Below are 40,468 nucleotides of genomic sequence, written 5' to 3'. Positions count from 1 at the left end.
TTTATTAAGTATAGACACCTTATCTTTTTTGTTCAACTAAGTGTAACCTATTCATCTTATGTAATTGCTAGCGACTCCCTTTTCGCACCCTTCGAATTTCAAAATGAAGAAGGTGACTACGAAGGAATTGATGTCACTTTAATGAAAAAAATTGCTGAACTTGAGAATTTTGAGGTATCTTTCAAGTTTATCGGTTTTAGTCCAGCCGTCCAAGCTGTAGAATCTGGGCAAGTCGATGGTATGATTGCCGGAATGACGATTACAGATGAACGAAAAGAGGCTTTTGATTTTTCATCTCCTTATTTTGATAGTGGTATTCAACTCGCAATTAATAAAGAAGATAATCGTATTAAGAGCTATGCTGATTTAAAAGATAAAAAAGTCGGTGCTAAAATCGGAACTTCTTCGGCAGACTTCTTAGAAGATCATAAAAAACAATACGGTTATACTATTAAATATTTAGATACTACAGATGCTCTCTACAGCGCTTTAAACATCAATGAAATCGATGCAATGATGGATGATTATCCTGTTATTGGTTATGGTGTCATGCAAAAACAACCTCTCGCAACACCTATCCCCGCTGAAAAAGGAGGACAATATGGTTTTGCCGTAAAAAAAGGGACTCATCCAGAATTGCTTGAAAAATTCAATCGTGGGCTTAAAACACTAAAAGAAACTGGTGAATATGATAAAATTTTAAACCAATATATCCAACCTCAAGCTAAAATTCAAAAGAAAAATGAAGCAACCTTAACTGGTTTGTTAAGCAATAACTGGCAACGTTTACTTAAAGGATTAGGAATGACGATCTTTTTAGCCTTTGTTTCTTTTATCTTAGCTACTATTCTCGGAATATTTTTTGGTCTAATGTCAGTGTCACCTAAAAAAGGATGGAGACTTATCGCTTCTTTCTATGTTGATATCATTCGAGGAATCCCGTTAATGGTACTTGCCTTTTTCATTTATTTTGGCTTGCCCGGTGTCCTTCATTTTAAAATCCCCGTACTCGTTGCTGGTATTTTAACTCTGACTTTAAATTCGAGCGCTTATATTTCTGAGATTATTCGAGGAGGTATCAACGCAGTCCCTATCGGTCAAACAGAAGCTTCTCGTAGTTTAGGCTTATCATATGGAAAAACAATGAAGAAAATCATTTTACCGCAAGCTTTTAAAATTATGATTCCTTCCTTTGTTAATCAATTTATTATTTCGTTAAAAGACACAACTATTCTTTCTGCCATTGGATTAATCGAACTTTTACAAGTTGGTAAAATGATTGTCGCTAGAAATCTACAAAGCACTTTAGTCTATTTCGTTATTGCTATGATGTACTTGATTTTAATTACTGCTCTCACGCAATTTGGTAAATGGATGGAAAGGAGACTCGAACGATGAGTGAAAAAATATTAGTCGAACATTTAGTCAAAAAATTCGGAACTCAAACCATTCTAAAGGATATTAATGTTTCTATAAAAAAAGGGGAAGTAGTCTGTATTATCGGTCCTTCTGGTTCTGGCAAAAGCACTTTTTTAAGATGTCTTAATCAATTAGAAACTACCACAGGTGGACATATTATTATTGATGGAACTGATTTAACCGACAAACAAACTGACATCAACTTAATCCGTCAAAGAATTGGTATGGTTTTTCAACATTTTAATTTATTCCCACATTTGTCTGTTATTGATAACATTACATTAGCTCCTATTAATTTAAAAATAGCAACTCCTGAAGAAGCAAAAATAACTGCCTTAAACTTACTAAAACAAGTTGGACTTTTTGAAAAGAAAGATACGTTTCCCGACTCTCTTTCTGGTGGTCAAAAACAAAGAATCGCTATCGCTAGAGCTTTAGCCATGCAACCTGATATCATGTTATTTGATGAACCGACTTCTGCACTCGATCCAGAGATGGTTGGTGATGTTTTAAATGTCATGAAAGACTTAGCTCATCAAGGAATGACTATGATTATCGTTACCCACGAAATGGGCTTCGCTAAGGAAGTAGCAGATCGCGTGATGTTCATTGATGATGGTGTTTTTCTTGAAGATGGCACACCAAAGGAAGTCTTCCAATCCCCTAAAAATGAAAGAACAAAAAACTTTTTAGAAAAAATAATATCGTAAAAAAACTTAAAATACCCCCTATTTTTATTCTATAATTATAACAAACGTGCTATCCTTGTGTTGTATAACACAAGGAGGGGTAATATGAAATTAGTAGTTATTGAAGGAGTTAAAACGTTACAACTTGATTTAACCACAACGGGCGCTTTAGCTCTGTTGTTACTGACCCTAGGCAATTTCATTCGCAAACGGCTACCTATTTTCCAAAGAATGACGATCCCTTCTTCTGTCATTGGCGGCTTCATCTGTGCTATAACAGTTTTGCTACTACGAACATCTAAACTACTCTACATTGACATGGATACAACACTTCAATTGCCTTTCATGCTTGCATTTTTTACTTGTGTTGGTTTTGGAGGAAGCTTTAAAATGTTAAAAGCAGGTGGACGCTTACTTGCCGTGTATCTCTTTTCTACATGGATTTTAGCCATTATTCAAAACTTAGTCGGTGCAGGTTTAGCTAAATCATTAGGAATTAACCCACTACTGGGGATTATGGCAGGCACAGTTTCCTTAGTTGGTGGCCATGGTAATGCTGCCGCTTTCGGACCAATTGCTGAAAGTGCTGGCGCTCAAGGTGCTAGTGCGGTCGCATTGGCTGCTGCTACCTATGGTTTGATTGTAGGAAGCCTACTTGGTGGACCGATTGGCGATTGGTTGCTTAAAAAAAATAAAGTAGAAGTTACTCCAGATGCTGAAAAAATTAACAATGTCGAATCTGAAACAGACAACACTCAAACAGAAGAAAAGATAACAAAGATTACTTCCACTAATTTTTTAGCTCATTTAACCATTGTTTTTGTGTTTATGGCAGGCGGAATTTTATTTTCGGAACTTATCGGATTATTACAAATTAAAAATTTCGCGATTCCAAACTATGTCGGTGCAATGTTTTTAGCTATCATTTTTAGAAATGTTAATGATAAAAACAAAATTTTTCATATGGAACAACCGATTGTTGATCTTATTCTCGATGTCGGTTTAGGAATGTTTTTAACCATGGCTATCATGACTCTAAAAATATGGGAATTGGCTGAACTTGCAGGACCTCTTATTATTATATTACTCGTTCAAACAGTCGTTCTGTTCATTTTTGTTATCCTATTTGTCTTTCCACTACTGAGAGGGAAAAAAGACTCCGAAAACGCTTACGATGCAGGAGTTCTTAGTGGAGGTTTTATGGGATGGGGGCTCGGAATCGCAGCCACAGCTGTCGTATGTATGTCAGCTATTGTTGAAAAATATAGAAAGGCTTCGCCTAAAGCTTTCTTAATAGCACCATTATGTGGAGCGGTTTTCGTCGATATTGTAGCTATCCCTACAATTATCTTCTTTATTGGTCTCTTTAGCTAAATAGAAACAAATCACGCGCAGAACGTCTCTTCGAGTCAACTAAGAGAGTTCTGCGCGGATTGTTTTTATTGAAGGAGTGAGAACAATGAACAAGAACATACAAATTATTATTTTCTTACACCTCCTTATTCTCGGTTACCCTTTCGCTGGTCATTATCTAACTTTTGAAAACACACACACCATTAGTAATTTAACCTTGACATTATCTGTTTTACTTGCAATCACAACATTTCTATTCACCTTGAATATAACTAAAAATGTTTCAGTTTTAAAAAAAGTAATTATTTTACCTGTTTCTTTTGTTTTTTGTTTTCTAATTCCTCTCTATTTACTTAACAGCTTAATGTTCTAACTTGGTTAATCCATAAAAAATGACTGACTTAAAAATAAAAACGTGTAAAATCAATCGATTAAACCATTGATTTTACACGTTTTTTTATTATGTAAAGATTTTAAAACATAAAATTACTTTTGATTTTGTACACATTCAAATTTCTTTATTAATTTTTCCAATTCTAACTCTAATATCAATTGCGTTTCTTCATCGTAAAGCACATGTCGAGTTGGCTGAACACCCAAATCAAATAACTGTAACGGCACAAGCGTGTCAGCTTTCACTTCAACAGTGATCTGTGGATGAACACATGAAGCTCCACAACTATCTGTCACTAAAAACGCTAACTCATAAATTGATTCTGTTTTTTGGCGTATTCTATAATAACCATCTTGAATGTATTGCTTTTCAGCTGTAAAACTAGAAAGCAAGTTCGTCAATCGTTTTTTTTCCATCCGCTTCATCCTTTTTTAGATTTGATTTTTTTGCAAACGATACATGTCATAGTAACGACCTCCAGAAGCAATTAACTCATCATGGTCCCCACGTTCGACAATTCGACCTCGCTCCAACACTAAAATTAAATTTGCATCTTTAATGGTTGATAAACGATGCGCTATTGCAATCGTTGTCCGGCCTGAACGCATCCGTTTCAACCCTTCTTGGATTAAAGTTTCAGTTTCAGTATCAATGTTTGCCGTTGCTTCATCTAAAACTAATATTTTAGGATTAGTAACAATTGTTCGAGCAAATGAAATTAATTGCCGTTGACCACTTGATAAACTCGAGCCACCTTCCAAAACTCTGGCTTGATACCCTCCCGGCAAGGTATTAATAAAAGTATCCGCTTGGACAAATTTAGCTGCGTCAATCACTTCTTCATCTGTAATTGTTTCGTTCCTCAAACGAATATTACTTGCAATATCACCATAGAACATAAAAGCATCCTGAAGAACTAATCCAATTTTTTTACGCAATTCCTCAATAGAATAATCTCTAATATCCACATCATCAATCAAAATTTGACCACGGCCAAATTCATAGAAACGCATGAGAACATTAATAATCGAACTTTTGCCACTTCCTGTCTGTCCTACCAAAGCAACTGTTTCACCTGGTTGTGCGATAAAGCTAATATTTTTAAGAACATCTGTTTTACCATCATAAGAAAAACTAACTTCCCGGAATTCAATCTTTGCATCCGTCATAGTAGCATTCGCATTTTCATTTTGCTGCGGTGTTTCTTCTGGATGATCTAAAATTGTAATAATTCGGCTGCCTGCAACTAAACCATCCTGAAAAACACTTAAAAAATCCATCATATTCGTCATCGGATTAAAAAATTGTTGGACGTAAGAGATAAATGCATAGATTAGTCCCACCTCAACGGGTGAATCGAGTGCTATGATTCCAAAATATGATAAGACAATAGCAGATGCTAAAGCAAATAACAAATTAATGATTGGGGCTAAAAGTAGTGAATTAGTTTTAATCATTGCATAACGAGATTCTAAATATTTTGAGTTACTTTCCTCAAACTCTTCTTCTAATCTCTTTTCTTGCCTGAAGTATTGAACAACTGCCATCCCAGAAATCGATTCATTTAATTTAGTATTTAACTGACTTAAACGTTCACGCATTCCACGATAAATTTGAGAGCTATATTTTTGATAATACCAGATAATCACTAAGAGAAAAGGAAAGAATAAGGCAATAATTAACGTAAGCTTCACGTTAATCGTTGCCATTGCAACAAATGAAGCTAACACTCCAAAACCTGCAGTAATAATCGAAAGAAAAACTAACCAAAATTCAAACAAGGTCTCAGTATCATTCGTCACACGAGAAACAATAGAACCAGCAGGGGTTTGGTCAAAGTAACGCATCCCTAATTCCTGCAATTTTTTAAATAATTTGACACGAATGGATTGATAAGTATTTAAAGAGCCTCGATAATATAAAAACCACTGGCCAAACCATACAATCGCTTTGAATAGAACTCCTATTCCATATAATAAAGCAAAATAAAGAATCGTTTTAGTTGTTGCTTCGTGACTCGTTAAATGCTCATCCATAAAAACTTGCAAAACTTTTGGCAATAAGATATTGATCACTGCTAATAAAATTGCAAATGCAATCGCACTAAAAAAATATCGCTTAAATGGTTTCGCAAAAGTAAACATACGTTGAACTATTGCCCGCTGTTCTTGACGAGTAAACGATTTTTTCCATATCGATGTTGATTCTTTCATTACTCTTCCCCCCCCGCTGTGACTTTATCCTCAAGTTGTTGATACTCATACATTTTTTGATACCAACCACCTAACGCTAGCAACTCTTGATGAGTTCCTCTTTCAATCACTTGACCTTCGTCAATTACTAATATCTCTTGTGCATCTTTTACACTACTCAAGCGGTGCGTACTAATAATCGTTGTCTTCTCTTGACGATTCGTTCTTAGGTTACTTAAAATACGTTCCTCTGTTTTAGCATCAACCGCCGATAAGGCATCATCTAAAATTAATAATTCTGGTTCGACAAGCAAAGCACGAGCGATTGATATTCGCTGTTTTTGTCCTCCTGAAAGAGAAACACCGCGTTCACCAACTAATGTATCATATCCTTCAGTAAAACTTAAAATATCTTCATGAATATCTGCTTCTTTAGCAATTTTTTCAACTAGTTCTTGATTCGCTTTTGGTTTAGCAAAGCGAATATTATCCCTAACGGTCATCGAAAATAAAAAATGATCTTGCGGGACATAACCAATGGATTGCAGTAATGCATCTAATGTGTATTCTTGTAAACGATATTTCCCAAAATTAATCGTTCCTTGATATTGATCGTACTCACGTAATAGTAATTTTAAAATACTCGTTTTTCCCGCTCCAGTTTTCCCAACTATCCCTAGTGTTTTTCCTTTTTCTAAAGTAAAATCAATTTTTTGAAGTGATGGCTCTACATCTCCTGGATAAGTAAAAGATTCGATTCGATAAACCAAATCACCTTCTGCCAATGTATTAATTCCAGTTTGGTCTTCAATAATACTTGATTTTTCTTGAAGTAGTTCTTGTACACGGTCATAACTCGCATTTCCCCGTTGCAAAACATTAAAGAAACGACCAATCGCAAACATTGGCCAAACCAACATTCCAATATAGCTAAAGAAAGAAATAAGTTGTCCAATTGAGATGGTTTGATTAACCACAAAATGACCACCCACAATAATGGATAAAACATAAGAAATCCCAATCACCAAGGTAATCAGCGGATCAAACAGAGCATCTAAAAAGTTAACTCGATTATTTTTTTCAATTGAATAATTCACATGTTCTTCAAAATCTAAAATTTCCTCTTTTTCTTGACCAAAAGTTTTAATTACTTTAATGCCTGTAATTGTTTCTTGCGTCTTGTCGTTTAATTTAGAGAATGCTGCTTGTGATTCTCGGAATGCGTCATGTAACTTATCACCTAACTTGCTTGAAATAAGTGCTAATAAAGGAAATGGGATTAACGCAATTAACGTTAAACGCCAATCAACAAAAATAATCATCGCCACTATCGTAATAGCCCCTGTGATAAACGCATCTGCAAACGTCAAAATCCCCGCTCCAGCGACGTTTTGAATCGCATTGAGATCGTTTGTTGCGTGAGCCATCAAATCTCCTGTTCGATACTTCTGATAGAAAACTTGATCCATTTTAGTAAATTGATGAAATAGACGCTGTCTCATTATTTTTTCTAATCTCGCTGCGCCACCCCAAATATTAGTTCTCCAAATATATCTTAACAAGTAGACAACCAATGCAGAGAGAACTAATAAACCAATCCAAATAACAAGCGAGCGACTCGTCAACGTATGATTCGCGATATGGTCAACAACAATCCCCGTCACACGAGGAGGTAATAATTGAATAATAGCCACTAAAATTAATGATCCGACACCAATAAAATACGTTTTTTTCTCTTGTTTAAAAAACCAGCTTAATTTTTTAAAAACACCCATTTCTTCACTCCTTTATAAATAATAAAATAAAAAACGGATGCGAAAAAACGCACCCGTTTCAATCTACGATTAGTTTTCATCAAATAAAACTCAGAACCTATTTTTTCTTTTTAGAATTTTGAGCTTTCATATTTTGCATCATTTGACGAACTTTCTTTTCTGATGGTTTTTGTCCCATTTGTGCCATCATCATTCGTAACATATCCTCATTAACGGGAGGATTTTTTTCTAATTGATCTTGAAAAGCCTTCTTCGCAAGAAAGAATCCACCAACTGCTCCTAAAAGCAAAGCAATCACGATTAATAAAATAGCTAATCCTGTATTCATTTATTTGACACTCCTTTCCTCCAGTTAATTTCATTCAACACTACATATTGTACTAAAATTCACGCGGAAAGAAAAGGTAGAATTGACTTTTTATTACGAATTTTGCACATCTTCCAGTAAGTTAGGATTAAACGTTCCCTTTCTTAACATCTCAATTTCAAAAGCATAAGGCGCCTTTGCAGTTTTCTTATCTTCCCCTACAAAAGGCGTTTCTAATATTTTAGGTAATTCGACCAATTGTGGATGATGAGCCACATAATTTAAAGCATCGAAGCCAATGGTACCAAATCCAATGTTAGCATGACGGTCTTTATGCGACCCTTGACTATTTTTCGAATCATTTAAGTGGACAACTTTTAAGCGGTCTAACCCAATAATTCGATCAAATTCTTCCAAGACTCCGTCAAAATCTTCACGAACATTATAACCAGCATCGTTAATATGACAAGTATCTAAGGTCACTGATAACTTTTCATTATGCGTGACACCTTCTATTATTTTAGCTAACTCTTCAAAATTCCGACCAATTTCAGTCCCTTTACCTGCCATAGTTTCTAGCGCAATCTGAGGAATCTGATCTTGACGCAAAACCTCATTAAGCCCTTTAATAATTTGATTAATGCCTGCTTCTGAACCTTCACCAACATGTGCACCTGGATGAAGAGTAATTTGTGTCGCTCCAATTGCTTCCACACGTTCAATTTCTTGTCGAAGAAAATCAATCGCAAAACCAAAATTTTGCGGTTTAATTGTATTGCCTAAATTAATAATGTAAGGCGCATGAACAACTATTTTATTTAAATCAATAGAAGACTCCGTCATTAGTAGATGACCAGCTTCTATATTTAGTTCCTCGACTGGTTTACGCCGCGTATTTTGTGGCGCTCCTGTATAAATCATAAACGTGTTTGCTTGATATTCACGAGCGAGTTCTACAGAACCAACCAACATTTTTTTACCATTCATACTTACATGTGACCCAATTATCATATTGCTTACTCTCCCCTAATTGATATTATCTTATCTATCATATCGTTTACAACAAAAAGTCACAAGTTTCATGCCTTTATTTAGCATTATAATAAATTAACAAAAGGTTCACTAGGCACACTCCTACTAAAATGCTATAATTGTTTATATTTATTCTATATTCTAAGAGGTGATATTTTGTTTAAAAATAGAGATGACATCCAGAAGTACAAAGACAAATTGTCTTCTCTCTCGTTTCCTATCAACGTTACCTACCGAGTAGGTCGCTCCATCTTCATTTTTATGTTATTTGGCATTTTAGCAGCTTGTGTCCTAGGACTTGGTGTTGGGGTTGGTTATTTTTCTTCACTTGTTGCTCCCCTTGAAGTCCCTAGTAAATCAACGTTAGAAGATAAAATCTATGACATCGAACGTCAGTCAAAAATGAATTATGATGACGGTGAATTAATTTCTGTGATTAAATCCGATTTAATTCGAACGCCGATTGATGAAAAAGAAATTTCACCACTCGTCAAAAAAGCCTTGATTTCAACTGAAGATGAGCATTTCTATGAGCATAACGGAATTGTCCCTAAAGCGATTGCTCGGGCCACTATTTCAGATGTTACTGGGCTCGGAAGCGGCTCCGGTGGTTCTACGATTACACAACAATTAATCAAACAACAGCTTTTAACCAATGAAACATCGTACAGTCGAAAGGCTTCCGAAATGTTACTTGCTTTACGAACAGAAAAGTATTTTTCAAAAACAGAAATTTTAAATGCTTATCTCAATGTCTCTCCTTTTGGCCGAAATAACAAGGGAGAAAATATCGCGGGAATTCAAGAAGCCGCTACAGGTATTTTTGGGCTAAATGCTAAAGATGTCAATTTGCCTCAGGCTGCCTTTTTAGCTGGATTACCCCAAAGCCCCATCGAATATTCTCCATATAACAACGATGGGTCTCTGAAAAAAGATTCTAACTCTGGTTTACAGAGAAAAGATAATGTTCTCTTTAATATGTATCGCGAAAAACAAATCTCAAAAAAAGAATATGATGAAGCATTAAAATATGATTTAGCTAAAGATTTTTTAAAGTCAGAAAAAAGTTCAAGTGCTGAAAATAGCTATCTCTATCATTATATTTATGACGAAGCAGCTAAGATTATGATGATTCCTTTATATGAAGCAGATGGCGTTACTGAAAAACAAATCGAAGAATCTGATGAACTGAGTACCCATTATTTCGATTTAGCCAAACGAGAACTCAGACAAAATGGATACACTGTTGATACAACTATTAATAAAACTATTCATCAAGCAATGGAAGAATCTGTTAATCAATTTGGTTATGTTCTCAACGATGGGCGAAACAAGTTGTTAGAAACAGGTAGCATCCTAATGGACAACCGAAGCGGAAAGATTTTTGGCTTTATTGGTGGACGTGATTATCAACAAAATCAAAATAATCACGCTTTTCAAACCTATCGTTCACCTGGTTCAACTATGAAACCAATTCTAGCTTATGCTCCTGCGATTGATCAAGGTCTGATTGGTTCTGAAAGTAAATTAGCTGACTTTCCTATGAATTATCGTGATGGAAATCAGCCCATTAAAAATTATTCTGATTTTGGTTCAAATACCTTTAAATCCGTTAGAGAATCTCTAAAATGGTCCTTAAATATTCCAGTCGTTAATTTATACAATGATTTATTAAATACTATGAATCCAAAAGATTATTTTGATAAAATGGAAATCGGTTTAAAACCAGAAGAATATGGATTTGAATCTATCGCGCTTGGTGGAACAAATGACGGCATTTCTGTTTATGAAGAAACGGCTGCCTATGCTACTCTTGCCAATAAAGGTTCCTATAATCGAGGATATGCTATCAGTAAAATAACTGATAAATCTGGAAAAGTCGTTTACGAACACCAAAGCAAGCCCGTTCAAGTCTTCAAACCTGCGACAGCGTCAATTATGAACGATATGATGCGCGATGTCGTCAACTCAGGAACAGGGAAACCTGCTCGTGATGCCCTTAGCGGTTCCACTCTTCAACAAGCAGATTGGGTCGGAAAAACGGGAACTTCTGAAAATCAAAAAGATTATTGGTTTACTGCCTCAACCCCAGCAATTACGATGAGCAGCTGGATTGGCTACGACGATAATACTTTAATGTATGATACTTGGAACAAACAAAACATGGTTTTCTGGGCTTATATGACCAATTATGTTTATCAACGAAGTCCTGAAATTTTTGGCGTTCAAGAAAAATTTAACCTGGAACCTAGTGTAAAAAAAGTAAAAGTTTCTGAATTTACGGGGCAAAAAGAAGGTCCTGTTAAAATTGAAAATGGGGGAACGGTTAATCTTCGTGGTACAAAAACAATCACGAATCTTTATTCGGGCGATTTCGCGAAAGATAGTACTTTCCGTTTCGGAATCGGAGGGACTGATAGCCAGTATCAAAGTGTTTGGAAAAACTATCGCCCTACAATAGCACCAACTAAACCCAGAACGACTGAGAATAATAAAGAGAAAAACAAACCTAAAAATTCTAAAAAAGAAGAGGATTAATAAAAAAACTTCCAAAAGTTAATTTTTGGAAGTTTTTTATTATGATTTAAATAAATTAACATTAAGAATTAAAGTACATAAATAACATGGCGATCGCAGGTATTGAATTATTGATAAAGTGAAAGAGCATTGAATCACCTAAGCTATTACGTAATTGATAAACAAGATACATTATTAGTCCCAAAATAAAATACATTAAGAATGAAATAATATTAACACTGGTGTGACCACTAGAAAAAATGAGCGAAGTAACAATTGCTAAGACCCATTTTGGGACTTTTCCTTCAAAAATAACCGTTGGTAAACCTCTGAAAATAATCTCCTCAAAAATAGGTGCACCAATAGCAATACAAATAGTCATTGCTAAAACAGTAAATAGTGGTTGACTAGGACCAAATAATTGTTCAATTGCGGCTTGATTAGCCGTCGAGCTGTCACCATAGATAAGTGAAATTAACATTGAACCTACCGCTGTAATAGTTAACCCTAGAATGTAGAATAAAAAAATGACTAAAAAATCAATGATTTTTATTTTCTTCATCTTTGTTGGAGATTTCTTTTTAAAAAGACGTATACAAAACCAGGCAATTAAAAGAAAGAGCACGAGCCAACTTGCTCCTAAAATAATTTGAACCCATAACGGACGACCTTTAGTTAATGATCCCAGCAATACTGCTAATGTCATCGGGACTTGCGTTAAAAGAAAGAGCAATATCAATAAAATAATATTTTTAATAAAAAACCAAATCTTTGAAAATAAATTGTACATCATCTTCTCCTTTATTAAACTAATTAGTTTATTACATTTTAACAGATTTCGTTAAAAAAACAAAAAAAGCTTATTCTTAACTTTGAAAGAATAAACTTTTAGAAAAGTTATTTTGTTAATAAGCTTGCTGCAGCTTCATCAATAACTAATGTAACGTCTGAGTGTGTTTGAAGAATACTCGCTGGCACCTCTTCAGTCACTTCACCTTCAACTGTCTCTAAAATCGCTTGCGCTTTTTTTTGTCCATATGCTAACAAAATAATTTTTTTGCTCGCCATAATCGATTTAATTCCCATTGAGATGGCTTGAGTTGGAACATCTTCTATTTTTTCAAAATTACGACTATTCGCTTGTATCGTTGAGTCTGTTAAATCAACAACTGCTGTTTTCCCTTCAAATGAAGCACCAGGCTCATTAAAACCAATATGACCATTTTCACCAATGCCAAGAATTTGAAAATCTATCGGATGATCTTGAATAATTTTATCATATCGAGAACATTCTTCTTCTAAATCTTTTGCTAAACCGTTTGGTAAGAAATTTTGTTTAAATGGTTTAGCTTCAAATAGATGCTCTTTCATGAAATGATGATAACTTTGAGGATGTTCTGCACTTAACCCGATATATTCATCCAAATTAACCGAATTTATCTGACTAAAATCTAATGAACTATTGACTAATTCTTGATACAACGTGACAGGTGTGCTCCCAGTTGCTAAGCCGAATGTTTTAAGTTTCCCTACATCAACCTCTTGTTCAACCAATTTAAAAGCTTCTTTTCCACCTACATTTTGATCCTTCACAATAATAATTTTCATGTCGATTCTCCGTTCTTTTGGTATAGTCCAATTATAAAACTATCCTTTGTTTTTTTCAAGTTTATTTTCTTTTTTATGACAAAAGTTTTTTTATTATCTGTTAAAAAAGAGCTTCAGGTGAGGACCCTCAGACTCTTTTTATTTCTATTCTACTGTTACACTTTTAGCTAAATTTCTTGGTTTATCAACGTCTAAACCTCTTGATAAACTAGCATAATAAGCTATTAATTGTAACGGAACAACACTCACAAGTGGCGTTACTAATTCATGTAAAGTTGGTAAAATTAATTGATCTTGCTCTTCCTGCAAACCTTCCATTGAGATCACAAATGTTTTAGCTCCGCGACTCTCAACTTCTTTAATGTTTCCACGAGTATGACTCGCCGTTTTGGAACCAGTAATTACTGCGAGAACAGGCGTCCCTTTCTCTACAAGGGCAATAGTTCCATGCTTAAGTTCGCCAGCAGCGAAACCTTCTGTTTGAATGTATGATATCTCTTTTAATTTTAACGCACCTTCTAACGAAACTGCATAATCCAAGCCACGCCCAATATAAAAGGCATTGCGACTGTCACTCAAGAATTCTTCACTCAGCTCTGCTAACTGTCCTTTTTCAGAAACCAAGGTATCCATTGCACTTGCAACTAAACCTAATTCATGCGCAACATTGAATATCTTAGCATTTTCGTTAGCAACAGCTTCACCCAATGCTTTGGCCAGATAAAGTAAAACAGCAATTTGAGACGTGTAAGCCTTTGTAGAAGCAACTGCAATCTCAGGTCCTGCATATAATAATAATGTATCATTCGCTTCTCGTGATAAGGTTGAACCTTTAACGTTCGTTATCGTTAACGACGGTAACCCTAGCTCATTTACTTTTACCAATACTTGACGACTATCTGCCGTTTCTCCACTTTGACTAATAAAAATAAAATAAGGTTTTTTAGATAAAACAGGCATATCATAACCTATTTCACTTGCTAAGTGAACTTCAACAGGAACATTGGCTAATTTTTCAAGCATCGTTTTACCAACTAACCCTGCGTGCCAGCTAGTTCCACACGCAACAATATAGAGACGATCACTCTGAGCCAATTTTTCAATTAAATTCGAATCAATATTAACTGCACCTTTTTCTGTTGAATATTGAGCAATAATTTTACGCATGACTGAGGGCTGTTCATCAATTTCTTTCAACATATAGTGTGGATATAACCCTTTTTCAGTATCATCCACATCTAACTCCGCAATATAAAAATCTCTGACTTGTTCTTCATTTTTATTATTTAAAATGGTTAACGTATCTGCTGTTAAAACAATACGTTCGCCATCCATAATTTCCACAAAACGATCGGTTTCACTAATCATAGCCATCGCATCGCTACCGACAAAATGACATTTTTCGCCTAAGCCTATCAATAGCGGACTTTTATTCTTAGCTAAATATAATGTATCAGGTTGTTCTAAATCAATTAAAGCAAAAGCATACGAGCCTTCTGTGACCTTTAACATACTACTAAATGCTTCAAACCCCGACTGACCCTGACGCGCAAAATAATCAATCACTTCAACTATTACCTCAGTATCTGTTTCTCCTGATAAAGTAATCTCTTGTAAATAATCTTTTTTTAACGTCACAAAGTTTTCAATAACGCCATTGTGTACTAAACCAAAACGACCACTTTGTGATAAATGGGGATGCGCATTCGTTTCGTTGGGTTCACCATGCGTCGCCCAACGCGTGTGTCCGATTCCTGTTCCAACATGTCCCTCATTAATAATGAGTTGCTTTAGTTCAGCAACACGCCCTGCTGTTTTCTTTAAATAAAACTCGTCTCCCTCCGCAACCATAATTCCTGCTGAGTCATAACCGCGGTATTCTAATTTCTCAAGACCTTGTAATATAATTTCCTTTGTTCTTTGACTTCCGACTACTCCGACAATTCCGCACATGTAAAACTCCAACTTTCTTCAATAGATTGTTTCTATTTCTACTGCATAATCAAAGCTTTGTCATCGTTGTTACCAACTAATTTTGTCTTTGACTTAAAGAGTACAGTCCCCTCGAGATCACCCGCCGAATTTTCGATTAATCTCTTCCTCGTCACCTAAATATTAGGTCTGGCGCTTTTAAAATTGGTATAGATACCATCATATTGGTATAGCCATAGAAACAAGAACATATTACTATTTATAAACAAGCATGTCAACTGTTTATTAAAATAAAAAATAAATGGTCTATCTTAAAACAAGACCAAACCACTTTAAAAAAGCAACAAAAAGGTCGTTTATCAAGTTATTTTAATAAACTTAATAAACGACCTTTTCCTTATTTTAATTAATCATCTAATCCAATTTCAACTTTTACTACCGCCGCAATTTTATCAACGTAATAATTTACTTTTTCAATTGTCGGCGCTTCAGCCATCACACGTAATAATGGCTCTGTACCTGAAGGACGAACTAAAACGCGACCATCTCCAGCCATTTCTGCTTCAACTTCTTCAATAATCGCTTGAATATTTGGTACATCCATCGCTCCATACTTATTATTCACTCGAATATTAACTAATTTTTGTGGATATTCTTCAATTTCTGCTGCTAATTCAGATAACGTTTTACCAGTATGTTTCATCACTTGCATTAATTGAATACCGGATAACAAACCATCACCCGTTGTATTATAATCTAGGAAGATAATATGACCTGACTGTTCTCCACCCAAATTGTAACCTGATTTTTTCATCTCTTCAACAACATAACGATCACCAACTTGAGTCGCTATTGTTTTCATATCTGCTAAATTAACAGCCTTATGAAAACCTAAATTACTCATTACTGTTGCAACAACCGTATTTTTATTTAGTTTGTTCATTTCTTTTAAATATTTACCACAAATATATAAAATTTTATCGCCATCTACAATCTGGCCTTTTTCATCGACTGCAATCACTCGATCACCATCGCCATCAAAAGCTAAACCTAAACTCGCTTTTTTTTCTAAAACAAAAGCAGCTAAAGCATCAGGATGTGTCGAGCCAACACCAGCATTAATATTTATGCCGTTTGGCTTTACTCCCATTGTGAAAAAATCGGTTTCTAAATCGGCAAATAACAAGTTTACAATTGGAGATGTCGCACCATTCGCACCATCAAGGCAAACTGAAAGACCCGATAAATCTCCTTCAATTGTTCCCTTTAAAAACTCAACATATTTCTGAATTCCCTCAGGATACTCATCTAATATCCCTAACCCTTCTGCTGAAGGTCGTGGTAATGTATCTTCTGCCGCATCTAGTAAGTCTTCAATCTCATATTCTTCATCATCCGCTAGTTTAAATCCATCTGGTCCAAAAAATTTAATTCCGTTATCTTCTGCTGGATTGTGTGATGCTGAAATCATAACTCCTGCCGCTGCTTTTTGAGTTCGCGTTAAATAGGCAACTCCAGGGGTCGAAATCACACCCAATTGTAAAACTTCAATACCAACAGAAATCAAGCCTGAGATTAGGGCTTGTTCTAATAATTGACCAGAAATACGAGTATCTCTCCCAACAAGGACTTGAGGCTTTTGTTCGCCTTTTTGATGATGTTGGCAAAGAACATATCCCCCACATCTCCCTATTTTAAAAGCTAATTCAGGTGTTAGTTCTTTATTGGCTACTCCTCTAACCCCGTCTGTTCCAAAATATTTTCCCATCGTTTTATTCTCCTAGTTCTTTAAGTATTAAGCAATACTCTTATTTTTTATCAACTGACGATTTTGTTTCCTTCGTACTTTTTGATGCTTCATATTGCGGAATGACCGTCACAAAGACGGAATCCGGTTCAGCCTTTAAGTTCTTAGGTAATACAACTAAATAAGAACTGCTAGTGGTCTCTCTAATATTACTTGTATCAATTTTTAAATCGACTGAATTGATTTCATCAATTGTCTCTTTAGGTCCCATAATTGAGATTTCATCATGCTTCAACGAAAAAGTATAATTTTTTATTCCTTGCGGGATCACACCTGATTGAACAGGATTAATCTTAATTTTCTTCGAAGGTACATTTAATTTTATTTCAACACGAACATTTTCTGGATTAATCTGAACATCTAAGGGTTCACCTTTTTTATTGATTGCATAAAGTTTAACTCGTTCTGAAAAATCACTAGTCACATTTGTTTTATCACTAACTCCAGCAATGACGCGATCAACCTCGTTTAACATCTCTGCTCCTGCTGCAAGTTCAACAACGGCTGGCTCAACTGAAGCTTCTGACATTTCATACCCTTCAGCAAAAATTTTACTATCGACTGCCGGTTCAACTTTAAAAGTATTCTTTTTCTTTTTCTCAATCGTCACATGAATTTTATCAGGTGAAATTTTAGTATTAATACCACTCAACTTACCAGAGATTTCAAGCGGAACTTCATAAGTTCCTTCTTTATAATTAGTTAAATCCATAACAACTGAAAAACTTCGCGTTTCAGCATTGGACTCTTTATCTAATAATATCTTATTGGCACTCTTGAGCTCAACATTAACTGATTGCTGATAACCAGAGACAAAATATTTTTCTTGATTATAAGTAATATTTACTGGAACATTTTCAGCTGTCGCTTCTAATTCTCTAACTTTATTAATCCCATTTTCTTCTTTATAAGGTGCATTTGCATTAAAAAAAAGTAATAAAGCAAAAAATAAGGATAAAATTTTTAAAAACCAAGGTAATCGTTCTTTTTTATCCATTATTTATGCTCCTCCTTTTGGACTATTCTTCATTGCATCTAAAAGTTGTTGCAAAGCATTTTTTTTATCTTCTATTTTTGGTACCACTAGTTCTTCATTTAAAACAGCTAAATAACGTTCTCGTGGAATATGCGGTAAAAAATTATCTCGTAATGCTAAACTAACGCCACCTGTTTCTTCAGAAACAACAATCGTAACAGCATCACTCATTTCACTTAAACCAATGGCCGCTCGATGACGAGTTCCAAATTCTTTAGGTATTTTACTACTCTCAGTTAATGGTAGATAAGAGCATGCCGAAGCAATTTTTTTATCTTTTATAATAACGGCACCATCATGTAATGGTGTATTCGGAATAAAAATATTAATTAATAATTGATTACTAATATTGGCATCTAATGAAATACCAGTATCAATATATTCTTTTAACGATTCTTTTTTCTCAATACAAATTAATGCGCCAATTTTTCGTTTTGACATATATTGAATAGCTTCATCAAGATCATCAATTAATTTTTCTTGATAATTAACTGTTTTGGAACTGGTTCTAAGCATCGATCCTCGTCCGAGATGTTCCAAACCTCTTCTAACTTCCGGTTGGAAAATTACAATCGCTGCGATTGCCCCATAGGTAATGACTTGACTCATCAACCAAGAGACAGTATTCAATCCAATAAAATCACTTACTATTCGAATCACAATAATGATTGCGATTCCTTTAAATACCTGAATAGCCTTCGTACTGTTTAACAATGAGAGAAGTTTGTAAATAACGTACCACACTACTAAAATATCTAGCAAATGAATCAAGGTACTCACAGTAAATAAACTATCCATCAAATATTCCCAAGTACTTAGTTTAAACAGGTTGAAAAAATTACTAATCATCACACAGCCCCCTAAATAAACTAAAACTTCAGCTATTATGGCTAAAAAAACAAAGTCACCGTTAACCCTCGTGACTTTGTCTCGCCATTAGTTTTTTGCACGCTTGAGATAAGCACCTTCCGACGTGTTAATTTCTAATTTTTCACCTACTTCAATAAAATCTGGAACACTAACAACTAAGCCTGTTTCCATTGTTGCAGGTTTACCAGAACCGGTAACAGTAGCTCCTTTAATCGATGGTTGCGTCTCAGTAACTTCTAAAATAACTGATGTCGGTAAACTAACTCCTACTACTTCATCGCCGTAGAATTGGATCTTAACTTCCATATTATCTAATAAAAATTTCAATTCTTCCTCAATCACTTCAACAGGAATTTCATATTGCTCGTATGTTTCAAGATCCATAAAATTCGCTACACCTTCTTGATTATACAAGAATTGAACTGCCTTAGTATCAATATGAGCTTTTTTAACTTTTTCATCTGGTCTCATTGTTGTATCCGTTGTTGAACCAGAACGAACGTCACGCAATTTCATACGCATTACTGTATTGCCTTTACCTGGTTTATGGTGACTAGCTTCTAATACTTTAATTAGTTTGCCATCTTTTTCAAACGTCATGCCTGCTCTTAAATCTACTGCTGATATCATTATTTAATCTTCCTTTCATAACAAATACGCTTTTATTGTACCATAAAATCCATGAGACAATCCAAAAAATCAAATCTTTTTTTACAACTTTTTTTTCGTTATTTAAATCGACACTAAATAAGCTTCTCTAAAGAGTTGACTTAAGTTGTTTTTTACTTCTCCGGTTGTAAATGCTCCAGATAGACCATTTAAATTTAATTGCAGCATTTCTTCTAACGTTAGCGAAAAACGATTGATTATTTCTTCATACTCTTTGGTCAACGTTGTATTAGAGACTGTTCGATTATCTGTATTTATACAGCATTTAACCCCTTTTTCTAAAAATAAGCGTAGAGGATAACTTTCCCAATTTGCAACAGCTCCGGTTTGAATATTACTGGTTGGACACAATTCAAAAAGCGCTTGAGAAGCGATACATGAGGTCAATACTTCCTCATCTTTACTGATTGCGATACCATGACCTATCCTGGTAGCTCCTACGTCAAGCGCCTCTAGAACATTGTGAGCACAACCACACTCACCCGCATGTAACGTCAAAGGATAGCCTGATATTTGTACATCTTTTAACCAATTTTTAAATTCAGTAACTGGAAAATTCGCCTCATCTCCTGCCATATCAAAACCAACAATTGAAGACTGTTGAAGTTCTTTTACACAGTTTAAAACCTCTTTGTTCTGTTGAAAACTATGATGCTTCATTCCACAAATTAATAAATTAACAATCATTCCAAATTCTTTTTCTGCCTCTTCTGCACCTGCTACAACCGCATTAATTATCTCTGGAAGAGACAGCTCACCATGAAGATGTAATCTCGGTGCAAAGCGAATTTCCAAATATTTAACAGAATCCTCATGTGCTTGACGGGCGACATCATAAGTCGCTCGTTTCAGCGCTGACACTTCTTGTAGTAACGGTAAAATGATATCAAAACTTTTTAAATAGTCCGCTAGACTAATATCTGTCTTTATTACAGCTATCTCTTCCAACTTCAGGTCGGTTCTTTTTTGTTCTTGCGCCAATTTTTTCAATAATTCTAAACTGACCGAGCCATCCAAATGACAGTGAAGCTCTACTTTAGGTAATGATTGAACCCTTCTTTTTTCCAATCTCTTTCCTCCTAATATAATTTCATACTATTATACATGAAAAACAAAAAAAGAAAACGGTTTACTTAACAAAAAAGAACGATTATAATTCAAGCTCAAAGTCGAATAGTTCTAGTATCTAAAAGATATTTTTTAATTTCTATCTAACCAACTATCAACTATAAAGACAAAAATGAGGCTAACTTTTAAGATAGCCTCGTTTCTCTAAAATTTAATATTGTTCTAAGTACTGTTCTCTTTCCCATTCAGAAACTTGTTCTCTAAACGCTGCCCATTCCATCTGTTTAGCAGCCACAAAATTACTATAAAGATGTGTGCCCAATGCTTCTTTAACGACTTCATCTTTTCTCATTGCTTTAACTGCGTTGTGTAATGTAGAAGGTAAATCAGTAATCTGCGCCTCTTTGCGTTCTTCTTCAGTCATCACATAAATATTACGATTAACTTCAGCAGGTGGCGTTATTTGATTCTTAATTCCTGATAAACCTGATTTTAAAAGAGCTGCCATCGCTAAGTATGGATTTGCAGTCGGATCAACCGAACGTAATTCTAACCGGGTTGATAACCCTCTCGAACTAGGAACACGCACTAAAGGTGAACGGTTTTTTCCACTCCAAGCAACATATACGGGTGCCTCAAATCCAGGGACTAATCGTTTATATGAATTTACAATTGGGTTACAAATCGCCGTATAACCTCTGGCATGTTCCAATAAACCACCTAAAAAGTGATAAGCTGTTTGACTCAATTCATCTTTTCCATTTTTATCATAGAAAACATTACCCTCTTCATTAAATAAAGACATATTAATATGCATACCTGAACCTGCAATACCATGTAACGGTTTTGGCATAAAGGTCGCATGCAAACCATGTTTACGTGCAATTGTCCGAACGACTAACTCAAACGTTTGAATATTGTCACAAGCTTCAACAGCATCTGCATATTTAAAATCAATTTCATGTTGTCCAGGTGCACATTCATGATGAGAAGCTTCTACTTCAAAACCTAAACTTTCTAACTCTAAAACAATATCTCGACGACAATTTTCACCTAAATCGATAGGAGCGTAGTCAAAATATCCACCATTGTCATTTAATTGTTGGGTTGGACGACCATCTTCACCTAATTTGAATAAAAAGAATTCCGGCTCAGGTCCAATATTAAATTGAGTAAAGCCCATTTCATTCATCTCTTTTAAAATTCGTTTCAAATTACCACGAGGATCTCCTTCAAAAGGTTGACCATCCGGTTTATAAATATCACAAATCAAACGTGCTACTTTTCCTTTTTCACTTTCCCACGGGAAAATCATCCACGTTGATAAATCTGGATAGAGATACATGTCGCTTTCTTCGATGCGGACAAATCCTTCGATAGAAGAACCATCAAACATCATCTTATTATCTAATACTTTTTCCATTTGACTAATTGGAACTTCAACGTTCTTAATTCTTCCTAAAATATCAGTAAACATTAAACGTAAAAATCTAACATTTTCATTTTTAGCGACTTCAATCATTTGCTCTTTTTTTATATGTTTTTCCATTCCGTTGGTCCCAACCTTCATTATTTTTTTAATGCCGACGATGTAAACCACTTTCATGCATCAAATCTTGATACAAAGCAATTCTGATTTTTTCTTCTGAAACCGTTGCTTCATATGCTTGTTTCAATAACTGTACTTTGATTTCTTTAAGCGTATCTCCGGCATCTAACATGTCTTTAATATCTAGAAGCAAGTCAATATCATTCAAAGAAAATTGCCGTGTATTACTATCATTTCGAGCCGGACAAATGAGTTCCTGTTCTTCATAATATCGAATTTGACGAGCAGACAGCTCTGTTATTTTCATTACAGAACCGATAGGAAACACTGCCAAATTACGCTTTAATTCTCTTCTATTCAACTAGACCACTTCCTTCCATCAAAGGTTATAAAGAGGATACCAAGCGAGGATAAAAATGTCAACAAACCACGTCAGATAATCTAACATGGGTTGCTTTTTATTTTAATTTTCTTGAAACCATTTTGAATTTGGGCGTGCAAAACCCGTCAGTACATACACTTGATTAGCTTCATCAAACTCCCAGGTTTCCAAAAGTGTCGTTCGTTTTAACTCATCCAATAAATAGGCTTCATGAGCTTCTAATTTTATTTTATAACTATCAAATTGTTTTTTAATTTCTTTTGTTACTGCTGAAAATACTAATTCTTCACTATTTTTATTTTTAGCAGAAATTAGGCAATTAGGAAAGAGTGTCGGAATAAATTCTTCCGAACCTAATAAATCTGATTTATTATAAACCGTTAAAACAGGAATATCTGTCATTTCCATTTTTTTTAATAAAGCCAAAACCGTTTTCTCTTGCTGATGTCTATCCGGCGAACTTGCGTCAACTACATGAAGTAACAAATCCATATCTCGACTTTCCTCTAAAGTTGACTGAAAGGCTTCAATCAACTGTGTTGGTAAATCTTGAATAAAACCTACAGTATCTGTTAATGTCATTTGTAACCCCGTTGGTAATTGCCATTTTTTAGTTAAAGGATCAAGGGTAGCAAATAATTGATTCATCGTATAGGCTTCTGATTCTGTCAATTGGTTAAGCAAAGTTGATTTCCCAGCATTTGTATAACCTATCAACCCTACTTGATAGACATTCGCATTCTTCCTTTTTTGACGACTTCGTTTACGATGTTCTCCTGTTTCTCGCAATTCACGTTTAATATAAGTCATTTTATTTCTAATATGACGACGATCGGTCTCTAATTTCGTTTCACCAGGACCTCGGGTACCAATCCCTCCCCCTAAACGCGATAACGAGATCCCTTGTCCAGTTAATCGTGGTAACATATATTTTAATTGTGCTAGCTCTACCTGTAATTGTCCCTCTTTAGAGGTTGCTCGTAAAGCAAAAATATCTAAAATTAATTGAACACGATCAATCACCTTTACTTTAACAGCTTCTTCAATCACAGCTGTTTGTCGTGCGGTAAGTTCATGATTAAAGATAACTAACTCCGCGTCTCTTGACGCGACGAGTGCTTCTAACTCCACTAACTTTCCCTTACCAATAATCGTTCGTTTACTAATCGCTGGTCGTTTTTGTGTCAACTCGCCAACTACCTCACCATGTGCTGTATCTGTTAATCGTTCTAATTCAAGCATTGATTCATCAAATGTTAAATAATTATCTTGAGTTTCAACCCCTACTAATATTGCCTTTTCGATGATAAATCCCTCCTATTTATTGGTTCAACCATCCCGTAATTTCTTTTTCTATTTTCTCAATATCTCCTGGTTCAGTTATTAAATCCCACCAATTGATACTCATTCGATTTCTAAACCAAGTCATCTGACGCTTGGCATATTGTCGTGAATGTTGTTTTATTTTTTCAACTGACGTACTCCATTCCTCATTTCCTTCAAAAAAGGGAAACAATTCTTTATAACCAATTCCCTGGCTCGCTTGAACAGGTCCAAGTTCATACAAAAATTTAGCTTCTTCCAACAAACCTTGGCCTATCATTAAATCAACACGTTTATTGATGCGATCATATAGAATAGTTCGTTCAGTTGTCAAACCTAAAAGATACGCATCATATTGCATGTGATCGACCGCCTTCAAATCAATTTGTTGTTGATCTAAAATACTTTTACCGGTATTTTCAAAAACTTCAAGCGCACGAAGGACCCGTTTTACGTTATTTTGATGGATGACACGTGCAGCTTTTGGGTCTTGGTCTTGCAATAGTAACCACATCGCTTCCTTGCCTTCCTTCGCAGCTCTATCTTCCCAATACTTTCTTCTCATATTTTGATCTATCGTACTTTCTTTTTTCCCAAGTTGAAAATCAAAAAGTAAAGCTTGAATATATAAACCTGTCCCACCAACAATAATTGGAACATGTCCTCGAGCAATAATTTCTTGAATTTTTTGTTCGGCTTCACATTTAAAATCAAACGCAGTATAAGTTTCATCGGGTTCTCTTACATCTAATAAAAAATGAGAGATTCCCTCTTGTTCTTCTTTGGTTGCCTTAGCTGTTCCAATATCAAGTTTTCGATAAACTTGCAATGAGTCACCACTAATAATCTCACCATCAAAACGTTTCGCGAGTTCAATGCTTAAAAATGTTTTTCCAACAGCTGTTGGTCCAACGATAACAATGATCTTTTCCTTCATAACAATCCCCATTCGGTCATTTTTTTCTTCTTTACCTATTCTATCATGCTTCAATCAAATTCGCTTTGAAAATAAAAACTGCTTTTTTTGTCAAATCATTGGCTTTTTGTTCAAAAATACGGCATAATAAAGTTATGAAACAAGAGATAAGGATGTGTCGCATATGAAAAAATTTACATCAGGATTTATTACAGGAACAGCAATGACGCTTGCTGCTTTAGCAGGGGTAGCTGTTGGTTTCAAAAAAATTGTTATTGAACCCGTTGAAGAAAAAGAACAAATGGTGGAAGATAGCCGTCGGAAAGCGATGAGAAAAAGCCACTCTAGATCTTAATTTATAAAAAAAGCCAGTAACAGATTGTTACTGGCTTTTTTTGTCTAATCTTCCAAATACAGTGCGTTAAGTTTAGCTATTTTTTCATCATCCAGGCCCAAACATTCTTTAGCATAATTTTCAATGGTTTGATATTTTTGACGAATTAAAAGCATCGCGTGCTCCATATATGAACGATCAACGGATAAAACTCTCAAAATCGCTTCTTCTTTTTTAGGGTCTAAAGTATCTCCAAAATACGCATGAATCAAACGTTTGTTTTCAGCCGCTCTTTCACTGTTCGTTTTAAGATAATCTTTCAAAACCGCTTCATCAGATACTCCTAATAATTTCAAGAAAAGCATCGCTCCCATTCCGGTTCGATCTTTTCCCGCAAAACAATGAAAGATAAGAGAGCCTTCTTTTTGATTTAATAACTCTTCAAAAAAACCTTGATACCCTTTCTGGGCAGTTGGATCAAAAACAAGTTGTTCATAAGTTTCTTTCATTGTTTGATCTACTTTTTCAACAGTAACTACCTTGAGCATTTCTTTAAAATTTGTCGCGCTATTTTGCGTTCCCGCTAAAATATCAATGTGCAAATACTCAACCCCAGGAAGTTTATCATCCGGTGCTTCAGATATTTCTTGCTTCCCTCTAAAATCAATAATTTTTGTTAAATGATATATTTCTAAAAGAGCTTTTTTATCATTGTCAGATAAATTAACCAATTGAGCTGAACGTAAAACTTTTTTACTTTTCACTTTTTTTCCTGTTTCTGTTTCGATATTACCTAGATCTCTAAAGTTAGCTAAGACTTCCATCCAAATGACACTTCCTTTTCCTCAAGATGTTATTTACTTATTAGCTTTAGTTTAACAACAATTTTAAATAAGGTACAATAAAAACCATATTAAGCCCTAAAATAGGCTAAACATGGTTAAAATTTTATTTCTTTTTAATCTTTCCAGTCCAATCCATGTAGCCACCTTTAAGAATACGGATATCAGTGTAACCATTTTTCTTTAATAAAAGTGCCATGTTGATCGCTATGATTTTTTTATTATCGTAGAGATAAACTGGTTTATCTTTACGAATTGAATTCAAATACTCTTTTTGCGCTCTTGCCATTGTATAAGGTAAACTACGTGCTCCCATAATATGTCCATGATCATACTCACTCTTTTCACGAACATCAATGACTTGAGCAGTTCTCATGTTTTTTTGAAACTCTTCTGTTTCAATCCATTCCGCCGCTCGTTTTCTTTGAATGAAAAAATACAACTGATACAAAGCGTAACCAATCACAATACAAATTAAAACAATATTAAAAACTTTAAAAAAAGACATCAAAAAACCTCACTTCATTAAAATTATTTAAATTGTAACGCAAGTGACGCCGCACCAATTACCCCTGCTTCATTTCCTAACTGAGCTAATTTTATTTTTGTACTTTGATACACTTGCGGAAAAGCAAATTCCTTAAAGTGCTTTTGTACTTGTTCTAATAGGAAATCACCAGCAGCAGAAACGCCCCCACCGATTACAATATGGTTAGGATTTAAAATATTACCTAAATCACCACACGCATATCCTAAATAATAACATACTTTGTCAACAACTAAAAGAGCAAAAGAATCATTCCCCTTAGCTAAATCAAAGACATCTTTACTCGTCACCACTTGTCCATCATCAATCATTTCTTTTAAAGTAGATTCTCCTGAATACTCTTCAGACATCATTCGAGCTAATTTTACAACTCCTGTAGCACTTGCAACTGTTTCTAAACAGCCTTTTTTACCGCATGTGCATTCAAATCCTCCCGGTTCAATCGTCATATGACCAATTTCACCAGCCGCACCAGCCACGCCATGGACCAATTGTGAATTAGCAATAATTCCACCACCAACTCCAGTACCCAATGTCATAAAGATAACATCAGCAGCGTTCTCGCCAGCGCCTTTCCAACGTTCACCTAACGCCGCTACGTTCGCATCATTATCCAAAATAAAAGGAATATTCAATGCTTCTTCAATTGGTTTTTTTATTTCTTGGAGGGTTGACCAATTTAAATTATAGGCTCCTATTACTGTTCCCGCTTCTCGATCAACAGTTCCTGGTGTTCCCATTCCAATCCCAATAAATTCATCACTCGTCATTTCATATAAAGATAAACGATGTTTTATTGATTCAATAATATCAGGTACAATCTTTTTTCCATCATCATTAATATTCGTTTGAATACTCCATTTTTGTTGAATTTCACCATCTTCTGTTAAAATGGCAAATTTAGCTGTTGTTCCACCTAAGTCAATACCGATTAATTTTTTGTTCATGAATTTATTCCTCCCGATACTCTATTATTAATTAGCGTAGATACGCAAGAAACGAACGATCAGTATTTAATTATGCTACGACCATACTTTCTAAAATATTATATCGTTTCCATCCTTAAAAACATAGCGTTTTTACATATTTTGGTTACTCTGCTGAAAATTCTGTCCTTTTGTTAATTAAATCGAAAACCATAAATCAAACAAAAGACTAGCAGGAAGATTAATAAAACAAACGCTAAAATTCGGAAATGAGGATTTATTTTATTTTCCATTCCTCTTCTATTGTTAGGAACTCCTAAAATCAGCATCATTGCAATACCACCAATCACACCACCCAAATGTCCAAAAATATCAACATTTGAATCAAATAAATTTAAAACTAAGTTCATAATAATTAATAATTTCATATTTCGATACATACTACTTATCAGAAAATGACTAGGATACATTTGCCCTAGAATAATAAAGGCACCAAACATACCAAACAATGCTGTGCTCGCTCCTGCTGAAATGGAAAAAGGGTTAGAAAAAGCAAAACTAAGTAAATTTCCAGTAATCCCACTTATCATATAAAGTGCAAAGAAACGCCAATGTCCAATAATAGGTTCTAGAATCCGTCCTACAAAATAAAGGGTTAATGAGTTTATTCCGATATGAACAAAACCAATATGAACAAAAATCGGGGTAATAAATCGCCAATATTGATGGAACTCAGTGACTGCTTGTGAAGTCATTGCCCCAAATGTTAATAAAATACCACTATCTTGAGACCCGTTTAAACTACCCGTAAAAATCCCCATTAATTCCATTAATACAAAAACAATCACTTGAATTGCTAAAAACAAATAGGTTATATAGGGACCGTTTTTAATTTCGTTAAGCCAATTATTTTTTCGTTTTTGATACATTTAATTCCTCCTACTTGATACCATCTATTATTATATTTTTAACTGGTAAATCATAGTGAGATGGTGTCCAGTCATTGCACACCTGCTCTTGAAAAGCCAAACTACATGTCTCATTTTTAAAATCAGCTAAATATCGATCATAATACCCGCCACCAAAACCAACGCGATAACCATTCTCTGAAAAAGCCACCCCTGGAACAATCAATAAATCAATAGCATTCTTTTCAACTTCGCTATCATTTACAGGCTCTTTAACCCCAAAATTAGTCAAATATGTTTCTTCACCGGGGGCATAGTTAACAAAAATCATTTGACGTTCTGGCTTAGTTTTTGGCACCACAATTTTTTTGTTTTCTAACAAAGCCCGTTTTATTAGTTTTAATGTATCAAACTCTTTATCCATTGGTAGAATAGTCCCCACTGTTGTCGCTTGTTTCCAGGCAGAACTTTCACATAGTTGTTCAATAATATTCCACTCTTTTAGTTCTTTCCATTCTTTATTCTGACCCAGTTCTGATAATTTTTTTAATGTTTCTTTTCTAACTTGTTTTTTATCTCTCACGTTCCATCCCTCACTTATCTTTACTTTTAATTAATTAATTCATTATATCACGAATCTTTTTATTTTCTAACGTATATATATCAACCTTAAGTAGGATATAAAAATCAGTCTACTTCATCTTTATTATCAAATTTTTTTAATATATTATTAACAAACGAAAGGATGTCATTGAGATGAAAAAAATATTACTTGGCTTGTTGCTAGCTTTTATTTTTATTGGAGGGCCTAGTTATTGGTACTACATCAACTATTCCACAACCCCTTACTACACCAAAATAAACCAACCTGGAAAGCGCCATTATGACACTGTCGATGGAAATGAAAACAAAAAATTATATTCTTATGAATATCAACTCGATAGTTTTGACCATGAAGGAAACTTAAAAAAAGTCACTTTCAATTCTTTTGGTGATCGTGAATTAAGAAAAAATGCTTATTTAAAAATTAAGCTTAATTCCAAAAAAGGAGTCATGAGTTGGGAAGAAATACAAGAAAATGAATTACCACAAAAAGCCAGTGAACAACTGAAATAACGGAGTTCATACTTAAAATTGAGTTAAATTAATATCTATGTTATCCTTTTTATAAGCACTAAAAAAAGAACGTTTAAAAAAAGGAGAGCTCACTATGGAAAATGATAATCGACTGTTCCAACGTAACTCTGATGACTACTACCAATCAGTTAACACTAATCAAGCAGCAGAAATTTCAACTTTCATTAGTAACTTTAAAAACATTAAACCAAACATGCCTCTTTCTGATTTTTTATTTAATATTGTAACGATTGAACAACAAGATTTCTTTGAGACCTCTGTTTCCTTAGATGAATTTTGTAATTACCTTAATTTTATGGCACAAAAAAAGACTTTCAAGGATTTTGATACATTAGATGCTCAAGATGAAATCAACAAATTTTTAAATGGGACAAGTGAAATAATTGATGGTAATACGAATGATCGAATGATTTTACAAACTCGACTTTCTAGTATGCTTATCAATCAAGTCTTCTAAAAAAGTGGCTCAAGTTAGTAGTAACGTCTAACTTGAGCCACTTTTTATTTAATGTTTTTCAATCACTTCATTATTCCTTTTTAAATTGACGATAGCCACCTTTTTCAAGATGGCTATCTAATTAGTTCTATTTACATTTTAAAGTTGTTCCAATACTATTACTCAATTACAGATTATTTTTCATCTAAACAATGCAATCCCAACCTCTAAAGCATCTTATGTAGCTCTTTAACTACGCCTAAAACAGATTAAACTTCTTAAAAATAAACTCAATATTGCCTATAAATACACCTAATATACATTAATTATAGCACAATACGATAGAAAAAACAAATCAAAGCTATTTGATTAAAACAGACCTATTTGTTTTAATTTGACACTATTAATAACATAACGTTTATAGTAGTATAAAAGTATGTTATTTAAAATGATGAGGTGTTTATATGAGCTTTTTAAAAAAAATTAAAGAACTATCTCAACTAAGAAAAACAATCGAGCACGAAAAACTACAATATAGAAAGAAGAAACATCGGCAACAATCTCAATTAAAAAAAATAAATAATAAAATAAAAAAAGACAAAAATTATCTTGATAGTTTAGCACAACAACTTTCTAATAAAGAGGAAACTATCCAAGCAATGAGACAAGATGTCCAATTGGAAAATGAGCAAATACGTTTAGATATTATTTCAAAAGCTACGTTGAGAGCAGATACTTTAATTTCACAAACTGAAAGTGAAATTTCTCAAAAAAAAGAAACTGCTCAATTAAAAGCAACTCAAATCACTGACGACGCTAACTTAGAATTAGCTTCGCTTCTAGATGCAATCACAACTTCAGAAAAAAAAATAGAAGAACTAAGCAGTGAACAACAAAAACTGACAAAAGAAGTGACACGTTATCAAAATCAAGCTAGAAAATTTAAAGCTGAAATTACCGGCCTAAAAAATTATGAAAAAACTTTTTTAAATTCGACTAACTACTCTATCCAAGAACAAATTCAAGAAGCTGGATCTTTTTTAAAAAAAGACGGTTTACTCGATTCTTTAGTTCAGCTACCACTACATTCCGATCAATCTAAAGAGCTAAAAAAATTAGCAACACAAACACGAAAAGAAATTGATGCTAGCCTAGAAAGATATCGCGAGAGATACCAAACTAAAAGTAATCAAGCAATCTATAATCTCATGATTATTGGCCTACAAGCCTAAATCCAACTATTATTATATCAATTAAATTATCAAAAATTAGAAGAAACAAAATTAAAATTACACGAGATCATTCAAAAATTCCAATTTATTGTCGCTGATGGTAACCAATCAATTTTGCCTACTGTCACTCGCTTTATATCAGAAATTGAACCCCTTTATTTAGAACTCATTCAAATTGAATATCGTTATTACCTAAAACGTCAACAGGAAAAAGAAGAACAACAAGCAATCAGAGAACAAATGAAACAAGAAAAAGAAGAAAAAAAAGCTTTAGAAATTGAACGAAGAAAATTAGATTTAGAGGAAAGTAAATATCAGACTGAGATGAATCGAAATAAAGAACTCCTTGCACAAGAAACAGATAACACTAAAATACTACAACTCCAATCACGGTTAAATGAACTACAACTTCAGCTCAATAATGTAGAAACAAAAAAAGAAGAAGTCACGAACCTAACCTTAGGTAAAGCCGGTTACGTCTATGTCATCTCTAATCTAGGCTCATTTGGTGAAAACATTTTTAAAATTGGGATGACACGACGATTAGAACCTCAACAACGAGTTGATGAACTCGGAAGTGCTTCTGTTCCCTTCAGGTTTGATGTTCATGCGATGATTTTTAGTCATGATGCGGTGCAACTTGAAAACACATTACATAAAAAACTTTCCACCTATCGAGTGAATAAAGTTAATTTTAGAAAAGAGTTTTTCAGGTATGATGTCCTTTCATTAGAAAAATTAGTTGAAGAAACTGACCCTACTGCTGAATTTACGCGAACAATGTTAGCTGAAGAATATCTTCAAACCTTAGCTATCGAAAAAGTTAATTAAAGAATATAAGTATGTGACTACTAACTACAAATAGTTAAGTAAATTGATTATTAAATGTGGAGTAAAAATAGATAAAATAATATTAATGAAGCATATCATCTTTTCAATTGTACAATAAATCGCATCAGTAGATAATATCTATTCCTGCGATTTATTTTTGATAACTAAAAATAAAATCATAAAAAAAACAATTCTATTGCAAAGGTGAGAATGAAAGAGCCTTTGCAATAAAATTGTTTAAACACTATGCTGGAATCATTAATTGATTTCATAAATCACTAAAAAACCAAAAAGATTTCTGTCTCTTCGGCTATTTTTGTATAGAGAATGGATCAATCCTATTCCTTTAATCGTAGTTGAAGCCATCTTTATGGATTAATATAGCTTATGTCGGTTCCACAATCATTCATAATTTCAGAAACTTTCCGATAACTTAAGTTATCTCTTAACACTAACCAACGACTTCTGTAATAATATTTTATAAAAATTTAAGACTCTACTAAATCCACAAACAAACTAATATCTTTAGAATAGACATATTTACTAAATTGTTGACTGATAAGTTCACTGACATTTCGATAGACTAGCGTTGGCGTATTGGGAACCGCATAAAAGTAATGTTTTGTCTCAGCTTCATAACGTATCGGTTGTTCTATACTGGTAAAAACTGTATCCTCAATAGTGTTACCTACATCTGCTGCTACATCAATAATCAAGCAGTTTTCTTTAATCCTTTTCTGATCGTTTTTAGAGAGAATTGCTTCCCCCTCATTCCCTACATCTATGCCATTAATTATAATATCAAATTCAGACAATTCCTTTTTAAACTCAGGCATTGTTTTTCTATAAAACATTCTTACATTATCAGAAAATTTAGATATTGCATGAAGTGAACCTTGAGATACGTTCCCTGATCCTAAAACAGCCACTTTAACGTCATTTGTCGGTAGCAGTCCATAACTTATTAACGCGTGGATTGTTCCAGCATATCCTGCATAAAAACTGTTTTGATAAATAAAATCTTGAGGAATCGACTCCAAATGAAATTCTTCATTCTTGTAAAAAATGGTTGGGTCCTTATTATCTAAATCGATTACCATTAAATTTTTAGGTATCGCTTGTTCTAGCATAAATGATTTTCCAGAACCTTTAGGATGCGTCCAACCAATAATAATTTGATCATTCTGAATATATTTATAGTCGCTAAGTTGTATCAACTTCAAAGAAAAAATACCTCTACATGTTGCAAATATCTCATTACGTTCCAAAATAACTGCACCTTTTTTTTCATAATCTTGATCGGTAATATTCAAACTCTTACCAAAACCAGTTTCAATAAATATCTCATTCTTAAAATTTTTAATATGCTTTGGAAGTAATGGTACTCTCTGCTCATTTGGAAAATTTGATTTAATAAATCCTAATTTGATAATATTTTCCTCCTTATTTACAACAAATCTTACAGTATGCGACATAAGTATACGCCTTATTTCAGCTAATGTCTTTGATACTCCAATTTACTTTACTTAGCTATTTTTCTTTAGACTTCATAAACTCACTCAAATTAAATTTTTCATCCCCAGTTAAAACAAACCCTTCACTCTAATGAAAAAAATCTAAATATAAAAAACGCCTCATTTCGAGACGTTAATCGTTACTTAAATCAATTAATATTCCGATTGGTTCGCTGACCACCTTGTTTCTGTTTTACTTGGTAATATTAGAGTGACGAATATAACAATCTGACCAATTAATGGTATGAGATAGAATAATATCCACCAGTTGCTATGATCTCGATCATGCAATCTTCTAGCACGAACGGTAAAGTTAGCCAACCATATAAGTAAACTTAAAATCATGAAGACTATTGTTATGATATTCCATTCTTTAATAATATTCGTTCCGTCTGACATAAAATCAATGTATCTATATGCTTTAGTGAGAACAGAATACAAAACTAATACAAAATAATTAAGGACTTGTGGCCACCAATATTGAGAACGAGTAGCTGTTGCATTCATCAAGGACATATTATTCCAATATTCTTTATAAGCATTTATCATGAGATCACCTCCTTACTTCAAGTTTAAAACAAATCCGTTCATTGTCAAGAATCTTGACTCTCTAAGGCTAAGGAATCATTATGGTAAAAAAAATTCAAAAAAGACATTTGATTAACAAATATCATACTATTCTTATGACTTATATTTTCAGTGTTGATAATTAATACAACTTATTTTTGATCAGATATCCTTTTTAGTCAAAAAATAATGATATTGGCACCAAAGAAGTTCAACACAGAATTTGGCAATCCAGATATTTCTATGACGTTAGATAGATACACCCATATAATATGAATAAACTGAAAAGCAAGCGATAAATATGCTAATTTCACATATAGGCTTTTAAGTATTTGGTATTCAATTCTAAAAACAACCAAATAAAAAAGGCTCTAATCCCCGTCTGAAAGGGATTAGAGCACTTAATATAAAAGCTTATTTTGTTTCACGGTGTATCGAGCTCTTAAAATCATTAATCACTATAAGCCACTTCTTCTTATTATATAATCATAATTAAATTAGGTTTAAATCATGAGTAATCACAATTGAAAATTTAACCGTATTCAATTGCGTATTCAAAAACTATTATTACGGGCGAGTATATTTATATAGATTAAGAGATGAAAAATCATCTCTTTTTTAGTTATTTATGAAGCATTGCTAAATTTTTTCAATTCTTTTTTTGTATAAATTAATTCTCTTTTATATTCTTTTCCTAAAATATCGGTAAAAGTTATCCAAAGAACAACTTTTTTACCAGTCTTTTCAAATCTTTCCAAGGCAAAATCATTAATACTCTGTGACCTTACTTCATACCCTGTAGTCTTCTCCCTTTCACCTAAAGTTTCAAATTTTGTTGGTTCACCAATCTTTATGAATTCTTCGAGCGGTTGCGGTATGTAGCCACTCTTTTGTGTTGAAAAAAGGCTCTCTTTTAATCTCTTATAAAATGAGGGCTTATAACGAATACTAGAATATATAACGCTATCAGTTACCTTTGATACATTTACAGCCCAAATTATATATTTTGTGTCAGACCTTACACCTATTATTCCTTTATCTTTTTTGTACGTTATTGGTACAATATCAAAGCCTATCAATAATCTTCTTCTATTGTCCTTGCCATAGTATCTAACAGTTAATACTATAGTAATGATAGTTACCACTATTCCTATCCAATCCGCCCAGCTTCCAATTTCTAAACCCATAAATATTGTGTTTTCATTCAAAATATTCACCCCTCATCATTATGATACCTTGTAAACGCAAAAAAATACACCCAAGAAATCGGATGTATTCAGTCACGTATTCAAAAATCTCATTACCACGGGCGAGTTAAAAAAAACTACCTCAAAATAATTTTGAAGGTAGTTTAATAATAAGTTAGATATCCTCAAGATATTTTTGAGCCTTATTCACTATTTCAGAATATTTTTCAGGATATAAACTTTTAAAATCGCATAAATAATTAGCTTTATCAACTTCTCTACTACTGACAGTGCTAATTTTATGACATCTAATATAGCTTGGATCATCATTTAAATTAGTGTCAGGAAAACTTTCTTTAGTTATCTTCTCATCATAATAAGCATCTCTATATCTCGAACACGAAACTTTAGAAACAGGTAAAGTTGTATAGTCAGAATACATGGTATCATTTTCAGATTTGATAAAAAGCATAGGTCTAGCTTTGGTTTTCATTTTTCTTTCTCGGGAATCATAATATCTCATAAAAGTATTTCTTATTTGTCCACAAAACTCCTGCATGACTTAATATACCTCACTCAACACATCTTCAAATTCATCTAAATACATATCATAAACAGGATCATAGATTCTCACTTTTTCTGCGTCCTTTTCAATATCTGAATCTTTTAACTCTACATATCCGTTTTCAGTTTCATTTAAACCACGTCTGCTTTTCAGCCATGATATTTCTTCGTGAGTTTTTTCTCTAAGTTCCCAAGCACTAAACTTACCATAGTCAGCTATCACGCTATCAATTAAATACATTTCCGTATCTGTTAAGTCTTTTACTTTTTGATTGGAAGGTTCTTCAAGAAAATATCTTAAATCTTCCAAGACGGGGCCATGCACCCATCCGATAAAACTTTCATTAAATAATTTTTCGCCAGTTAAAGCAATTGCTTGTCTTTGTAAAAAATACATAAGTTTTTGAAGTTTTAGTTCACTACTTCCGAAATTAGAGCAAGTAATTTCCTCATATCTTTGAACTAAAGCGGTCGCCAATTCTCTTACATTATGCATATATATTCCTCCTTCTATATATACTATGTCTAGATACACCTTAAGTATATACATCAATCTCTGCCAAGTAAAGTTATTTGACAAATCTTAATAATTTTCATCCAGCACAATCTCTAATAGCTCACTAGATACATCACCCTGTAACACACTAATACGTTCCGTACTAGCCAAACTAGATAAGAACTATTTAAAGTATCGCAACCTTATAGAGTGTCGCTCAATACGATTATTAAGCACGTTTAAAGCCATGTCACGCTCTATGACCTTCTTTTCTATGGAAAAAGCCCTAGCCACAATACCTAACTGTGTGTATTCGGTACGAGTTGCCATATTTTGAGAATAGAACTCAACATCTAATAGCTCCTTTTGGTTGTGTAGCATCATAATAGTCTGTGGTAACTTTATATACTTTTCAATCATTGAGTTATCAAACATTGAGTTTTCTCTCCTTTATTTAATTATCTGAAAATGTTAAGTTTTGTGAGGTTCTACTTTCCATCATGTATAATCAAAAAGACGCTATCATTTGTCATTATCAAACTATGAAAAAGGTTAACAATTGTTAACACCATCATCTATAAAAATGTTAGCATCAATACCAATAATAAAACTAAGCAATTACTAGCATTAATACTAGGATTTACTAGTGTTAAACTCAGCCTTAAATAGCTTTGCAACTTTACAACACAACATGAAGCGCAACGCTTTGTTTTTATGTGTATCACATTATCTCAACCTAGCCAAAAACTCATCAGTTTTTCATTTTAAGTCATCCGATTTGTCTTACTATAATTGGGATATTCTTTTTTAACCGACTGTATAAATGCTCTTGCTGGTGCCATGAGGTTGTATAACTCCTCACCTGCTCTAAACATATATATGCCATACCAAAAACGAATATTGTCATATTTACGTTGTTGCATATACTTGGCTTTATAAGGAAATAACCACCTGTGATTCATAAAATCATTAAAGCCTTTTATCCTAAAGTCAAGATCAATCTTTCTGGCTTCTTTTTCAGCACGTCTTACCCAGTACCAATAACTGTTCCTAGTCCTTTGTTGACTGTGATAGGTGAAGTCGTGACACTTATAACACAACCACTCACAACTTTTCAGGTACATTTCACGTCTTGGTTTATCACATACAGGGCAGATAAAAAAAGGTACTTCCCCTTGTCCTAAGTTGCTAGGCTGGTATGTTATATCAATCCTTTGACCTGTTAGAGTAATAGTCTTCCGTTTACCACCAATAGCATCTAACACTCGCTTAGCACTCACTTTAGGGTACAAATCAATTAACCTATCATTACTCATTGTTGTCACCTCTGAAAAATGCCTAAATCCCTAGAGAACTTTAGCATTATGTTGCATACAATCAAAAACAAAAAGGCACAAATAACCAAACCGATATAATCGGAATAATTACTTGTGCCTTCGAGTACTTCGACCAGCTTATTAAGTTACTACTATTATAACATAGAAACGCTTGTAAATGCTTATATAACAGTATTTTCTTCCATTCTTTTATTAATTATTTCCTTGCAATTTACCACTTTCCCATTCTGTACTGTCAGCTCTAACGTACAAAAATCTGATGCTTTAGTTTTCTGTTGAATACCCTTCTCATTAGTGTAAACTACCTCATTAACAAATATTTCATTTTCCATATATTACTTTCCTTTCTCTAATTGTGGGTATGAACCCTCACTCAAACTATTCACACTTGAAAATAGCTTGTCTCTTTCGGTTTCTTCCATAATGTAATACCCTGTTTTCATAAATGGTGAACCTTTACGGATACAATGGGCTTGTCTATGACCGTCTATTTCACCATGGTAATGATCCATATAACAGTACGGACACCAGCACGCCCACATGGTTCTATTCGGTACTTTACGACCTTTTAAAATTGGATACTTCATATTTTCTTTATTTAATCTCATCATTATCCCCTCAATGCACTTTCTACTGTTTTTTCAAACTCTGTTTCAGTAAACCTATCGTTACCCTTCACGTCATTAATAAGCCCCCTCAATGGTTCTATATCAATGTTACACGCTTTGGCATAGCTAACGGCTTTGTATAGGTCATCATTACGTTCATTACTCGTACCGTCTATTATCCGCTGATATGCTTGTTTTCCTAGTCCGCCTTTTCCAGTTGATTCTAGGTGTGAAAAATCATAGTTAGGTAAAATATTCTTAACACTATACTTTTCCATTATTTGATCTCTAAATGTTCCACGACTGCCAAATATTCGCTTTTCAAAGTCTCCGCTATAATGTATTGGTTGTTGACCGTTGCTCTGGTAAACACCTGCTTGCGTCACACTTCCCCCATAGACAAAATAATTGTTTTCATTTGCCTTAATGTCTACGCCTTCCAAATATCCTATTTTCTGTGAGTAATCAATTCCTGTATTTTTCTTAAAAATGACGTGCATACCTCCAGTAGGCGTTGCTTGGATTAAACTATCCATGGCATTTTTATCTAATTCATCATAATACGGTATCGTGGCAAGTGATTTAAAGCCGTTCTCATGTTCTGTATGGTTACAATCTATATCTATACACCAGATGTTACGTGTTAAAGCACCGAGACACTGGCTATACTCATAAGCTTGTCTATTATCATCAATAAATTGTTTATCTATCGTGACATCTTTAAAAGCTAATTTAGGTGTTTTAAATTCATTCAGTGGAATACATTGTATTGAATGTTGCAATAATAAAATTGCCTTATTATACCCATTCATGTTAGTACCTCCTCGTTATTTAATTAGCACATAACCTTCCTAACCCTTATTTCCATATATATATAAAACATAAAAATATGCTATTTCTACCAACATCCTACAAACCATTGGTACAACAACGTTCTTACTTTAATACCTAATTAATAATAAAAAATATTTTAAAATAAGGGTTATAAGAGTTAGGTGTTGTTATATCAACGTTTATAAGAGTTAGGTAAGGGTTATGTGACGGTTAGGTTTTTTTATAAGAGTTAGGTTTTTATTTGCTAAGGGTTAGGCTAACCCTTCCTAACCTATATTTTTTATTCATAACTCTTATTGACTTCGTTATTTATTAATGTACTTACTTGTTCAACTAAATTTTTATCACCAACAGTATGAACCTTAAATACTTGTCCATCTAGCCACTTAGGTTTATTTAATAATACACCTATTTTTTTTACATCTTGTTTGGCTTTATTTTTTCTAAAACTTCCATAGTCCTCTTGTACTGCCTTCTTTAATTCCTCATCAGACGCTAATATAAAACCTTCTTCATGTATTGTTAAAGCCAATATACGTTGTGTTTCAGTTAGATCATCAGCCGTATAATAATTCTTTAGTGTGACATCATCAAATAAAAACTTACCGCCTTTTGATTTTAGATAGTTTAAGCTATGTATTAAAAAAGATATGCTGGCACTCAATGAAGGTTGCCCATTAGGTTGGATAAACTCCCAATATGACTGGAAGAACGCATGGCGTTGTGTTTCCGTCTCATCTTTTGGTCTGTCTTTAAACGCTGATTTAATCGTACGTGACGTATTAGCCTTCATAAAACCAACGTCTACTGTCTCATTTGTATCCAATATGAGTACCGACTCAATAGTAAACTTAATAGAATTGTTTCCAATCGTTCTACCTGATACAGTTTCACACGTTGCTATTTTTCTTAATATTCTCATGTCCTTCTTGTCAATCTCACCAGTTTCATTAGCATAGGCTACATCACAACCATATAGATTAAACCACTCGTTACTGGCTTCTATTCCAGATGATTTTAAGTTGTCAAAATTAACTTTATTGACTTGAAAAATAGTATCGAACGTTTTCATAAACAAACCTTTACCAGTTCTACCAAAATCCTTTAATATAAAGTAATACTCAGGATGAATGAGTTGCATTTTACGATACATGACATAAGCATGAATTAAACTTAGGTTATTAAAACTGTTCTGTTGGTCTGCTACCGTCTTTAGGAAGGTTGCAGCTTGTCTAACACTTAACTCTTGCTTATCAATATCAAAGTAACCAGCGTATAACTCTAATGGCTTAGGTATCCCTTCCATGTATTCTAATGACTGACAATCATA

The 40,468-nt window shown here is 33.8% G+C and carries 42 protein-coding genes and 1 pseudogene; 10 read left to right on the top strand and 33 right to left on the bottom strand.

Translation table 11 applies throughout. The features are described 5' to 3' along the window. The 4 genes from ACTJFD_RS10775 to ACTJFD_RS10760 all read left to right on the top strand — a co-directional run. The coding region (locus ACTJFD_RS10775; protein ID WP_442261535.1) for an amino acid ABC transporter substrate-binding protein/permease at window positions 1-1,398 on the top strand (1,398 nt) is incomplete at its 5' end. After that, complete coding sequence (locus ACTJFD_RS10770) at window positions 1,395-2,129, top strand: amino acid ABC transporter ATP-binding protein (RefSeq protein ID WP_442261534.1); 735 nt, start codon at window positions 1,395-1,397, stop codon at window positions 2,127-2,129. The genes ACTJFD_RS10775 and ACTJFD_RS10770, both read left to right, overlap by 4 nt. 84 nt (window positions 2,130-2,213) lie before the next feature. Beyond that, window positions 2,214-3,482, top strand: a complete 1,269-nt coding sequence (locus ACTJFD_RS10765) for a sodium/glutamate symporter (RefSeq protein ID WP_442261533.1) — start codon at window positions 2,214-2,216, stop codon at window positions 3,480-3,482. A gap of 85 nt (window positions 3,483-3,567) precedes the next feature. Further along, window positions 3,568-3,834 carry a hypothetical protein gene (locus tag ACTJFD_RS10760; protein ID WP_442261532.1) on the top strand — a complete coding sequence of 89 codons (267 nt, stop codon included), beginning with the start codon at window positions 3,568-3,570 and terminating at the stop codon, window positions 3,832-3,834. A gap of 113 nt (window positions 3,835-3,947) precedes the next feature. On the opposite strand, the gene ACTJFD_RS10755 is transcribed toward ACTJFD_RS10760, so the two are convergent. The 5 genes from ACTJFD_RS10755 to ACTJFD_RS10735 form a co-directional block, all read right to left on the bottom strand. After that, the gene (locus tag ACTJFD_RS10755; protein ID WP_442261531.1) at window positions 3,948-4,271 is read right to left on the bottom strand and encodes a hypothetical protein; all 324 of its coding nucleotides are present in this window, start codon (window positions 4,269-4,271) and stop codon (window positions 3,948-3,950) included. Window positions 4,272-4,286: 15 nt separating this feature from the next. Next, window positions 4,287-6,068: an ABC transporter ATP-binding protein gene (locus ACTJFD_RS10750; RefSeq protein ID WP_442261530.1), complete on the bottom strand. Its 1,782-nt coding sequence runs from the start codon at window positions 6,066-6,068 to the stop codon at window positions 4,287-4,289. Further along, window positions 6,068-7,822, bottom strand: a complete 1,755-nt coding sequence (locus tag ACTJFD_RS10745) for an ABC transporter ATP-binding protein (RefSeq protein WP_442261529.1) — start codon at window positions 7,820-7,822, stop codon at window positions 6,068-6,070. The genes ACTJFD_RS10750 and ACTJFD_RS10745 overlap by 1 nt, the downstream gene beginning before the upstream one ends. Before the next feature lie 97 nt (window positions 7,823-7,919). Beyond that, entirely contained in the window at window positions 7,920-8,150 is a 231-nt protein-coding gene (locus tag ACTJFD_RS10740) for a YneF family protein (RefSeq protein ID WP_442261528.1), read from the bottom strand. A gap of 93 nt (window positions 8,151-8,243) precedes the next feature. Then, complete coding sequence (locus ACTJFD_RS10735) at window positions 8,244-9,140, bottom strand: deoxyribonuclease IV (RefSeq protein WP_442261527.1); 897 nt, start codon at window positions 9,138-9,140, stop codon at window positions 8,244-8,246. Window positions 9,141-9,317: 177 nt separating this feature from the next. Here ACTJFD_RS10735 and ACTJFD_RS10730 point away from each other — a divergent pair, with 177 nt between their 5' ends. Further along, entirely contained in the window at window positions 9,318-11,699 is a 2,382-nt protein-coding gene (locus ACTJFD_RS10730) for a transglycosylase domain-containing protein (protein WP_442261526.1), read from the top strand. A 61-nt stretch (window positions 11,700-11,760) separates the two neighbouring features. Here ACTJFD_RS10730 and ACTJFD_RS10725 read toward each other — a convergent pair whose 3' ends face one another. The 12 genes from ACTJFD_RS10725 to miaA all read right to left on the bottom strand — a co-directional run bounded on the left by ACTJFD_RS10725 (window position 11,761) and on the right by miaA (window position 24,859). Next, entirely contained in the window at window positions 11,761-12,468 is a 708-nt protein-coding gene (locus tag ACTJFD_RS10725; protein ID WP_442261525.1) for a CPBP family intramembrane glutamic endopeptidase, read from the bottom strand. 107 nt (window positions 12,469-12,575) lie between these two features. Beyond that, window positions 12,576-13,286 carry a glucosamine-6-phosphate deaminase gene (nagB, locus tag ACTJFD_RS10720; protein WP_442261524.1) on the bottom strand — a complete coding sequence of 237 codons (711 nt, stop codon included), beginning with the start codon at window positions 13,284-13,286 and terminating at the stop codon, window positions 12,576-12,578. 144 nt (window positions 13,287-13,430) lie between these two features. After that, window positions 13,431-15,239, bottom strand: a complete 1,809-nt coding sequence (gene glmS / locus ACTJFD_RS10715) for a glutamine--fructose-6-phosphate transaminase (isomerizing) (protein ID WP_442261523.1) — start codon at window positions 15,237-15,239, stop codon at window positions 13,431-13,433. Between the two features lie 385 nt (window positions 15,240-15,624). Then, complete coding sequence (gene glmM, locus ACTJFD_RS10710) at window positions 15,625-16,986, bottom strand: phosphoglucosamine mutase (protein ID WP_442261522.1); 1,362 nt, start codon at window positions 16,984-16,986, stop codon at window positions 15,625-15,627. 40 nt (window positions 16,987-17,026) lie between these two features. Continuing rightward, complete coding sequence (locus ACTJFD_RS10705; protein ID WP_442261521.1) at window positions 17,027-18,022, bottom strand: CdaR family protein; 996 nt, start codon at window positions 18,020-18,022, stop codon at window positions 17,027-17,029. A gap of 3 nt (window positions 18,023-18,025) precedes the next feature. Continuing rightward, window positions 18,026-18,910, bottom strand: a complete 885-nt coding sequence (gene cdaA / locus ACTJFD_RS10700; protein ID WP_442261520.1) for a diadenylate cyclase CdaA — start codon at window positions 18,908-18,910, stop codon at window positions 18,026-18,028. 87 nt (window positions 18,911-18,997) lie between these two features. Next, a complete protein-coding gene (gene efp / locus ACTJFD_RS10695; protein WP_442261519.1) occupies window positions 18,998-19,561 on the bottom strand; it encodes an elongation factor P in 564 nt (187 codons plus the stop codon). A gap of 102 nt (window positions 19,562-19,663) precedes the next feature. After that, window positions 19,664-20,668 carry an adenosine deaminase gene (gene add / locus ACTJFD_RS10690; RefSeq protein WP_442261518.1) on the bottom strand — a complete coding sequence of 335 codons (1,005 nt, stop codon included), beginning with the start codon at window positions 20,666-20,668 and terminating at the stop codon, window positions 19,664-19,666. A 211-nt stretch (window positions 20,669-20,879) separates the two neighbouring features. Further along, window positions 20,880-22,217 (bottom strand): type I glutamate--ammonia ligase, encoded by a 1,338-nt coding sequence (glnA, locus tag ACTJFD_RS10685; protein WP_442261517.1) that lies wholly within the window; start codon window positions 22,215-22,217, stop codon window positions 20,880-20,882. Between the two features lie 28 nt (window positions 22,218-22,245). Further along, window positions 22,246-22,578 carry a MerR family transcriptional regulator gene (locus tag ACTJFD_RS10680; protein WP_442261516.1) on the bottom strand — a complete coding sequence of 111 codons (333 nt, stop codon included), beginning with the start codon at window positions 22,576-22,578 and terminating at the stop codon, window positions 22,246-22,248. A gap of 102 nt (window positions 22,579-22,680) precedes the next feature. Further along, complete coding sequence (gene hflX, locus ACTJFD_RS10675; RefSeq protein ID WP_442261538.1) at window positions 22,681-23,907, bottom strand: GTPase HflX; 1,227 nt, start codon at window positions 23,905-23,907, stop codon at window positions 22,681-22,683. 13 nt (window positions 23,908-23,920) lie between these two features. Next, window positions 23,921-24,859: a tRNA (adenosine(37)-N6)-dimethylallyltransferase MiaA gene (gene miaA / locus ACTJFD_RS10670; RefSeq protein WP_442261537.1), complete on the bottom strand. Its 939-nt coding sequence runs from the start codon at window positions 24,857-24,859 to the stop codon at window positions 23,921-23,923. Between the two features lie 163 nt (window positions 24,860-25,022). Here miaA and ACTJFD_RS10665 point away from each other — a divergent pair, with 163 nt between their 5' ends. Continuing rightward, complete coding sequence (locus ACTJFD_RS10665) at window positions 25,023-25,193, top strand: DUF3042 family protein (RefSeq protein ID WP_442261515.1); 171 nt, start codon at window positions 25,023-25,025, stop codon at window positions 25,191-25,193. 44 nt (window positions 25,194-25,237) lie between these two features. On the opposite strand, the gene ACTJFD_RS10660 is transcribed toward ACTJFD_RS10665, so the two are convergent. The 5 genes from ACTJFD_RS10660 to ACTJFD_RS10640 form a co-directional block, all read right to left on the bottom strand. Continuing rightward, the gene (locus tag ACTJFD_RS10660) at window positions 25,238-25,996 is read right to left on the bottom strand and encodes a tyrosine-protein phosphatase (protein ID WP_442261514.1); all 759 of its coding nucleotides are present in this window, start codon (window positions 25,994-25,996) and stop codon (window positions 25,238-25,240) included. A 124-nt stretch (window positions 25,997-26,120) separates the two neighbouring features. Beyond that, on the bottom strand, window positions 26,121-26,522 hold the full coding sequence (locus tag ACTJFD_RS10655) for a rhodanese-like domain-containing protein (protein ID WP_442261513.1): 402 nt from the start codon (window positions 26,520-26,522) through the stop codon (window positions 26,121-26,123). A 23-nt stretch (window positions 26,523-26,545) separates the two neighbouring features. After that, window positions 26,546-27,508, bottom strand: a complete 963-nt coding sequence (locus ACTJFD_RS10650) for an ROK family glucokinase (RefSeq protein WP_442261512.1) — start codon at window positions 27,506-27,508, stop codon at window positions 26,546-26,548. Window positions 27,509-27,681: 173 nt separating this feature from the next. Continuing rightward, on the bottom strand, window positions 27,682-28,416 hold the full coding sequence (locus ACTJFD_RS10645; protein WP_442261511.1) for a rhomboid family intramembrane serine protease: 735 nt from the start codon (window positions 28,414-28,416) through the stop codon (window positions 27,682-27,684). A 10-nt stretch (window positions 28,417-28,426) separates the two neighbouring features. Continuing rightward, a complete protein-coding gene (locus ACTJFD_RS10640) occupies window positions 28,427-28,978 on the bottom strand; it encodes a 5-formyltetrahydrofolate cyclo-ligase (protein WP_442261510.1) in 552 nt (183 codons plus the stop codon). A gap of 173 nt (window positions 28,979-29,151) precedes the next feature. On the opposite strand from ACTJFD_RS10640, the gene ACTJFD_RS10635 reads away from it, so the two are divergent. The 4 genes from ACTJFD_RS10635 (at window position 29,152) to ACTJFD_RS10620 (ending at window position 32,031) form a co-directional block, all read left to right on the top strand. Next, window positions 29,152-29,511, top strand: coding sequence for a YxeA family protein (locus tag ACTJFD_RS10635; protein ID WP_442261509.1), 360 nt, complete (start codon window positions 29,152-29,154; stop codon window positions 29,509-29,511). A gap of 94 nt (window positions 29,512-29,605) precedes the next feature. Further along, window positions 29,606-29,989: a hypothetical protein gene (locus ACTJFD_RS10630; protein ID WP_442261508.1), complete on the top strand. Its 384-nt coding sequence runs from the start codon at window positions 29,606-29,608 to the stop codon at window positions 29,987-29,989. A gap of 443 nt (window positions 29,990-30,432) precedes the next feature. Then, window positions 30,433-31,200 carry a hypothetical protein gene (locus ACTJFD_RS10625; RefSeq protein WP_442261507.1) on the top strand — a complete coding sequence of 256 codons (768 nt, stop codon included), beginning with the start codon at window positions 30,433-30,435 and terminating at the stop codon, window positions 31,198-31,200. Between the two features lie 114 nt (window positions 31,201-31,314). Further along, entirely contained in the window at window positions 31,315-32,031 is a 717-nt protein-coding gene (locus ACTJFD_RS10620) for a GIY-YIG nuclease family protein (RefSeq protein ID WP_442261506.1), read from the top strand. 488 nt (window positions 32,032-32,519) lie between these two features. Here the strand turns inward: ACTJFD_RS10620 and ACTJFD_RS10615 are convergent, their stop codons facing one another. The 11 genes and pseudogenes from ACTJFD_RS10615 to ACTJFD_RS10565 form a co-directional block, all read right to left on the bottom strand. Then, entirely contained in the window at window positions 32,520-33,461 is a 942-nt protein-coding gene (locus ACTJFD_RS10615) for a N(5)-(carboxyethyl)ornithine synthase (protein ID WP_442261536.1), read from the bottom strand. 237 nt (window positions 33,462-33,698) lie between these two features. After that, on the bottom strand, window positions 33,699-34,094 hold the full coding sequence (locus tag ACTJFD_RS10610; protein ID WP_442261505.1) for a DUF805 domain-containing protein: 396 nt from the start codon (window positions 34,092-34,094) through the stop codon (window positions 33,699-33,701). A 644-nt stretch (window positions 34,095-34,738) separates the two neighbouring features. Next, window positions 34,739-35,320: a hypothetical protein gene (locus tag ACTJFD_RS10605; protein ID WP_442261504.1), complete on the bottom strand. Its 582-nt coding sequence runs from the start codon at window positions 35,318-35,320 to the stop codon at window positions 34,739-34,741. A gap of 154 nt (window positions 35,321-35,474) precedes the next feature. After that, window positions 35,475-35,792 (bottom strand): hypothetical protein, encoded by a 318-nt coding sequence (locus ACTJFD_RS10600; protein WP_442261503.1) that lies wholly within the window; start codon window positions 35,790-35,792, stop codon window positions 35,475-35,477. A 69-nt stretch (window positions 35,793-35,861) separates the two neighbouring features. Continuing rightward, complete coding sequence (locus ACTJFD_RS10595; protein ID WP_442261502.1) at window positions 35,862-36,359, bottom strand: Panacea domain-containing protein; 498 nt, start codon at window positions 36,357-36,359, stop codon at window positions 35,862-35,864. Between the two features lie 183 nt (window positions 36,360-36,542). Further along, window positions 36,543-36,794: a hypothetical protein gene (locus ACTJFD_RS10590; RefSeq protein ID WP_442261501.1), complete on the bottom strand. Its 252-nt coding sequence runs from the start codon at window positions 36,792-36,794 to the stop codon at window positions 36,543-36,545. 329 nt (window positions 36,795-37,123) lie between these two features. After that, window positions 37,124-37,675 carry a hypothetical protein gene (locus tag ACTJFD_RS10585; protein ID WP_442261500.1) on the bottom strand — a complete coding sequence of 184 codons (552 nt, stop codon included), beginning with the start codon at window positions 37,673-37,675 and terminating at the stop codon, window positions 37,124-37,126. A gap of 182 nt (window positions 37,676-37,857) precedes the next feature. Beyond that, complete coding sequence (locus ACTJFD_RS10580; RefSeq protein ID WP_442261499.1) at window positions 37,858-38,028, bottom strand: hypothetical protein; 171 nt, start codon at window positions 38,026-38,028, stop codon at window positions 37,858-37,860. Between the two features lie 3 nt (window positions 38,029-38,031). Next, on the bottom strand, window positions 38,032-38,304 hold the full coding sequence (locus ACTJFD_RS10575; protein WP_442261498.1) for a hypothetical protein: 273 nt from the start codon (window positions 38,302-38,304) through the stop codon (window positions 38,032-38,034). A gap of 2 nt (window positions 38,305-38,306) precedes the next feature. Further along, entirely contained in the window at window positions 38,307-39,116 is an 810-nt protein-coding gene (locus ACTJFD_RS10570) for a bifunctional DNA primase/polymerase (RefSeq protein ID WP_442261497.1), read from the bottom strand. A 302-nt stretch (window positions 39,117-39,418) separates the two neighbouring features. Beyond that, window positions 39,419-40,468, bottom strand: a pseudogene (locus tag ACTJFD_RS10565) (phage resistance protein); the annotation flags it as partial.

Origin of the sequence: Vagococcus sp. (assembly GCF_052102835.1) — a bacterium.
Taxonomy (GTDB): domain Bacteria; phylum Bacillota; class Bacilli; order Lactobacillales; family Vagococcaceae; genus Vagococcus.
This window is presented reverse-complemented; position numbering and strand designations above follow the sequence as displayed.

Coding starts and splice junctions, on each gene's coding strand:
- ACTJFD_RS10725 (WP_442261525.1), bottom strand. CDS start 12,468: ATGTACAATTTATTTTCAAAGATTTGGTTTTTTATTAAAAATATTATT.
- ACTJFD_RS10740 (WP_442261528.1), bottom strand. CDS start 8,150: ATGAATACAGGATTAGCTATTTTATTAATCGTGATTGCTTTGCTTTTA.
- ACTJFD_RS10585 (WP_442261500.1), bottom strand. CDS start 37,675: ATGAGTAATGATAGGTTAATTGATTTGTACCCTAAAGTGAGTGCTAAG.
- ACTJFD_RS10660 (WP_442261514.1), bottom strand. CDS start 25,996: ATGGAAGTCTTAGCTAACTTTAGAGATCTAGGTAATATCGAAACAGAA.
- ACTJFD_RS10590 (WP_442261501.1), bottom strand. CDS start 36,794: ATGTTTGATAACTCAATGATTGAAAAGTATATAAAGTTACCACAGACT.
- ACTJFD_RS10630 (WP_442261508.1), top strand. CDS start 29,606: ATGGAAAATGATAATCGACTGTTCCAACGTAACTCTGATGACTACTAC.
- ACTJFD_RS10570 (WP_442261497.1), bottom strand. CDS start 39,116: ATGAATGGGTATAATAAGGCAATTTTATTATTGCAACATTCAATACAA.
- efp (WP_442261519.1), bottom strand. CDS start 19,561: ATGATATCAGCAGTAGATTTAAGAGCAGGCATGACGTTTGAAAAAGAT.
- ACTJFD_RS10635 (WP_442261509.1), top strand. CDS start 29,152: ATGAAAAAAATATTACTTGGCTTGTTGCTAGCTTTTATTTTTATTGGA.
- glnA (WP_442261517.1), bottom strand. CDS start 22,217: ATGGAAAAACATATAAAAAAAGAGCAAATGATTGAAGTCGCTAAAAAT.
- ACTJFD_RS10625 (WP_442261507.1), top strand. CDS start 30,433: ATGAGCTTTTTAAAAAAAATTAAAGAACTATCTCAACTAAGAAAAACA.
- glmS (WP_442261523.1), bottom strand. CDS start 15,239: ATGTGCGGAATTGTCGGAGTAGTCGGAAGTCAAAGAACAAAGGAAATT.
- ACTJFD_RS10645 (WP_442261511.1), bottom strand. CDS start 28,416: ATGTATCAAAAACGAAAAAATAATTGGCTTAACGAAATTAAAAACGGT.
- ACTJFD_RS10750 (WP_442261530.1), bottom strand. CDS start 6,068: ATGAAAGAATCAACATCGATATGGAAAAAATCGTTTACTCGTCAAGAA.
- ACTJFD_RS10650 (WP_442261512.1), bottom strand. CDS start 27,508: ATGAACAAAAAATTAATCGGTATTGACTTAGGTGGAACAACAGCTAAA.
- ACTJFD_RS10735 (WP_442261527.1), bottom strand. CDS start 9,140: ATGATAATTGGGTCACATGTAAGTATGAATGGTAAAAAAATGTTGGTT.
- ACTJFD_RS10665 (WP_442261515.1), top strand. CDS start 25,023: ATGAAAAAATTTACATCAGGATTTATTACAGGAACAGCAATGACGCTT.
- ACTJFD_RS10755 (WP_442261531.1), bottom strand. CDS start 4,271: ATGGAAAAAAAACGATTGACGAACTTGCTTTCTAGTTTTACAGCTGAA.
- ACTJFD_RS10770 (WP_442261534.1), top strand. CDS start 1,395: ATGAGTGAAAAAATATTAGTCGAACATTTAGTCAAAAAATTCGGAACT.
- ACTJFD_RS10745 (WP_442261529.1), bottom strand. CDS start 7,822: ATGGGTGTTTTTAAAAAATTAAGCTGGTTTTTTAAACAAGAGAAAAAA.
- ACTJFD_RS10765 (WP_442261533.1), top strand. CDS start 2,214: ATGAAATTAGTAGTTATTGAAGGAGTTAAAACGTTACAACTTGATTTA.
- ACTJFD_RS10600 (WP_442261503.1), bottom strand. CDS start 35,792: ATGAAAACCAAAGCTAGACCTATGCTTTTTATCAAATCTGAAAATGAT.
- ACTJFD_RS10610 (WP_442261505.1), bottom strand. CDS start 34,094: ATGATAAATGCTTATAAAGAATATTGGAATAATATGTCCTTGATGAAT.
- nagB (WP_442261524.1), bottom strand. CDS start 13,286: ATGAAAATTATTATTGTGAAGGATCAAAATGTAGGTGGAAAAGAAGCT.
- ACTJFD_RS10705 (WP_442261521.1), bottom strand. CDS start 18,022: ATGGATAAAAAAGAACGATTACCTTGGTTTTTAAAAATTTTATCCTTA.
- miaA (WP_442261537.1), bottom strand. CDS start 24,859: ATGAAGGAAAAGATCATTGTTATCGTTGGACCAACAGCTGTTGGAAAA.
- cdaA (WP_442261520.1), bottom strand. CDS start 18,910: ATGATTAGTAATTTTTTCAACCTGTTTAAACTAAGTACTTGGGAATAT.
- ACTJFD_RS10580 (WP_442261499.1), bottom strand. CDS start 38,028: ATGGAAAATGAAATATTTGTTAATGAGGTAGTTTACACTAATGAGAAG.
- ACTJFD_RS10760 (WP_442261532.1), top strand. CDS start 3,568: ATGAACAAGAACATACAAATTATTATTTTCTTACACCTCCTTATTCTC.
- glmM (WP_442261522.1), bottom strand. CDS start 16,986: ATGGGAAAATATTTTGGAACAGACGGGGTTAGAGGAGTAGCCAATAAA.
- ACTJFD_RS10595 (WP_442261502.1), bottom strand. CDS start 36,359: ATGCATAATGTAAGAGAATTGGCGACCGCTTTAGTTCAAAGATATGAG.
- ACTJFD_RS10575 (WP_442261498.1), bottom strand. CDS start 38,304: ATGAGATTAAATAAAGAAAATATGAAGTATCCAATTTTAAAAGGTCGT.
- ACTJFD_RS10655 (WP_442261513.1), bottom strand. CDS start 26,522: ATGTCTTTTTTTAAAGTTTTTAATATTGTTTTAATTTGTATTGTGATT.